Raw genomic sequence first — 57,671 nt, 5'->3', positions numbered from 1 at the left:
GGCCTCAGGTTTCAGGAAGTTGAGCTCTCGACAATAGACACCGGCCTGCTGATGGCGGGCATCCTCTCGTGTCAAACCTATTTCGACCAGGATACCGCCGATGAAAAGCAGATCCGTGACCTGGCCGATGCACTTTACCGTGCTGTGGAGTGGGACTGGGCCATGAACGGCGAGTCTACCATGAGCATGGGCTGGCATCCGGGGCGGGGATTTATTAACGCGCGCTGGCAGGGATATAATGAAGCAAACATTCTTTATGTGCTCGCATTCGGATCGCCTACGCATACCATTCCCGCGGGAAGTTGGGACGCCTGGACTGCTACATACCAGTGGGCAACCTACCAGGGCCAGGAGCACGTGAACTTCGGTCCCCTGTTCGGTCATCAGTATTCACACCTGTACATCGACTTCAAAGGCATTCAGGATGCATATATGCGGGAGAAGGGCATCGACTATTTCGAGAATTCGCGCAGGGCTACCTACGCCAACCGGCAATATTGTATTACCAACGCCGCCGGATTTGTTGGCTACGGCGAGAACGTCTGGGGGCTGACGGCCTGCGATGGACCCGGCAACGACAACAAACGAAACCCCAACATCGCCTTCCAGGGATACAACGCTCGGGGTGCGTCACAATTCTACTTGCAGGACGATGGCACCATAGCCCCCACGGCCGCGGGCGGATCGATCCCTTTTGCGCCGGAGATCTGCATTCCCGCGCTGGAAGAAATGTACAACCGCCATGGTGAAAAACTTTATGGACAGTATGGTTTTAAAGATGCCTTCAACATGACGATCGAATACAAGGACGGCACCAAAGGCTGGGTAGACAAAGATTATCTTGGCATAGACCAGGGACCGATCGTGATCCAGATCGAGAACCACAGGAACGGTTTTGTATGGAACCTGATGAAGAAGAATCCCTACATTGTTGCGGGCCTGAAGAAGGCGGGTTTTACAGGAGGATGGCTCCAATAATTTACGTCCCGATAGTATCGGGATCAGATTTTCGATTGATGATTTTTGGGGCAATACTTAAAGCTTGCATCTAAAATTGTACCTCTAAAATCTTAATTCTGAAATTATTAAGTGTCGACTCCCCATTTTTGAATGTGGGAGAAATTGAAGATATTAGGAAAAAGCTAAAAATTTGAAGTGAGATGAGGCGATGGTTGGCCATTTTTCTGATTCTGGGATTTTCCACAGGGGGGCAGGTATGCGCGCAGGAACCTGTGGAGGTCAGCGATGCCATCAACGAGCGCGACTTTATGCCGTATGAGCTCACCATCCTCACGGATACCACCAATACGCTCACCTTCGCAGACATCACTTCGCAGAAATTCGCCGATCACTTTGTGCGCCATTCGGGATACCAGAACACCGATTTCAGGAACAATGCTTCGTACTGGATCCGGTTCCCGTTAAGGCATACCACATCTACGGACAAAGTCTGGCTACTCGAATTCTATGACCAGACCATCGATCACCTCGATGCCTACATCCCGGATGAAACCGGTTCGTATAAAAAGATCAGCATGGGTGACCAGCAACCCTTCACACAGCGCACCTTCATGCACAAGAATTTTGAGGTGGTGCTGCATATGAGCTCAGACACTACCCTCTGTTATTATTTCCGCGTGCGGTCGCACGAGTTTGCCGATATCAGGATCGCTTTCAGGTCGGTGAACCGCTTCGTGTATTACGCCCTGAACGAATATTTTCTGTTCGGCACATTTTACGGAATGATCGTGATCATTGCGCTCTATAATTTCCTGATGTACCTGGCCATCCGGGAGATCAAGAACATCTTTTACATCATGTACATTCTCAGCGTTGCGGCATATGCCATGAGCTACGACGGCATCGGCTTCCAATACCTGTGGCCCAACCATCCCGAATGGAACAATTATGCGGTAGGCATCACGCTGTATTCCGTCATCCTCTGGGGCCTCATATTCACCAGAAGATTTTTGAGCACCCGTGCCAACGCACCAGGGCTTGACCGGGCGCTGAAAGGAATGATCATTGCCCGTTCTGCATTTTTTGTGATGGAGCTGTTCCTGTTCCCGCAGCTGCTCACGCTGCGCACCATCGAGATCATCCCCCTGTCGCTGATCTTTTACACCGCCATCGCTGTGTGGAGTCGCGGCTACCGGCCTGCCCGCTTTTTTGTGATCGCTTACGGTATTCTCTTCGCCGGATTTTTCATTCGCACACTGGTATACTTCAACGTGCTGCCCTTTACCACGCCATTGCATTACAGCCTTCACTTCAGCTTTGCCTTGGAGATGCTGTTCCTCACGTTCGCGCTGGGCGACAGGATCAGGATCCTGAAAGATATGCGTGACAGGGCCCTGAAACGTATCATCCACCAGCATGAGGTGAACATGCAGCTGAAAGACAAGGTCACCCGCGAGCTCGAAGACAAGGTGAACGAGCGCACCAACGAGCTCAACCTCAAAAACAGCCAGCTGGAGGAAAGCAATCAGAAACTTGCCCGGCAGTCAGTGGAGATCAACCAGATCAATTCCATGCTCGACCTGGACAACTGGAAACTGAAGAACAGCCTGAAGGAGGTGCTGAACGAGCGGCTGATGGAGAAAACGATGGACTACAAACAGTTCCAGACGTTGTACCCCGATGCGCTGTCGTGTTACCGGTTTTTAGAGAACCTGAAATGGGAGAAGGCATTCCATTGCCGCAAATGTGAGAACGAGAAATACTTCGATGGCGCCCAGAAATTTGCCCGCCGGTGTACCCGATGCGGCTATAATGAGTCGATCACTGCTTTTACGATCTTCCACAGCATTAAATTCCCCATTGAAAAGGCTTTTTATATCGCCTATCTGGCTGTGACCGGAAAAAAGGATTACACCCTGGAGGCGCTGGCCAACCAGCTGAACCTGCGCGTAAATACCGTCTGGGGCTTCAAGCACAAGGTGACGGAGCGTATCCAGGAGCTTGAAAAGAAGGGGAACCGGCCCACGGCATCACGCTGGGAAGAGATCATCCTCTTTTATGAACCCCATCAAAAAGGGCACGACACCCGGCATAAAGTGCTCGAAGACGGCCTCATCGGCTAGGGTAAAATGGAAGGTCTGGAACGCCATGTTTTTCTTCCACAAAAGTGAAGGCACCAATACCCTGAATTCCCGCAGCAATCGTTTGAAAATAATGTTTTTCTTCCGCAAAAACTTCGCGGGAGAATTCGGCAAATCGACCCCGTAAAAGGCCAGTTTTAAACAAAATATCTCCCCAAAAATCAGCCTTCTCTCTAATTTGATGAACTGAATCTGGAAGGATCACAGCCAATTCAGAAAATCTATCATGAGGAGAGTTTTTACTTATCTGATGTTCACGCTGTTACCAGCGATGGTGATGGCGCAGGTCCGTACCGTTACCGGGAAGGTCACTTCCTCTGAGGATGGTCTGCCCTTGCCTGGCGTTAGCGTGGTGGTACAAGGCACCAATAAAGGAACCGCAACGGATGCTGAGGGGCAATACAGCCTTGAGCTGGCGCCGTCTGAAACCACATTGATCTTTTCGTTTGTAGGATACAAAACACAGGAAGTTGCGGTTGGCGAGCGTACCACTATCGATCTTGTGCTGGAAACCGACTCGCAAATGCTGGAAGAAGTGGTGGTCATCGGATATGGAACAGTAAGGAAGTCGGATCTGACCGGTGCGGTTTCTTCTGTCAGGGGAGAAGACCTTACAAAGATCCCGGCTGCTTCGCCAATGCAGGCGTTGCAGGGCAAAGTGTCCGGTGTTCAGATCACCACCAATACAGGCGCTCCCGGTGCGGGGCCCATTGTACGTGTGCGAGGTGTTGGTACCTTCAACAATGCCGACCCTATTTTTGTGGTTGATGGCGTGATCCTCAGTGACATCAATTACCTGAATGCCGCCGATATCCAATCCGTTGAAGTGTTGAAAGATGCTTCTGCCACGGCCATCTACGGATCGCGCGGGGCCAACGGCGTGGTGCTCATCACCACCAAAAGAGGCACCCCCGGCAAAGAAGGCATGTCGGTCAACGTCTCTGCCGAATACAGCATTCAGCAGCTGCAGAAAAAGATCGACCTGTTAAACGGCCGTGAATTTGCCATCATCGCCAACGAGCTGAGGCCTGGTTCTTATAACAACGTTGACGCGGTGCCCAATACCGACTGGCAGGATCAGGTGTTTCAATCAGCGCCCATCCAGAACTACCAGGTTTCCGTAACCGGATCGACCCAAAAAATGGAGTACTACCTGGGCCTGGGTTATTTCAACCAGGAGGGCATCATCCCCAAATCGAACTACGAACGTGTAACTTTGCGGTTCAATAACACTTACCGGCTGGGCGACGCCGTTCGTGTGGGAAGCAACCTGAGCTTTACACCTTTCAAGCAGCAGAACACACACATCAATGCGGCATTCAACGCATACCGTGCGCAACCTACCATTGCGCCGCGGCAGCCTGATGGCAGCTATTCACCGGTGCCGGGCGTTGGCAATCCGCTGGCTGATATCGAGTACACCAACAACTTCGACAATGTGATCCGCTCTGTGAGCAATGTGTTCGGAGAGGTGGACATCCTGAAAGGTCTTACACTGCGCACGAGCTTCGGTGTGGATGTGGAATACAAGAAGAACAGGAGCTACACGCCTCAGTTCTTCGTGAACGCACAGCAGGAGAATTCAACGAGCGATCTTACCAAGTTGTTCGAAGACCGTGCGAACTGGCTGTGGGAGAATACGATCAGCTACAACAAACAATTAGGCAAGAGCAGGATCAGCGCCGTGGCCGGTTACACCATGCAGGAGTCGACCACTGAAAAAATGGAAGTGGTGGGTGAGAACATCCTTCGTGACGATGAAGACCTGTGGTACATCAATCCGGATAACATCAATGGAGGCCGTGTGAAGAATGAGGTGCTTCTCGATAACTACTTTTCGATGATGTCGTACCTGTTCAGGGCGAACTACACCTTTGATGACCGGTATCTTTTCACAGCCACTTTCAGGAGAGATGGATCGTCGAAATTCATCAGCAAGAACCGTTATGCCAATTTCCCTTCGCTTGCCATTGGATGGAATGTGATCAACGAAGGCTTTATGCAGGATGTGGGCAAGCTTTCCAATTTCAAAGTGAGGGCCAGCTGGGGTATCGTAGGAAATGAGAAGACGAAGTATGACAGGCAATATTCCGGCGTGCTGAACGGCGTGGGTGCCGTGTTTGGTCAGAATGAAACGTTGTATCCGGGATCTACCTATGGCGAGTCGGGCAATCAGAACCTGCGCTGGGAGCAGACCCAACAGATCGATGCCGGCGTTGAGCTGGGATTCTTCGATGACCGCCTGAACATTGAGCTGGACTATTTTCACAAAACCACGGAAGATATCCTGATCGACCTGCCGGTGCCCGGATATCTCGGTAACGGTGTGGGGAAAACAATTACCTACAATGCTGCGGAAGTCCTGAACAGAGGATTTGAATACAACGTATCATGGGAAAGCGAGTGGAATGGTTTCCGCTACAGGATCGGTACCGTAGGCACCACGATACACAACGAAGTGCTCAATGTATTTGGATCAAAAGATCCGAATGATAAGTTATTCAATGCCAACAGCACCACGGCCACATCGGTAGGCCGGCCCATAGGATCGTTCTATGGTTATGTGGTGGATGGCATTTTTCAGAACCAGGCGGAGCTCGATGCCTATCCGCACAGGTCGGACGCCGGTGTGGGTGATCTCCGGTTTAAAGATGTTAATCCTGATAATGCGCTCACCAGCGACGACCGTACTTACATCGGCTCGCCCATTCCCACATTCCTCTATGGGTTGAACCTCGAGGCGGGTTTTAAATCCTTTAACCTGTCATTCGATTTCCAGGGTCAGAGCGGAAACAAGATCTACAACGAAAAGGAGACCGTGCGTGTGGAGATGTATAATTTCGAACAACACGTGGCCAACCGCTGGAGGGGAGAAGGTACAAGCCAGACCGAGCCGAAAGCGAGCATCGGAGGTTATAACTTTTTACCTTCTACACGTTTTGTGCAGGATGGCTCTTATTTCCGCCTGAGAAACGTAACGCTCTCTTACAAACTGCCGGCGGGCCTGCTGACAAAAATGAAAATGAATGCGGCCAGCGTGTATGTGCGTGGCACCAACCTGTTCACCATCACCGATTTTACGGGCTATTCTCCTGAGGTCGGTTTCCCCCTCGACAGAAATCAGTCAGGCGTCAGCTCTTTGAACACCGGAATTGATGCGGGTACATATCCCGTTTCTGCCATTTATTCTTTAGGCCTTAATCTCACATTCTAGTCAAAGCCGGAAATGAAAAAGTATAACACAATGAAATCGATAACAGCTTTTACGCTTGCTTTTTTATGGATCATTGTTGCAGGGTGTAGCGATTTTCTCGAAAAACCCCTGCAAGGCAAGCTCACGCAGGAGAGCTTTCCCGTGACGGCCAGTGATGCTTTGCTGGCAACCAATGGCGTGTACAATATCATGCGCACCAATGCCTTTCACCAGGGTCTCTTTCCTATTCTGGATATCATGTCAGACGACGCACGGAAGGGAAGCAATCCTGACGACGGAGCCGCCGATGTGGGGCCTTACGACAGGTTCCGGCATATCCCTACAGAAGGAAATGTGAGCCGCTGGTGGAGCACGCTCTATGAAGGTGTGAAACGCGCCAATGTGGTGATTGAAAAAGTACCTCTGATCTCCATGGATGCAACGCTTAAAGCCAGGTATATCGGAGAAGCGAAGTTCCTGCGGGCGTTGTTTTATTTCGATATGGTGAGAGCGTGGGGAGGTGTTCCGCTCGTCACTACAACAACACCTTCCACTACACTGACACGGGCGTCGGTGCAGGAAGTTTACGAGCTGATCAGGGCAGACCTGCTTTCGGCGATCGAATCGTTGCCTGAAAAATCCGAATATGCCCCCGGTGACCTTGGCCGGGCTTCCAAAGGTGCGGCCAAAAGCCTTTTGGGAAAGGTCTACTTGTTTCAGGGTGACACACAAAATGCTGAAAAGTATCTGATGGAGGTGATCAGCTCGACACAGTACTCGCTGATGCCCAATTTTGCCGACGCCAACAGTGAAGCAGGTGTACACGGCGCCGAATCGATCTTCGAAATAGGCGCTCTTCCGTACGAACAAATAGAGAACGGAGGAAACCAGTATGCCAACGTGCAGGGTGTACGCGGAACGCCCAACAGGGGCTGGGGCTTCAACAGGCCGTCGCTCGACCTGCAACGTTCCTTTGAACCCGGCGACCCCCGCCTCGAAGCAACCGTTATTTTCCTGGGAGAAGTCATAGACGACATCGCCATTGTCGGCGACGGTCAGACGCCCGATGAAACAAAAGATGCGCAGGGAAACCTTATCGAGATAGAATGCTATAACCAGAAAGTGTGGACAAAAGGGACCAATGTTCCGACACAGTTTGCCCATAACCGGCGCCTCATCCGGTATGCCGATGTGCTGTTGATGGCTGCGGAGGTTCTCAATAAGAATAATAAACCGGTACAGGCATTGGAATACCTGAACGATGTGCGTGAGCGCGCGCGGGCAGGAAATCCCGCGGCACTGCCTGATATCGTTACAACAGACAAGACCGCGCTTGACGAAATAATTTTCAACGAACGCAGGCATGAGCTGGCCATGGAAGGACATCGTTTCTGGGATCTTGTTCGCACCAACCGTGCAGCAACGGTGCTCGGACCGCTTGGATTCATCGCCGGAAAACACGAGCTGCTTCCCATACCTCAGATCGAGGTTGACCTCACACAAAAACGGATTGCACAAAACCCCAACTGGGATCAATAATAGTAGCAATAAAATAGACAGAATCGTTTAACCCTTAATTTAAGTATGAACATGAAAAAATTGAATTTTATCCTTAACACGTTGCTGGCAGTGGCATTACTCGCTACTGTTTCGCTGATGACGGTGAGTTGCGATGATGACGAGCCCCCTGCTTTGACCCTTACTTCACTGACAGCAGGCACTACTGATCTGAACGGCGCCACAAGCGCAACAGGAGTACCGGTAGCTTCGCCGATCACCGCGACGTTCTCAACAGGCGTTGATGCTTCCAGCACAGGTTCTATTACGTTAACCCGTCAATACGACAATGCCGTTGTTCCTACTACCATTACTGTAGATGGCGCAACTGTTACCATAGATCCCAATGACAACTTCGGCACCGGAACACTCTACATTCTGAAGTTCGATGCGGGTCTGAAGAGCACAGGCGGTAAAACACTCAAGGAAGCAATTGAAAGGAACTTCACATCAGAAGGTACCTTTGCACCTCCTGGTGCCATAGCGCAGTGGACCTTTGAAGACAACGCCAACGACGTGGTTGGCAATTATGACCCCACAGCCAATCAGATCGTAGCCATTACATACGGTGCGTCGCACAATGCTGCTTCGGGCAAAGCCGCTGTATTTAACGGAACCACCAGTATCATCGAGGTCTCCAATGGCGACAACCTGATGAAGACCAGCGACTTCACAATGAGCTTCTGGGCAAAACCGACACCGCATACCGATAACCCTGACAAAGGACATTTCGTGATGGGATTGGGAGCGTTCTATGGTTTCCAATTCGAGATCCTGGGCGGATACGCTGGCTGGAAGATGCCTGTAGGTTATACGTATAATAACAACGGAACAGTGGGATGGGCAGCAGAAGACAACGAATTCAAAGGTGATGGCAAGAACAAGGACAACGGCGGATGGAAAGGTTTCCTTTTCACCAAAGACCTCACAGCCACCGGCGGACCGGCCACCATGCTGAAGGATAAATGGGTCAACATTGTTTTCGTGTACAACGGCACAACCAAGCACGGCTACTATTACGCCAATGGTGAGTTGATGCGCGAGTTCGATTTCAACCTGTGGACCAACGACCAGGGCGTAAAAGATAACAAAGCTTATGTTACCGGATTGAAGTACAATGGTGTAGCACCCGATGTAGTGAACGAGCTTGCCTTTGGTTTTGTACAATCGCGCGCGGGCACCATGTGGGATGCAGAGCCATGGGGTGGTTATGACCTGGCCAGCGCGAACCATTTCAAAGGTTCTCTTGATGATGTTATCGTGTGGCACAGACCGCTGACTGCCGCCGAGATCACCCTGATGTACAACTCAGGAAAACCTTAAGCCGGTCAAAAGGATCTTAGTTAGTTAATTTTGTTTTTGGAAGGTTTCCGGGAGAACCTGGAAACCTTCTCTTTCTATTGGCTGCGGATACCCATGATAACACAATTAAAAAATTATGCAGTTGCTTTTCTGCTCGCCTGCCTGGCCCTCGGCGCATGCGATAATGAACCGGATGAGCCTGCAGCCGGAAAGCTTCAGCTTACCACCATTCGCGTAGGAACTTACGCCCTCGATCTGACCGATCCATCGAAGAATACAGCAGCGCCCACAGACAAACCTATCTTTATTCTTTTCAGCGATGTGCTTGATGTTACCAAAGCTGCTCAGGCGGTTCAGTTGAAAGTTAAAAGCACAGGCGAAGTTGTTGCGCTGACCTTTTCTTTTCAGGATAGCGATAAAACCATTGTGGCGCAGCCTGGCGCAGAACTGAAGGCCAATGAAACGTACGTGCTGTCCATTTCAAAAGAGCTCAAAGGCGCAGGCAAAGAAACATTTCCAGACTTCACCACCGAATTCTACACCGTGCCAGGTGTTCTTGAGATCAAGTCGCTGACGATAGCAGGCACTCCGGCGCTGAATTCAGCGCTCATCGCTGACGTTTCGCTGGAAAACACCAAAATTGAGATAACCTTTTCAGAACCTGTTGCGCCGGCAACCATCATTTCGCAGAACGTGTATGTGAACGGAGCGAATGGTGTAGTACCGTCTTCGCTGGTGTTATCAGAACAAAATTCGAAGCTCACCATCACACTGACGCAGAAGCTCAGGGATCTTTCGCAATACCTGCTGGTGATGTCTGGCGAAGTGAAAGGCGCAAACAGTGAAGCGCTTACACACTATACCCGGAAGTTCTACACAGCGCAGGACCCAACGCCTGATTTTCCTGTGATATCAGACGAAGCGCTGCTGACGTTGGTTCAGCAACAAACCTTTAAATATTTCTGGGATTTTGCCCATCCCGCCAGTGGTATGGCTCGTGAGCGGAATACATCCGGCGATCTCGTTACCAGTGGCGGCTCGGGCTTTGGCATCCTGGCCATTATCGTGGGCATCGAAAGAAATTTCATCACACGCCAGCAAGGCCTTGAGCGCCTTGATAAGATACTCGATTTCCTGGAGACGGCCGACAGGTTTCATGGCGCATGGTCGCACTGGATCAACGGCAACACCGGTGACGTCATTCCCTTCGGCACCAATGACAACGGCGGAGACCTGGTGGAAACTTCTTTCCTGATGGAAGGGCTTATCACATTTCGCCAATACCTGAATGGAGCAGACGCCGCTGAGCAGGCATTGATCGACAGGATCAACGCGCTGTGGCAGACCGTTGAATGGGACTGGTATACCCGCGGAGGACAGGATGTATTGTACTGGCACTGGTCGCCGGACAAGCAGTGGATCATGAATCACCAGATCAGGGGATACAACGAATGCCTCATCACGTATTTCCTGGCTGCAGCTTCTCCTACACATACTATCAATGCTTCCGTATACCACAAAGGCTGGGCGAACAATGGTTTGATCAAAAACGGAAAGAAATTTTATGACATCACGTTGCCGCTGGGCAGTGATTATGGCGGCCCCTTGTTCTTTACACACTACTCTTTTCTGGGGCTCGATCCGCGCAACCTCAGCGACACCTACGCCAATTACTGGACGCAGAATGTCAATCACACACTGATCAATTATACGTATTGTGTGGCCAACCCGAAGAAGTTCGCGGGGTACAGTGACGAGAGCTGGGGACTCACGGCCAGTGACAACCCATCAGGGTACGACGCGCATTCGCCCACCAACGACCTGGGCGTGATCACGCCAACGGCCGCGCTATCGTCGTTTCCCTATTCACCGGAGCAGTCTATGAAAGCGCTCAAATTCTTTTACTACAAGCTGGGCGACCGTCTCTGGGGACCGTACGGTTTTTACGACGCCTATAATATTACCCAGGGCTGGACAGCCAATTCATACCTCGCGATTGACCAGGGACCTATCGTTGTAATGATGGAGAATCACCGCACCGGTCTGCTGTGGAACCTGTTTATGTCGGCACCTGAAGTGCAGGTGGCGATGGATAAGCTGGGATTTCAAAATTGATTGTAACAAACATTCAAGAATCAGAATATGCTTAAAACAATAAGATATGTAACGATCTGCCTGATGGTGGTTTTCTCTTTTGCGGTCGAGGCCCAGGAAAGGAAGATCACATCGACGATGAACACGCCAGACATGGACAAGTTCATCACCAACCTGATGAGCAAAATGACCCTGGAAGAAAAGATCGGCCAGCTCAATCTTGTCTCCGTAGGTTTTGATGTAACCGGACCCATTGTAAGTGAGAACGTGGAGGAGAAGATCAAGAAAGGATTGGTAGGCGGTGTGTTCAATACGTTTACACCCGTGGCCGTGCGCAAGCTTCAGGAGATGGCTGTGCAGAACACAAGGCTGAAGATCCCCCTTCTTTTCGGGTACGATGTTATTCACGGTCACCGCACCATTTTTCCCATACCCCTGGGGTTATCTGCCAGCTGGGATCTTGCCACCATTGAAAAAAGCGCGCGCATTGCAGCAGACGAGGCCAGTGCCGATGGACTCAACTGGGTATTTTCACCCATGGTAGACATTGCCCGTGATCCACGCTGGGGCCGCATTGCAGAAGGTGCCGGTGAAGATACCTGGTACGGATCGCGTGTAGCCGAAGCGATGGTGCGGGGCTACCAGGGTGGCGACCTTGCCCTGAACAACACCGTGATGGCGTGTGTAAAACATTTTGCCTTATATGGGGGAGCCCTGGCAGGCAGGGATTACAATCCTGTAGACATGAGCGAAAGATCCATGTTGCAGGATTACCTGCCTCCGTACAGGGCTGCCGTGGATGCCGGTGTGGCCACCGTGATGACGTCGTTCAACGATATCAACGGTATCCCTGCTGCCGCCAACTCATGGCTGATCAATGACCTGCTGCGCAAGCAATGGGGCTTCAGGGGTATGGTGGTGTCGGATTACACATCCCTGACCGAGCTGGTGGCCCATGGCGTGAGCGCCAATGAATATGAAGCTGCCGCCGATGCCTTAAAAGCCGGCAACGATATGGACATGGTGGGTGAAGTGTACCTCAATAACCTGGGCAAGCTCACACAGGATAAAAAAATTGTGGTGACGCAGATCGATGCGGCGTGCCGGCGTATCCTGGAGGCCAAATACAAGCTGGGCCTCTTTGACGACCCCTACCGTTATGCCGATGAGCAGCGCGCCAAACAAACGCTGATGAAGAACGAATACCGGGAGGCGGCGCGCGACGTTGCCCGCAAAAGTATTGTGCTGCTGAAGAATAACAATAACGCGCTGCCCCTGAAGCCTGGCGCCTCCGTTGCGCTGGTAGGACCACTGGCCAGAAGTCAGCGTGATATGATCGGCAACTGGAGCGGTGCCGGCGACTGGCAACAGGCCGTGAGTGTTGACCAGGGACTGAAAAATAGCCAAGGCCACCTGCAGATCAACTATGCCAAGGGTGCCAACATTACAGACGACCCCGTGCTCATTCAAAGATTGAACACCCATGGCGGCAATCTGGAGATCGATCAGCGGTCTTCCGAAGCCATGATCAGCGAAGCGGTTGAAGCGGCCAAAAAATCTGATGTGGTGATCGCGGTGGTGGGAGAGTCGCAGGGCATGACAGGTGAAGCCTCCAGCCGCGCCGATATTTCGCTGCCCGGAAAACAGCTCGACCTTCTCAAGGCATTGAAGAATACCGGCAAGCCGCTGGTGATCGTGCTGATGAACGGCAGGCCATTGACCCTTCCGTGGGAGCAGGCCAACGCAGACGCTATTGTTGAAACATGGTTTTTAGGAACCGAAGCGGGCAACGCCATAGCCGATGTGTTATTGGGTACCTACAATCCCTCAGGTAAGCTCACGGCTACTTTCCCGCAGCATGTGGGTCAGGTGCCGTTATTTTATAATCACAAGACCACGGGCCGTCCCTATGGCGGAGAGATGCTCGATAAGTACAAGTCGCGGTACCTGGATGTGAGCAACGATCCGTTGTACCCCTTCGGCCATGGGTTGAGCTACACCACCTTCAGCTACGGAGACGTGAAACTCAGCAAAAATGAGATCACCACACAAGATAAGCTTACGGTAACGTGCCAGGTGAAAAACACAGGCACGCGCGCAGGAGAAGAAGTAGTGCAGCTGTACGTGCAGGATGTGGTAGGCAGTGTGACACGCCCAGTAAAAGAGCTGAAGGGATTTCAGAAGATCATGCTTCAACCCGGAGAATCGAAAGAGGTGACTTTCACATTGACGCAACAGGATCTTTCGTTCTACAGGCGCGACATGACGTTTGGAACAGAGCCTGGTAAATTCAATGTGTTCATCGGCGGAAATTCAAAAGACGGGCAGCGCGCCTCGTTTGAGCTGAAGTAGTCGATCAACCCCAACCCTAACCCTTTGAGGGTTTTAAACCCCTCAAAGGGTTGTTATTCCCTTCGCTTCAGCAGATCGCGGGAGATATCTTCCCACTCTTTTTCCAGGGTGCTGCCGGGCATCGATCTTCCGGCGCGGTGATACCAGTACGAGGCATTTCCTGTATCGCCTTCTTTGCGATGAAGGTAAGCGTGGATCCAGGAACCTTCAGGGGAATGGATATCCTGTGCAATGTTGTGGGATGTTTCCCAGTCGCCCTTGCCATCATACCAGAGCGCTTTCAGCAAGGCGCTGATGCCAGACGGAGGCTGCGGAGCGGAGAGGGAGGATTTGAATTCTTCTAGAGTCATTAGAATGAAAGTCGATAGTCCATGGTCCATAGCATCATAGTGGACCTTTAACCGTTTGTGTTCTGAGACAAAGTGATCATTGAGGCGGAACTTTGCCGATTCACAACACTAACCATGGACTATCGACCATGGACCATGGACAATTTTTTAATTCTTCACAGGATAATAAACTTCCGTGATCCATTTGGCGGTATCTTTTTCAACGCCGGGATCGGTTACATAAACTTCCCAGGGCGCGCCGTTGGATTGAAGCTTTTTGAATTCCATGAACTTGGCGATTTCGTTGTGCGTGGCTTCGAGCTTCTCGTAAGCGCCTTTGTGGATGGCCTTCACAGCGTTGCCACCTTCGTTTGTCATCACCGCGTATTTGGAAGGCAGCTTGGCATTGGCCGCTACCGGCAGCGCGCAAACCATATCCATCGATGTTTCGCTGTAGCTGGGATACAGGGCGAACGGTGCGCCGGCCAGCTCCACTTTTGATTTCTTGAGCGCTGTGAACAGTTCGCCGTACATTCTCGACATCTCTTTGCTGATGGCCTGCATATCCTGTGGGTTCATGGTGTGCTTCAGGCCCACGTAGGTAACGGGAGCAACCTTCTCTTGTGTGATGGCAACAGAGAACCTCGGTTTGCCTTCGGCCAGTTCTTTGATCTTGTTGAGGTTATGCTCAAAGGCTTTGTTCATCTCGGGGCGCATGAACACACCCATCCAGCGCACCAGCGGATTCATGCCAAAATCGGAAGAGAAGCTCATGGTCACTTTTGTGGCTTCGCCTTCGGGCTCAAAGTCATACCACGCTTTGGCGGTACCCTGTTCCATAAAGTCGAGGTCGGCCTTGATCGCCTTGAAAGGAGTGCTTTCGGTGATGGTGAGTTTGCCATTTCCCATATCCTGGCTGGCCCAGGTATAAAATGCGCCTGCGCCTGCTGTTTTCTCTCCATAGTTGATCGTCATGGTAGTGTCAAGCGTGTTCCAGTACGACCAGCGGTTCCAGTTCTCCAGGCCGTTCACTTCTTCAAATGAATACTCGGCCGGCGCGTTCACCGTAATGCTGCGCGAGATCTCCATCTTTCCGGGAAGAAGGAAACCAACAATGACTAACAGAACGATCAGTCCCAGTAGTCCCAGTAAAATTTTTTTGATCATAGAAAATAAGGTTAGGGGAGGTGTAAAGAGTTAATATAATGAAAATATAGCGCTTCGAAAACGTTGTAAATCTATTAAAAAATCAAAAAATTAGGGTGTACCCTAACCTTTAAATCCTATGAGTTTCTTTAACAATCCTAATCGTATTCCTGAAAGTTATGGCCTGCGTATTGGAGTAGGTCTCACGGTGTATTTTCTGGTCATGCACTTTACGGGACTGTCACACCACGTTGAGTTGCGCTTGCTGAACCTGCTGATCCTTGTGGCTGGTGTGTACTTCGCCCTGAAGAAATTCAAGGAAACCCACGGCTCCAATCTCAATTATTTCAGAGCGCTGATCACCGGCGTCGCAACAGGCGCGATCGGCTCCGTGATCTTTGCCGTATTTCTTTTCATGTACATGAAGCTGGATCCGGCCCTGATGGACTCCATCGTTAAAAATGAGCCCATGGGTCGTTACCTGAATCCTTACATCGCTTCCTTCATCGTAGCACTCGAAGGACTGTTCTCCGGCCTGCTCGTTACGTTCATCCTGATCAACTACGTTCACACGGATGAAGTGAATGTACCGATCGATCAGAAAAGTTGACAATTGACAAACCCGATAGTCATCGGGCGCAATTGACAACGGATTGGGCCTGGGCATCCAGGCGGCTGCTTCGAATCGGAGCACGTAAGTTGAAGCAACCGTACACGTTGTCAATTGTGTATTTGTCAACTGTCAATTATTTCCCTGCGGCACAGTTTTTTTGAATCATTCTCAAAAGGAGTGGTTATGAAAAATCTGAATCTTTGGAACAGACCTGATCGCATACCTGAAATTTATGGGACGCTGATCGCATTGGGACTGATCGTATATTTCTTTGTCATGTATGCGCTCGGTTTAGTGCACATCATTGAGCTGAGGCTGCTGAATTTGTTCATTATGCTGGGCGGCATTTATTCTGCCATGAAGCAATACAAACGCACGCATGCCGGGCACCTGAATTATTTCCGCGGCCTGAGCATTGGTGTGGCCACGTCTGTGATCGGGGCTTCAACATTTGCTGCTTTCCTGCTGCTGTATCTCAAGGCGGATCAGAACCTGATGGCCTCTATCATTGAAAGAGAACCCATGGGGCGTTTCCTCAATGAATACATTGCCGCCGCCGCAGTAACACTGGAAGGAACATTCTCGGGCATGACGATCACGTACCTGTTGCTCAATTACGTCGAGACCGACAAAGCAACCATGTAGTGGTTATCGGTATTCGGTAACCGGTCTTTACGGAACTGCTGAATACCAAACACTGATTACTGATCACCGGTTTCTTTCATCCAAACAACCTTTTGTTCCGGATGGTGGGCCTGACTTAGGATCGTTCCGTACAAGTCAGGCCTTCTTGCTTTTTTATAACGATAACCTCCGCTCAGCTGAAGTTTCTCGTACGTGAGTGTTGCCACGGCAAACTCATCACCCAGCTTTCTGCATTCTGCCACGATATCACCGAACGGGTCCAGGATCATGGCGCAGCCGTTCTTGAGCTGGTCGTCGTCCATCCCGATAGGGTTTGAAAAAACTACATACACCCCGTTGTCGTAGGCGCGGGCCGGCAGCCATTTCATGAGCCACGCGCGGCCTTTCAGTCCATCGAATTCGGCCCGGAGCGATGTGGGGTCTGCTTCGCGGTTATGCCACAGCTGCGGATCTACAAATCCGGCCCCCGGCCGTGTTGAAGGCGTGCACATGGTGACGTGCGGCATGAAGATGATCTCTGCGCCCAGCAATGCCGTGGCACGCACGTTCTCAATCACATTGTTGTCGTAGCAGATCAGGATGCCACATTTCCATCCCATGATCTCGAATACGGTATACCGATCGCCCGGTATGAGGTGAGGATTGATGAAAGGATGAAGCTTGCGGTGTTTGGCCACCAACCCGTTACGGTCTACACAGACGTACGCTTTGAAAAGATTGTCCGCCGCGTCTTTTTCGAACAAACCTGCCAGCACAACGATGTTATGCGCTGCGGCGATCTGCTGAAGCCTCCGGATGCTTTCGCCGCCCGGGATCACTTCGGCAAGGTCAAGCATTTGTTCTTTTGAAAGATGCCGGGCAAAAGTATAACCCGTAATGGAACATTCGTGGAAAGCAATGGCATGCGATCCCTGCCGGGCTGCGGCTTGGGCCATCGCCTCGATCACGCCCAGGTTATACGTTTTGTCGCCACTGCGGTTCTCGAACTGGGCGGTGGCTATTTTGATTGGGTTCATCAATGTGAGTTTAAGCCGATGGGAGAAGTACGAGGTACGAAATACGAAGTACGAAATACGAAGTACGATGAATGCAGACTGGGCTATCGTACTTCGTACCTCGTATCTCGTACTTTTACACTACAACTGATTATTTCAATTCCAACTCAATCACAGTATCCACCTCATCAAGCTTCTCTTTCGGTATGCTCAGCGTGATGCCATACTGGTTCTCCAAAAACTTCACCGGTGTTTTGTCTGCGAAAAGTGTTGCCGACTTGATCTTCTTACCCCATGACGGAATAAGCAACGAGGCATCATACCATTTCAGGATATGAACATACACCTTGTTTTCCTTCTGTGTGGTAACACCCCAGTCGCGCGCTGTGAGCGGGCCACCACGGGTGCCATAGAGGGTCTCGCCGTATTGTTTCAGCCAGTCGCCCATTTGTTTGAGCAGCTCGATGTGCTCAGGCTGGATCTTGCCATTGGGCATGGGGCCTACATTCAATAGAAAATTGGCGTCATAGCCAGCAGCCTTCACCAGGTACTGGATGAGCTCCTTGCGGCTTTTGTGCCGGTCGTCCTTCAGGTTGAATCCCCAGGACTGATTGATGGTCTCGCAGGTTTCGCGGGGCAGCATGCCGATCTTCTGCTCGGGTGAGAAACCGGTGGTGTTGTGGCCCGGCAGGTCTTTTTCAAACATCTGAAAATCTTCTCCTTCGTAGGGCGCGCGGTGATGATTGCTGCCCACCAACGCTCCCGGTTGAAGTTGGTGAATAAGCTTGTAGGTCTTTTCGAGCCGCCAGTCAGCATCCTTTTTATCCCACATGCCATCGAACCAGATGCCTGCCACATCGCCGTAGCCGGTCAGGAGCTCCGTTAGCTGGGCGTCCATGTAATCGAGGTATTTGTTCATATCGCCGCGGTCAGGACGGCCCGTATAATTGCCACCGGTGTTGCCACGGGGAAAATAATCGGGATGACGCCAATCGAGCTGTGAATGATAGAAGAACAGCTTGATGTCTTCTTTGCGGCATTCGTCGGCTAGCATTTTCAGAACGTCTTTCCCGTAAGGTGTGCGTTTCACGATGTTATAGTCAGACACTTTGCTGTCCCACATGGCGAAACCATCGTGGTGTTTGCTGGTGATGGTAATGTATTTCATGCCGGCGTCCTTGGCCATCTTTACCCAGGCCTTCGCGTCGAACTCGGTAGGGTTGAAAAAAGCGGGGAGCTTCTCGTAAGTTTTGATGGGGATCTGCTGCTGGTGCATCACCCACTCGCCATCGCCCAGCACGCTGTACACGCCCCAGTGGATGAACAGTCCGAATTTAGCCTGCTGAAACCATTCGCGGTTCTTCAGGTTTTCAGGTGATGGTTCGTACTTCCACTGTGCGTAAGCTCCGTGAAGCAAAAAAAGAAGCAGTGTAACAAGTAAGAGTTTTCTCATGGTTTGATCGATTAGAAGAGTTAAAGATAACCAGCGCGTTGTATTTTCGAAAACGTGGCTTGGGCTCCGAAATTTTGTCACAAAGGCCCTCCTTCGCTATCGCTGCGGCGGGCGCGCACAAAGCACACAGTAGCAGAAAGAATGCAAATGAAGCAGGACACACTGTAAGCACTTCTTCGTGGCGGGATTCTTGATTTCAACGATCGGCCGGGTTTGTTTGATTACAGGCGAAATCACTTAATTTAGGGACTTTAAACACCTTATGCGCTACCAGAAGATCAACCAGCGGCTTTTCACCAATAACCGTAAGAACCTTGTTAAAAAACTGAAAGGCAATGCCGTGGTGGTGGTCAATGCCAACGATATCATGCCCACCAACTCGGACGGCACCATGCGTTTCCGCCAGAACAGCGACCTCTTTTATCTCACGGGTGTAGACCAGGAAGAGACCGTGCTGGTGCTTTGTCCCGATTTTCCCGATGAAAAATACCGCGAGGTTCTTTTCCTCCGAGAGACCAGCGAGCTCATCGCCACCTGGGAAGGCCACAAGCTCACCAAAGAAGAAGCGCGCGAGCTGACGGGCATCGAGACCGTGTTGTGGACCACCGAATTTCCGAAGCTGTTCAACACCATGATGGTGATGGGCGATGTGGAGCGCGTTTACCTGAATACAAACGATCACTACCGGGCAGAGATCGCCGTAGACAGCCGCGATAACCGTTTCATCAAATGGTGTCAGCAAAAGTATCCGCTGCATAAGTATGAGCGGCTGGCGCCCATCATGCATGCGCTGCGCTCCGTCAAGTCTGACGAGGAGATCAAGCTGATGCAGCAAGCGTGCAACATCACGGAACAGGCTTTCAGGCGTGTGCTGAAATTTGTGAAACCCGGTGTGATGGAGTACGAGATCGAAGCGGAATACATTCACGAGTTTTTGCGCAACGGTTCCCGCGGATTTGCCTACGAACCCATCATTGCTTCGGGGGCCAACTCCTGCGTGCTGCATTATATCGAGAATAACAAACCCTGTAAAGATGGTGACGTATTGCTGCTGGATGTAGGCGCCGAATATGCCAACTACAACGCAGACCTCACGCGCACCATCCCGGTAAACGGCAAGTTCACCAAACGCCAGAAAGAAGTTTATGAGGCGGTGCTCAGGGTGAAACGTGCGGCCACAAAGATGCTGAAGCCCGGTGTTGTTTACTTTGAATATCACAAGGAAGTGCAGAAGATCATGGAGAGCGAGCTCGTGGGCCTGAAGCTGATCGATCGCAAAGACATCAAGAACCAGCCCAAAGAGAAACCGCTTTTCACAAAATACTTCATGCATGGCACAGGGCACCAGCTCGGGCTCGATGTTCATGATGTCGGTAACATGTATCACAAGATGCAGGTGGGGCAGGTATGGACCGTGGAGCCCGGCATCTACATCAAAGAAGAAGGCCTGGGTGTGAGGATCGAGAACAACGTGGTCATCCGCAAGAACGGTGTGCTCGACCTGATGAAAAATATACCGGTAGAGGCCGAAGAGATAGAAGACCTGATGAATGAAAGATCATGAAACTGATGAATAAAAAACTGGTGAGCTTTGCAACGCTGCTGGCCTGCAGCTTTTTGGCACAGGCGAGTGAGTTCTGGCTTCAGCCACTGAAATTCGTTCACAGGCCGGGAGAAGATCTGGTGGTGAACTTCAAAGTAGGCGAGGGCTTTGTGGGTGAACCGTGGACCGTGAAGAAAGATAGACTTGAACGCCTCGAGCTGCATCAGAAGAATACCCTGAAAGACCTGAAAGGTCAGGTTGTGGAAGGAGATAAAGACAACCTTAAAACGCCGCTGACAGCAGAAGGCACTTACCTGCTGGCGATGCAGAGCACTAACGCTTCTTCTGAAATGGAAGCCGAAAAATTCAACGCCTACCTGAAAGACAACGGACTGGACGAAGCCTATGGTCAGCGCCGCAAGACAAACACGATGGCTAAGAACGGAACGGAGCTGTATGCCAGGTATAGCAAGCTCCTGGTGCAGGCAGGGGAAAAAACAGACGCCACCTTCAGGAAGGAGGTGGGATTTCCGGTGGAGATCGTTCCGGAGCAAAACCCTTATACGCTGAAGGTAGGCGACCCGGTGAAGTTCAGGATCCTGTATATGGGCAAGCCGGTGTTCGGGGCGAAAGTAAAAGTCCTGAATTTTAACAACAACCGCACCACCGCACAGAACATCTTCAGCCAGCAAGACGGCACCATCGAAACGCACATCAGCAATCCCGGGAGGTGGATGGTAAGTTTTGTGAAAATGGTACCATCAAAAGATCCGAAAGCAGACTGGCAGAGCTACTGGGCGACCCTGGTGTTTGGGATAAAATAGTCCACGGTCCACAGACGACAGTCCACAGCAGTTAACCCCTAGATGACAGTCTTTGTATCATTCACGTACGGCCGTGGTCTGTGGACCGTCGACCGTGGATTCTACCGGAGCGAAAAAGTAAAATTGACAACAACATCAAATACATGAACGATAAAATCCATTCTAATCAGGCTCCGGAACCCGTAGGCCTCTATCCCCATGCCCGGAAGGTGGGCAACCTGCTTTTTCTTTCCGGTGTGGGGCCGCGCAAAAGAGGCTCGAAAGAGATTCCAGGCGTCACGTTGGATGCTGCGGGAAACATTGTCAGCTACGACATCGAGCTGCAGTGCCATAGCGTGTTTCAGAATGTGCGGTATGTGCTGGAAGCATCAGGCTCACGTTGGGAGAACCTGGTGGATGTAACGGTATTTCTCACCAACATGAAAAAAGACTTTGCGATTTATAACAAAGTCTACGCAGAATATTTCAAGGATAACCAGCCGTGCCGTACAACGGTAGAGATCACGGCGCTACCCACGCCTATAGCGATAGAGTTGAAGTGTATTGCTACGGTGTAGGCTTATGCTACACTGAAAAGCTTTCGCCGCAGCCACAAGTGCGGGAAGCATTGGGGTTGATGAACTGGAAACCTTTTCCGTTCAGGCCATCGGTGAAGTCGAGTGTGGTACCGAGCAGGTAGAGCAGGCTCTTTTTATCGACGAGGATCTTGATGCCCTTGTCTTCGAACACCTGGTCTGCAGCGTTCACTTTATCGTCGAAACCGAGATCGTACATCAGGCCTGAGCAGCCACCACCTTTTACAGAAACACGAATATTGTGAGCGGGTGAATGTCCTTCTTCCTGTCTCAGGGACATGATTCTGTCTTTGGCTTTATCGGTTACGTTGATCATTTTTTCAAACGGTTAAAATCTATGATATCGGGTTGAGCACAACGCTGAATACAGTGATGGTATTCATGTCGCGGCCATAGTATAATTTCTGCAGCGCATCCATGATGTTGCTGGCCTTGAAATAGGAGGTGTGCAGCTCCTTTCCACCTTTGGCCACCCACTGTATCGTGTAAGAGCTTTCCTTCTCTTTGTAGTTCTGAACGTAATTCAGCATTTTTTTCAGAACGTCGATCTTGTCAAAACCTACTTCGCTGTGAAAAAGAAATGCCTGGTTGTGCCGCGGGTTGATGGTGATCAGGTCGAGCCTGGTCTTACCCTCCGAAGATGTGTATTCAAACACCATGTCGGATGTGCGCAACCCCAGGTAATCTTTGATCTCCTGCTGAATACGGGCTGCTTCAACGTGCATTTCACTTAGGGTTTCGATCATGATCGGGAAAGTTTCACTGCCTAAAAACTTTTGATTTCGGCAAAAAGTTTCTTCTTTGGCTTACAAAGTTAAGCAATTATGGAAAAATTGGAACATATCGGCATTGCGGTCAAAAATATAGAAACAGCCAACAAATTGTTCGCTTCATTGCTGGGGCGCGATCACTATAAGATCGAGGAAGTGGCCTCTGAAGGCGTAAGAACCGCATTTTTTGAAGTTGGAGGTGTCAAGATCGAGCTGCTGGAAGCCACCCGTGAAGATTCACCCATTGCCAAATTCATCGAGAAAAAAGGGGAGGGAATTCACCACCTGGCTTTTGAGGTGTCAGACATCCGTAAACGTTTGCCAGAATATGAAGCGAAAGGATTTACACCACTGAGTACAGAGCCAAAAAAAGGTGCAGACAACAAAATGATTTGTTTCCTGCACCCAAAATCGACACGAGGAGTTTTAATAGAGCTTTGCGAAGAGATCAGAACTTCTTCTTCATTGTAGCGGCACTTTTTCCACCAAACTGGATCTCGTTATAATATTTCTGTTTTCTCTTCCCTTCTTTGGTCTTGTAGTAGGATTTTGGTCCACAAGCACCGACAAGAACCGAGACTGCGAGCAGAAGACCAATGGCCTTTTTCATATTGTTGTTAGGTTGGTTATTAAGTAACATAGATACGGGTATATCATTAGAGGTGTATGGTCAATTGGGCCGGAATCTTACTTTTGCAGGATAAATAGCCGCTTAAAGCGCTCAAAAGCCGGTTACTATTCAAAAATATGAGTGAAAAACGCATCGAAATAAGCCAATTAGGCGAATTTGGCCTGATTGACCGCATCAACCGCCAATTTACGTTAAAAAATGAATCGTCGCTAAAAGGTATTGGCGACGACGCGGCCGTGATCCAGGCCTCCGGGGATGAGTGTATGCTCGTTTCGACAGATATGCTGGTTGAAGGCATCCATTTCGATCTCTCTTATGTGCCCATTCAGCACCTCGGTTACAAAGCGGTGGCTGTGAATGTTTCAGATATCGCCGCCATGAACGGGAAAGCCGAACAGATCACGGTAAGCATCGCGTTAAGCAACAGATTTTCAGTGGAGGCGGTGGATGCGTTGTACCAGGGAATCAAAACTGCCTGTGAGAATTATAACGTGGACCTGGTGGGAGGTGACACCACATCCTCCGCAGCAGGGCTGGTGATCTCCATTACCGTTCTCGGCCGCGCTCCAAAATCGAAGATCGTGTACCGGAAAGGAGCCCAGGTGAATGACATTATTTGCGTTACCGGTGATCTGGGGGCAGCCTTTATGGGACTGCAGGTGCTGGAACGTGAGAAGCAGGTGTTTATGGCCGATCCTGGCATGCAGCCAAGCCTCGAAAAATATGAGTACATGGTCGGCCGCCAGCTGAAACCCGAGGCACGCACCGACATTGTTTTCGACCTTGAAGAAGCAGGTGTAAAACCTACTTCCATGATCGATGTTTCAGACGGGCTGGTCTCCGAGCTTTTTCACCTCTCGCGCCATTCGGAAGTAGGCATCCGCATCTATGAAGACAAGGTGCCGATCGATCACATGACATTTGAGACCGCCGTTGAGTTCAAGCTCGACCCCATCACCTGTGCCCTCAACGGAGGCGAAGACTATGAGCTGTTGTTCACCATACGCCAGGAAGACCAGGAAAAGATCAAGAAACATCCTGACATACACATGATCGGCTATGTGCATGACCGCAAGAATGAGCGGGTGATGATCACCAAGCAGGGCAATACAGTTCCGCTTCGTGCGCAAGGATGGGACCACTTCACGGAGTAGTTTAGTTGGACAGCCTTCGTTAAGGCCGCGACGTGCAAGGAAGTAGGTGAGAAGGTACGAGGTACGAAGGACGAGGTACGGAAAACCTCCGATCGAGCGTCTCGTACTTCGTATCTCGTACTTCGTACCTATGCAAGTTAGGCGTGAGAAGAAACCGGCTGGTGGACACTGAGTGGCAGCAGTACCGTGAACGTAGTGCCTACATGCTCGATGCTGGTGATGTGAAGCTCTCCTTTATTCAGCTCGATAAATTGTTTGCACAGCAGCAGTCCAAGCCCTGTTCCTTTTTCATTGGAGGTTCCTTTTTTCAACATGGGCTGATCGGCCGATAATATTTTTTTCAAATACTCAGGGCTCATGCCGATGCCCTTGTCCACCACGTTGATCTCTACAAAGTCATCCCTGCGTTTACAGGTGATGGTTACCGGGTTACCTTCAGAGGTGAACTTGAGCGCGTTAGACACCAGGTTTCGCAACGATACATAGATCATGTTCTCATCGCCGTGCAGCATAATGTCTTCATGGCACGAGATGCTGAGCGGTATTCGTTTCTTGTCGGCAGTGAGCTGGTACAGTCCGCGCAGTTTTTCAAACAGGTGGTGCAGGGCAAAAGTGCTGGGCGTATATTGAATGGTGCCCATCTGCGACAACGACCAGAACAAGGTGTTATCGATCAGGTCGAGGGAGTTGGTGACGGAGTACCGGATGCTGACGGCGTGTTTTTTCAGATCTTCCACCGGGATCTCGTGCGCATGGTCGATGAGGTATCCTAAAAAACCTTTCAGCGTGGTGAGCGGCGAACGCAGGTCGTGTGACAGAATGGAGAAGATGAGGTCCTTCTTCTGGTTCAGGATCTGCAGCTCCTCCCGCGACTTCTCGATCTCGGACGTTCTCATCTTCAGCAGCTCTTCGAGGCGTTGCCGGTCGTATTGTGCTTTTCTTACATAACTTCTGATAATGGTCATCACCAGGAAAGCCACCACGCATACTGAAAGCAGGATGAACCACCACGCCCGCCAGTAAGGAGCGGCGATGATGATAGGCAGGCTCACGATATGCTCCCGTCCGTTGATGCCGGCGGTTTTCAGCTTAAAGTTGTAAACACCGGGCTGGAGGTTGGCATACGTGACGTTATTTTCATTCGACACTTCCTTCCACTCCTTTTCGAAACTTTCGAGCTTGTAGAACAACGTATACCTCTTGGGTTGTTTATAATGCGGAATAAAAAAATGGATGCTGACGAAGTTCTGCTCGAAGTCAAGGATGAGCTTGTCGGGGATCTCGGTGATCCTTGACACTACCGGGTCTTTTGCCAAAGGGTTTTGTACCGATACACTGAGGATCTCCGGAACCACATTCTCCTGCTCTATTTCGATCTCGCCGGGATTAAAAATGTTGATGCCATTGATGCCGCCAAAGATGAGCTGGCCGGTACGGGTCTTCGCATAGGCAAGGCGGTTGAATTCTTCTTCCTGCAGGCCTTCGCTGATGGAAAACGAAACGAATCGTTCTGTGCGCGGGTCGAACCTCACCAGCCCATTGTTGGTACTGAGCCAGAGGTTGCCCTGGTCGTCAGGCAACGTGGCGTATACCGTATTGCTGGGCAGGCCGGTCCGGTTATAGAATTTTTTCGGAGGCGGGATGGCGTCGATGTTCGAGATGTCCACTTCCCAGAAGCCGGCGTTGAAAGTGCCTACGTACAATTTGTTGCCCACCTGCTGAATGGAAAGCACCAGCAGCAGCGATCCGTTGGCAATAGAGGGAAGATCCCGGAAAGGCATAAAACGGAATTTTCGCGCAGCGCTGTTATATACCGAAATGCCTTTGCCCGATCCTGCCCAGAGCCGTTGCTCGTCATCCAGATACAGGGTGGTGAGGTTCACAGCCTGTGGGTCGCCGGCATTGCCGAAGCTTTCCGTTTTACCGGTGGCGAGATCATGGATGAAAACACTTCCGCTGTGAATGAAATACAAATTGTTCTGATGCCGTATGATCTGCCGTACGTTTTTGCCTTTGGTTTCAGACCACAGCGGTTCGAAAGGTGAGAATTTTTTTGTCTTGCGATCGTACTGCAGCAGCCCCCGCGGTGTGCCCACCAGCATGATGCGGTCATTGAAGGAGGTGATGTACAGGGGAACGTGCAGACTGGAATCGCCACCGGGGCTTACCTTGATGGGTGTTGTCGTTTCGTTTTCGAGGTCGATCACGTTGATATAACCGCCGTCGGTGCCCGTCCAGATCTTGCCGTCATTGTCTTCGTATACACCCCTCACCATATTGTCAGTGAGCGAGATCCTGTTCAGCGGATTGTGGTAGATGTGCCTGAACTTCACCTGCTTGCGGTCATACTTGTTCACATCGCCGGTAGCGCCGATCCAGATGATGCCATCGCGGTCTTCGAGGATGCTGAAACAATTGTCGCTGGAGATGGATTTCACCGAAAAAGGATTTTTTCGGAGCAACAGCGTACGGTCCTGCTCCATGCTGTAAACCACGAGGCCACTTGCCTTGGTGAGGATCCAGATGAGTCCGTCGCGGTCTTGCGTGATGCCCGAGATCTTGCTGAAGAAAGGTGACTCAGATGAGGGAAAGTGTTTGACGAATTTTCTTCCCGCAAGGTCATACACCAGCACACCCTGTTTTTCAGTGCCGACCCACAACTGCTTTTGGCGATCGATGAACACGCTGGTAGGGAACGTGTGCTGGGGCAGGTCCTTTCCAGGCCAGTCGAGGTCGATCACATCGTTCACCACACCTTGCTCTAACGCCATCACTTTTTTCTGGACGCCAACATACAGTGTGGGCCCATGAGCGACGATGGAGATGGGATGCGGATACTGGCTTTGCGGACCCGGCACCTTCTTCAGCGTGTCGCGTTCGATGTGGAATAGTCCTGAAGTAAACGAAGCTGCCCAGATCTTTCCATCGGAAGTCTGCGCGATGTGGTTGATGATGGGAGGTTCTGTCTGCGAGGGAAGGAGAGCAAGCTGATCGGACTGGTAATCATAAGTTACAATGCCGTACCGCCGTGTTCCCAGCAGAAGCCTGCAGGAAATTTTATCGTAGAAGAGATACAGAATATCCTGCGGATCGAGTATGGCGCCGTTGTTACCGATCTCCTTGTATTGACGGAATTTGAATCCATCGTAACGGTAAAGGCCGTCGCCTGCCAGCCAGATCAGCCCCAGGTCGTCCTGGATGATGTTGGTGACCTGTGATGAGCGGATGGTGCCCGGAATGCTGACGCGTTCAAAGGCGATATCTTTGGGAAGCGACTGACTGCTTACCGGCAGACTGATTAAAAAACAGGCGGAAAGAATGATCAGACATAAAAACAACCGCATGTTTGCCTGTTCGATCATGGATCAGTCTTCAGGGTATGGAATGAACACGAAGTTGGTAAAATCTTTGTCTACAACAAACAGGCAGCAAAATTCATCCGGGTCTTTATACGCGGCCTGAAAGCTTTCCTGGTCTTCTACCAGCCCGCGCTGCACAAACTCATCGAGGTAGGTCACATAATAGTTCCACTCCAAACTGGCGGTTGACCGGTCTAAGAGAATCTGTCCGATGGGCTGCTCTTCCTTGCACACGGGAAAAACGGGAAAGTTTGAAAAACCTCTTTTGCGGATCTGATACGATGCTTCCTTGAGGGTATCTGAAACCTTCACAAAATCGCGGGAGATAGTTCCCAGGTATTTTCCATTTAACTCCGGATCGTTTTGCATGCTTTGATCAAATAACCGCTAAAATAATAAGAACCCGCACTTGATTCAGTGCCTGTTACAAATTAGCTTCATTTTATAAATTTATTCAAAATACGAGTCCTGAAGAATTTTATCGTTTACCCCGCCGCGCTCGCGCTCTTTCTTCACCTGTGCCTGCCGCTGGCTGCTCAAAAGAAGAATGACGCCTACCAGCTCTCCATCCGCAGGGCATCGTCTGCGGTCATCATTGACGGCGTGATGAATGAAACCGCATGGTCTGAAGCAGACATGGCCACCGATTTTTTTATGGTGCTTCCCATGGATACCAGCGCTGCCAGGGTACGCACCGAAGTGCGCATGACCTACGACGACAACAACCTGTACCTCATTACGGTTTGCCATCACTTGGTGGCCGGCCCTTATATGGTGGAATCGCTACGCCGCGATTTTGTGTTCGGCAAGAACGACAACTTCCTGCTGTTCATGGATACGTTCGACGATCAGACGAACGGTTTTTCTTTCGGCGCCAATGCTGCGGGTGCGCAGTGGGACGGCATCATGTATGAAGGTGGAAAAGTCGATCTCAGCTGGGACAACAAATGGACCTCGGCCGTCAGCAATGAGAATGATAAGTGGGTGCTCGAGATGGCCATCCCTTTCAAGACCATCCGTTACAAAAAAGGTATCACCCGGTGGGGCATCAATTTCAGCAGGCTCGACCTGAAGACCACTGAAAAGTCAAGCTGGGCTCCCGTGCCGCGGCAGTTTCCCACGGCTTCACTGGCATACACCGGCACCCTGGTGTGGGATGCGCCTCCGCCTGCCGTCGGGTCCAATATCTCCATCATCCCTTACGTGCTGGGCGGCGCTTCACGCGATCACCTGAACAATGGCGAAACCGTCTATCGCAAGGATGCCGGCGCCGATGCCAAGATCGCGGTGACCTCTTCGCTGAACCTTGATCTTACCGTGAACCCGGACTTCTCGCAGGTGGAGGTAGACCGGCAGGTAACGAACCTCGATCGTTTCGAGCTTTTCTTTCCCGAGAGGAGGCAGTTCTTCCTGGAGAACGGAGATCTGTTTGCAAACTTCGGCTATGCCACCATCCGTCCGTTTTTTTCGCGGCGCATCGGCCTGGGTGTGCCCATTCAATTCGGGGCACGCCTCAGTGGAAAGATCAACAAAGACTGGCGTGTAGGGGTAATGAACATGCAGACAGAAAAGGTACAGGCGACAGCGCTTCCATCGCAGAACTTTTCAGTGGTGGCCCTGCAGCGACGGGTCTTTGCACGGTCGAACATCGGCGCGATCTTCATCAATAAAGAATCGCTCAACTATCATCCGTTGCCCGAAGCGATCCAGTATTCGCAATACAACAGGAATGCGGGCCTCGAATACAACCTTGCCTCCTCGAACAATTTGTGGACGGGCAAAGCGCTGTTCCTGAAGTCGTTCAGTCCCGACAGAAAAAACCGCGATATGTCTCATGCGGCCCACCTGCAATATGCCAGCCGCGAGTGGAACGTGTTATGGCAGCATGAGTACGTGGGAAGAAATTACAATCCCGAAGTAGGATACGTTCCGCGCAGGGGATATGTGAAAATGAGTCCCGTGGTCAGTAGGTTGTTCTTTCCAAAGGGCACGCGCATTTTAAGCCACGGCCCGAAGCTCGCAGTTACCGCTTTTTTCAACGAAGCATTCGGGCAGACCGACCAGGAGAACATCCTGACGTATCAGGTCACTTTCCGCAAGCAAAGTACGCTCGCCCTCTGGGGTGGTAACAGCTACATCAAGCTGCTGCAACCTTTCGATCCCACCAACTCAGGACTCGACTCACTGGCAACCGGTACACGACACAAGTGGAGGGCCTGGGGACTCGATTACATTTCGAAACCACAAAGTGTGTTCACGTGGTTGTTCTCGTTGCGCCAGGGTGGATACTATGCACAAGGCTCGCGACTGAACCTGGTGGGCGAGGCCGGCTACCGCATTCAGCCATACGTGAGCTTTATTGTGAGCAGTACCTACAACTATATCTCGTTGCCGGAGCCGTGGCTTAACAAAACGTTCTGGCTTATCGGCCCGCGCCTGGATGTTACCATGACCAATAAATTATTCTTCACCGCCTTTGCGCAGTACAACGAGCAGCAGAAAAATGTGAACCTGAACACCCGCCTTCAGTGGCGATACAGACCTGCTTCCGATCTGTATATTGTCTATACGGACAATTACGTGCCGGAGACTTTCGGAGTCAAGAACCGGGCACTGGTGGTGAAGCTTACCTATTGGTGGAATTTGTAGTGCATTTCCCGCAGACTACGCTGATTCACGCTGATCTGATACTGCTTTATCTGCGTTCATCTGCGTTCATCTGCGGCAACAAAAAACACACCGATTATTGCTCTCCGATCTTGGATTTGCAAAAAGCACTGAGCTCGGGAAAGAACGTATCGAACTCTTTTTTAAAGTCATCGAAATTCGCTTTCAGGTCGTGCACGGCTTCTTCCATTTTTGAATTGAACGATGTGCGTCTGGCCATGCCTGAGAGGGCGCGGTGGATGCCTTCCAGCTTTGCGTAGTTCACCAGCCAGTTGCCACTCACCATATACGGTAGCATGTATTTTACTTCTTCTGGCAGGATAGACTCGAAGCTTTCCACGAGGTGATACGCGCGGTTGGCGTAGGAGGGCAGAGGTTCAGTGTGATAGAGGTTCCAGTTGCTTGCTAAAAAGTGATCGTAAAAAACATCCACGATCACACCCGCATAGTGCCGGTATTTGGGACGGAGCCGGTTTTTGCTCGCGGCCACCACCGGGTGTGTATCGGTGAACGCATCGATGGACCGGTGCAGCTGAATGCCCCTGACGATCTCCGGCTCGAATTTTTCAAGCGCATTCCTGCCTTTCACAAAATCGCCAATAAAATTCCCCACCATCAGCTTTGGGTTCTCTCCCGATAAATATAAATGCGCCAGAAAATTCATGCTCCTAAGGTAATCAAAGTCCACAGACCACAGCAGATAGTAGTCAGACCATTGCGCGCAAGCCACGAGCGTGATAGTGGTCCGACGACTTTACTTCACCGGCACGGCCGTGGACTGTCGACCGTAGACCGTGGACTATCTAACCAAGTACTGAGGACGGGTTTTGATCACGAAAAAGATCCTATTTCAATGACTTGCATTGACTATTTGTCATTTAGTTGGTAGGTTGGAAGTCGTTTTGATCGCTAAAGCCCAAGTTTATGTCTGCCATTGCTCAAATGAAGTTGCTGGTGAACCTTGCCCAGATCGATGGACGGGTGGGTGATCGCGAGAAGAATTACATTGTCAACATCGGGCGGGCCAATGGCATCTATCCGGATGAGGTGATGCCGCTGCTGGAGCAGAAGCATGACCTGATCATACCCGCCAACCTTTCACGCGACAAAAAATTCGATTATATCTTCAGTCTCGTTCAGCTCATGAAGATCGACGAGCGCATGTACCGCGAAGAGATCATCTTCTGTTCGCAGATCGCCACCAAGCTTGGGTATGACCAGCAGGTGATGTTTGAGCTGATGCTGCACGTGAGAGCGGCGGCCATGAGTGGTGTGGAGATCGAATTGTTAAAATCAGTTACGGCAAAATATTTAAAAGAATAACCTCTTATGAAAAAAATTTACCTGCTGCTGGCGGCGCTGGCCATGATCTCTTACGCCCACGGGCAAAGAACACTGGTGCATTGCGGCAACCTGATCGATGGCAAATCGAACGAAGCGCAGCCACAAATGAGCATCATTATTGAAGGCAACAAGATCACCGCCATTCAGAAAGGTTTTGCAAAACCCGGCGCTGATGACAAGCTGATAGACCTGAGCCAGAAGACGGTGATGCCCGGGTTCATCGATATGCACGTGCACCTGGAGAACGAGACCAACAAGGATCAGAATCTGCAGCGCTTCACCCTGAACGATGCTGACGTTGCGTTCCGTTCAACGTTGTTCGCCAAAAAAACATTGATGGCCGGTTTTACCACGGTGCGCGACCTCGGTGGCTCCGGTGTGAACATTGCCCTGCGCAATGCCGTGAACCAGGGTATCGTAGTCGGGCCGCGCATCTTTACGGCAGGCAAGTCCATCGCCACTACGGGTGGGCACGCTGACCCTACCAACAGCTACCGGAAAGACCTGATGGGTGACCCCGGACCGCGTGAAGGTGTGATCAACTCGCCCGAAGAAGCAAGGCAGGCCGTTCGCCAGCGTTACAAAGACGGTTCAGACCTGATCAAGATCACGGCTACGGGAGGCGTGCTCAGCCTGGCGAAAGACGGATCGGGCCCGCAGTTCACCGATGAAGAGCTGAAAGCGGTGATCGAGACCGCCAAAGACTATGGCATGCACACCGCCGCGCATGCTCACGGCACAGAAGGTATGAAACGGGCCGTGCTGGCAGGTATTACCACCATTGAGCATGGCACCAAGATGACTGAAGAAGTGATGGACCTCATGAAGCAGAAAGGCACCTTCTATGTGCCCACCATCACCGCAGGAAGGTTTGTGGCCGACCAGGCGAAAGTGCCCGGCTACTATCATCCGCTCGTAGTACCCAAAGCCCTGGAGATCGGCCCCCAGATCCAGGAAACCTTCAGAAAGGCTTACAAACGTGGCGTGAAGATCGCGTTCGGAACCGATGCAGGTGTGTTTCCTCACGGCGACAATGCCAAAGAGTTTACTTTTATGGTAGAGGCTGGCATGCCCCCGATGGAAGCGATCAAGTCGGCAACGGTAGTCAACGCCGGCATCCTTGGCATCACCGATAAAGTCGGCACACTGGAGGCCGGCAAGCTTGCCGATATTGTCGCTTCAGACGAGAACCCGCTCACCAACATCAAAACCCTCGAAAAGGTATCCTTCGTGATGAAAGAAGGGGTTGTGTATAAAAACTGAGGTATTTAAATATTGCAATCGGTTACAGATTAAAAAAGGGTTCCTTACGGACCCTTTTTGTTTATGCAGGGCGCAGCGATCAAACTGGTTTACCACCGCTTCCGAAGCCAACCACCCCTTACTCCTTACTTCTTAATTCTTACTCCTTCTCCTGGCTCCTGACTTCTGGGCTCCTGGCCTCCAGATTCCAATTCCTCCCTCCGAATTCTTAACATTTCCCCCTTCCAACGGTCAAAAATTCATACTTTTGCAGTCCACATTTAGAGGACTACAGACGGGGTATGGAAAACATCCGCAATTTTTGCATAATCGCTCATATCGACCACGGTAAAAGTACCCTGGCAGACAGGCTGCTGGAGTTTACCGGCACCTTGACCAACCGCCAGATGCAGGCGCAGGTGCTTGATAATATGGACCTGGAGCGCGAAAAAGGCATCACCATCAAGGCCCATGCGATCCAGATGAACTATAAGCTGGATGGCAAGGAATATATTCTGAACCTGATCGATACCCCCGGCCACGTGGACTTTTCTTACGAAGTATCGCGGTCCATCGCCGCCTGCGAAGGCGCCCTGCTGATCGTGGATGCCAGCCAGGGGATTGAAGCCCAGACCATTTCCAACCTTTACCTGGCCCTGGAGCACGACCTCGAGATCATCCCTGTGATGAATAAAATAGACCTTCCGCATGCCATGCCTGAGGAAGTGACTGACGAGATCGTAGACCTGATCGGCTGCAAACGCGAAGATGTGATCCGCGCCAGCGCCAAGGAAGGCATCGGCATCGAAGATATCCTGAAAGCTGTTGTAAACAGGATCAAACCTCCGAAGGGTGATCCAAAAGCCCCGCTTCAGGCCATGATCTTCGACTCTGTTTTCAACTCGTTCAGGGGCATCGAAGTATATTTCCGTGTGATCAATGGCACCATCCGCAAAGGTGAGAAGGTGAAGTTTGTGAGCACCGGCCAGGAATACAACGCCGATGAGATCGGAGTGCTCAAGCTGGAGAAACAACCGCGCAACGAGATCGGTGTTGGTAACGTGGGTTATCTGATCTCCGGTATCAAGGTTGCCAAAGAAGTAAAAGTAGGGGATACCATCACCCATCCCGGCCAGGAAGGTGAGGCCATCAAAGGTTTCGAAAACGTGAAGCCGATGGTGTTTGCGGGTATCTATCCCGTGGAGACCTCGGAATTTGAAGAGCTCCGTGCTTCCATGGAGAAGCTTCAGCTCAATGATGCCTCGCTGGTATGGGAGCCTGAAACTTCCGCCGCGCTTGGCTTCGGATTCCGCTGCGGTTTCCTTGGCATGCTGCACATGGAGATCATCCAGGAGCGCCTCGAACGTGAGTTCAACATGACGGTGATCACCACTGTTCCCTCGGTTCAGTTCAAGGCATACCTCACCGATGGCACCGTACAGGATATCAACGCCCCCTCGGAGATGCCGGACGTTACCAAAACAGAGCGCATCGAAGAACCTTATATCAAAGCACAGATCATCTCCAAAGCAGAATACATCGGCCCTATCATCAGCCTGTGTATGGACAAACGCGGCGTGATCAAGAACCAGAATTATCTTACTACCGACCGCGTGGAGCTCACGTTCGAGATGCCTTTGGCGGAGATCGTGTTCGACTTCTTCGATAAGCTGAAAAGCATTTCGCGCGGTTATGCTTCGCTCGATTATCACCTCATCGGCTTCCGTGAATCAGACATGGTGAAGCTTGATGTAATGCTGAACGGCGACAGGGTGGATGCGTTGAGCGCCATCGTGCACAGGGGCAAAGCGCAGGAGTGGGGACGTAAGCTTTGTGAAAAACTGAAGGAGCTCATTCCTCGTCACATGTTCGAGGTAGCCATTCAGGCCGCCATCGGGCAGAAGATCGTAGCCCGCGAGACCATCAGCGCCATTCGCAAGAACGTGCTCGCGAAATGTTACGGCGGTGATATCTCCCGTAAGCGCAAGCTCCTGGAAAAACAGAAGAAAGGTAAGAAACGCATGCGCCAGATCGGAACCGTGGAAGTTCCTCAGGAAGCCTTCATGGCCGTGCTTAAAATTGACTAAATGCCATCTCCCGCTGATTCCGCAGATGTAAGCAGATATGTTTGCAAATGATCTGCGTTTATCAGCGATCCCGATAATTATCGGGACTGCGGGAACTGTATTTTGAATAAACACCAACTGAAGAATGTCAGAGCTGACTCAAACCGCTGCATACACCCTCATCGATGGCCGCAAGGTATCCACCGATATCAAGAACGAGATCTCCCAGAAAGTTGCGCTGCGTAAACAGCAGAACAAGAAGATCCCGCACCTGGCCATTATTCTTGTAGGCGACGATGGCGCCAGCCAGACATATGTCGACAACAAGGTGAAGGCCTGCAAGTCGGTGGGATTCCATTATACCATGATGCGCTTTGCCGATACCATCAGCGAAGAGAAGCTCATGAAACACATCGACCACGTGAACAACGACGACGATGTGGACGGATTCATCGTACAGCTTCCGTTGCCGCCACACATTTCGGTTGAAAGGATCACCGAGAAGATCCGCTCCGACAAAGATGTTGATGGTTTTACCAATCACAATTTCGGCAGCATTATTTCGAAGAACCCGCTGCTGATGCCCGCCACCCCTTTTGGTGTGATGGAGCTGCTGCGGCGTTACAATATCGAGACTGAAGGCAAACACGCTGTGGTGGTTGGCGCAAGCCGTATTGCCGGCGCTCCCCTGAGTATGATGCTCACGGAGCAAGCCCATGCCACCGTCACCATCTGCCACAAATACACCAAAGACCTTTCGAGCTTTACCCGCGCGGCAGATATTCTGCTGGTGGCTGTTGGCAAACCCGGCCTCGTCACGGCCGACATGGTAAAAGAAGGCGCTGTTGTGATCGATATCGGCACCACACGTGTAGAAGGTCCTGAGTATCCCAAAGGCTGGGCCATCAAAGGGGATGTAGATTTCAAGAATGTATCGCGTAAAGCATCATACATCACGCCTGTTCCCGGAGGTGTGGGGCCCATGACCATCGCTTCTTTATTGCTGAACACACTGCGCGCCACGGAGCTGCGTAACCCCTGATGATTTCAGATTTACGATCTCAGATTGACAATTTTAGAGCGGCCTTCGGGAAATTTGAAATCTGCGATTAGAATTGAAAACCGTGAAAGCAACAGATACCATTTCGATCAATACCCTTCCCGTAATGGAAGATTTCTACACCATTCAGGGTGAAGGATTCTACCAGGGCTCGGCAGCCTATTTTATACGGCTTGGAGGTTGTGATGTAGGCTGCGTGTGGTGTGATGTGAAAGAATCGTGGGACGCCGCTGCTCACCCACAGGTTCAAATTTCAGACATCGCAGAGAAGGCTGCCGCTAGCGGGTCGCCCATTGCCGTGATCACAGGAGGTGAGCCGGTGATGTATGACCTCACGCTGCTCACCCGGGCGCTGAGAGATGCCGGTATGAGAACCCATATCGAGACGTCGGGTGTGTATCCGCTCACAGGCACGTGGGACTGGGTGTGCTTCTCGCCGAAGAAATTCAAAGCGCCGCATCCCTCCATCTTTGAAAAAGCAAACGAGCTCAAGGTCATCGTCTTCAATAAAAGCGATCTCGGTTGGGCGGAAGATTTTGCAGCAAAAGTTTCGAAGCAGTGCAGGCTGTACCTTCAGCCGGAGTGGTCTAAAGAAAAGGAGATGCTTCCGCTTATCATCGAGTATGTGAAAGCCAATCCGAAGTGGGAGGTTTCGCTGCAGATTCATAAGTATATGAACATTCCATAGACCGCGTTTGTACAGTTGCCGGTTGCCGGTTACCGGTTCAGGGTAGTACTATGCATCAAGGTTGATGTTCTTCCTGAAAAGTGAATCAGAGGTCTGAACCATTGAAGCGTGTCTGCACCAACCGGCTATCTGGTAACCGGCAACTGGCAACCAGACTGAACTTCAAATCTTAAATTTCAATTAATGTCCATAGATGAATTTACCAGCACGTTGAATGAATGGGGAAGCCAGCGCATCCCTTTTTTGTTTCTGGTGGATTTTGAGATGAAGAAGCCACTGGCGTTCAGGTTGTCTGAGATCGACCCTGCAAAGCTGATGTACAATTTCAACGGTGTGACTAATGTTCCCGCGAAGGAGGTAAACAAACGGGATCTCGCGTTTCAAAAATTTCCCCTCTCGCTGGATGAGTTCAGGAACAAGTTCAGCGAGGTGGTCCGGCATCTCGAATACGGTGATTCGTATCTCACCAACCTTACCGTTCGTACCGCCCTCGATATCAACCTGCCCCTGCGCGAGCTCTTCCACATCAGCCAGGCCAGGTACAAATTGCTGATGGATAACAGCTTTCTGGTATTCTCGCCGGAGATCTTTGTTCAGATTCGTAATGGCAGCATCTTTTCCTATCCCATGAAAGGCACCATCGACGCGGCCATTCCGCAGGCGCGGGAAAAGATCCTGCACGATGTTAAAGAGCTGGCGGAGCACGTTACGATCGTAGACCTGATCAGGAATGACCTGAGCCGTGTGGCAGGCAACGTGCGAGTAACCCGTTTCCGGTATATTGATGAGCTCAGGACCAACGGCAAAGTGCTGCTGCAGGTGAGCTCGGAGATCACGGGCGAGATGGAACACAGTTACCTGGATCAGTTGGGAACCCTCATCGTAAACCTGCTGCCTGCCGGCTCCGTGAGCGGCGCTCCCAAGGCCAGGACTGTGGAGATAATTCGGCATGCCGAAGGCGAAGACCGCGGATATTATACCGGTGTGGCCGGCATCTTTGATGGGCAGAATTTTGATAGCGGTGTGATGATCCGTTTTATTGAGCAGCAGGGCAACAATATGTACTACCGAAGCGGCGGAGGCATTACAACACAAAGTGAACTTGAAAAAGAATACCAGGAAGTAATCGATAAGATCTATGTCCCTCTTGATTGAATCCATCAAAGTGGTCGACGGCCGGTTTTGCAATTTATTTTATCATGAGCAGCGCATGATCAGGTCGCTCAATGCGTTATGTGGTGTGGACGAAGATCTCAATCTCGAGCATTTTTTGCAGGAGCTTCAGGTCCCGTCACAAGGCGTTTTTAAATGCAGGATCGTGTATGACGAGATGACCAAGGAAGTAGAGTTCGTTCCCTATGAGCCGAAGCCGATCAGGTCGTTGCGTGTGGTGGAGCATGACCGCATCAATTACGAGTTTAAATACAAAGACCGCAAAAACATAGAAAAATTATTTGCCTTGCGGGAAGATTGTGACGATATCCTGATCGTGAAGAAACGCCACGTCACCGATTCGTCTTTCGCGAACATCGTATTGAAGCGGGACGGCGAATGGTATACACCGTGGTCGGCGCTGCTCAAGGGCACCATGCGGCAGAAGCTCATCGATAATGGAACCATCGCGGAGGAAGAGATCACGGTGGCCGACCTGCCCTCGTTCCAGACCTTCAAGCTCATCAACGCCATGCTTGAATTTGATGGTCCCGAAATTGATGTATCGCAGATTGTTTTATAGCTTTCGAACATGATCCGGATCCTATTTATTCTCCTCGCCTTTGTGGCGTTCCAGGCCGTTGCGCAGACCAACCTGAGCACAAAATCAAAAAAGGCCATCGAGCTCTATACGGAGGCAGACAACTTCAGGGTGCGGGGACAGTTCTCTCAGGCCATTAACCTGCTCACACAAGCCCTTGACAAAGACAAGGAGTTCGTGGAGGCATGGTACCGGTTAGGTATCGTGTACCTCTCGTTGAAAGATTTTCAACAGGCGAATAAATACCTGGAGAAAGGCCTCAGTCTCACAAACGATCCGAAAAAACAAAAGGTATTCTGGTACGACCTCGGTGAAAGTTATTTTACCCTGGGGGATTATGACAAAGCGGAACAATTCATTTCTTCGTTCCTGAAAGAGGAGGTAGCCAACAGGCAGAAGATAGAAAGGGCCAACCTCCTGCTGCGCAACATCAGGTTTGCCAAAGAAAACAGAGAAGCTGCGTCCGCCTACAAGCAGAAGAAGCTCAGCGATACCGTTAACAGTTTTGTGCTTCAATATTTTCCCGTGCTCACTGCCGACCAGCAGGCACTGATCTTCACGCGCAGGCTGGGGGGCGGAGCCAACGATGATGAAGACCTCGTGATCACACAAAAGAATGCAAAGGGCCGGTGGATGGCACCTCAATCCATTTCTGACAATATCAACACCAGGCTCAACGAAGGCACCTGTACTATTTCCGCGGATGGCCGCAAGCTGATCTTCACATCCTGCGTGGGGCGCGAAGGTTATGGAAGCTGCGATCTTTTTGAAAGCCGTAAGATCGGAAACCAATGGACAGCGCCACGCAACCTGGGGCCTGCCGTGAACAGCGCCGAATGGGAGTCGCAACCCTCACTGTCGGCCGACGGAAGAACACTGTACTTTGTTTCGGACCGCCGCGGAGGACTGGGCAGAAGGGATATTTGGGTATCGACACAAAACGATAAAGGAGAGTGGACCCGGGCGAAGAATGCAGGCAAACCGATCAATACTGTGTATGACGAGATCTCGCCCTTTATCCATGTGAACAACCGCACGTTGTATTTTGCCTCCAACGGGCTTACAGGTTTTGGTGGTTACGATCTGTTCTTTACGGAGCGCGACACAGCACGGGGGTGGAATGCGCCGGTGAACATCGGCAGCCCCATCAACAATCATGAAGACCAGTTCTCGCTGTTTATCACCGCTGATGGAAAGAAAGGTTATTACTCGCACGAAGAGACGCGGCCTTCGGGTTATTCGGTGAGCTACATCTACGAAGTGGAGATCCCCGAAGAGCACCAGATCAAATTCAAAAGCAATTATGTGAAGGGCGTTGTGCGCGATAAGGCCACCCGCGAGCCCCTGCTGGCGAAGATCGAGCTCTTCAATCTTGAAAAGAATGAGATGGAGTCGCTGGTGGAGTCTGATTCTGTGACGGGGCAGTACCTCATCGTGCTCACCCAGGGCGCAGAATACGCGTTGTATGTGAATAAGAAGAATTACCTGTTCCAGAGCCTGAACTTCAATTATTCGGAGGTGAGCAACTTCGAGCCCATTACGCTGAACATTGACCTTGAAAAAGCGAAGGAGGGTACCATTGCCGTGCTGAAAAATATCTTTTTCGACGTGGATAAATATGAGCTGAAAGACAAATCGAAAACCGAATTGCAGAAGATCTCGAAGTTCCTGCTCGATAATCCAAACCTGAAAGTGGAGATCAGTGGGCATACCGATAACTCAGGTTCGGCCACCTATAACAAACAGCTTTCTGAAAAACGCGCGAAATCTGTATATCAGTACCTGGTGGAAAATGGCCTGGATCAAAAAAGGCTCACCACCAAAGGTTACGGTCCTGATCAACCAATTGCAGACAATGCTACAGAAGACGGACGTCAGCAAAACCGTCGGATAGAATTTAAAATAGTACGCTGATCTCATTCAGATGATCTGACCGTTTATCACCGCGTTTGTAACATTTTTTTATCGTTTCAGTCTCACCGACTTCCATTAACGTCTGCGCTATCACGTTTTTGCAAAATTTTATCGCGTCATTTTTTTAATGGGAAAAATTTAAACAAATAAAATTTGGCCTTACACGAGCTGTTGTTGACGTTGTGCCGCTTTCATGAGCAACAGCTCTAAACACCCTGATAACCAACGCAAATCCGATGCCTCTTAAGAAAGTTATCAAGTGATGAACGGTAAAAATGTTTTAGTTCCCGAAAATCAAAAAAAAATTTCAAGTGACATTAGATGTTATCCATACCGTTGTTTGGGTGATATTTCTCATGTAATAAATATAATCTTTTGTGTTAGAGACGTTCTGCACATTAAAATTTTATTATAAGTTTGAGCCCTAAGTTTAAACATTCATTAACCTAAAATTACGTATGAAGAGAATTCTACTATTCTGCTTAACAGCGGTGTTCGCGCTCGCTAGCAGCGAGTCATGGGCTCAGGATAGGACGGTCTCGGGTAGGGTGACTTCCGTTGAGGATGGATCACCACTTCCTGGAGTGAACATTGTTCTGAAAGGAACAAGTAATGGTACGGCTACCGATGTCGATGGCCGTTATTCTTTGTTAGTGCCTGCATCAGGCGGCACGTTGATCTTCTCCTTTATTGGTCTTGAAAGCCAGGAAGTTGAGATCGGAACAAGAACTACAGTTGACCTGACAATGTCTGCCGACGTCAAGCAATTGACGGAGGTGGTTGTTACTGCGATGGGTGTTGTAAGGAAACCGGATGAGATCGGTTATTCGTACGAGAGCGTTGGTTCAGAAGAGCTGACCAGGGGCAGAAGCAACAACTTCATCAATGGTATGGCAGGTAAAGTAGCAGGTCTGCAGATCGTTCAGACCTCCAGCGGTGTTAACTCAGCCAGCCGTGTTACCATGCGCGGAAGCCGTTCTTTCACCGGTGATGCCCAGCCTTTATATGTAATTGATGGTATTCCCGTTGATAACACACAGTTCCAGCCTTCATCTACATCTGCTTCACAGGTAGACGTTGGTAACCGCGTCGGTGATATCAACCCTGACGATATTCAGTCAGTGACAATTCTGAAAGGCCCCTCGGCTGCTGCGCTCTACGGATCGAGAGCTTCTAACGGTGCTATTATTATCACTACAAAAAGTGGTAAGGATGTTGTAAAGCAGGGAAGGAAATCAGAAGTGAGCTACACAACCTCTTACACCATGCAGGATGTGATGTTCATGCCCAAATTTCAGCACCAGTTTGGTCAGGGATATGACCTCAATACATACGTTCCTTACGAGAATACCAGCTGGGGCCCTGCCTATGATGGCTCTACACGTCCCGTAGGATCTACGTTAAGTGATGGGTCCCGCCAGGAGATCATTTATAGCGATAAGAAGAATCACATCCGTGATTTCTACGAAACAGGTACTACTTTTCAGAACAACGTGTCTTTTTCAGGTGGCGATCAGAAAAGCTCTTTCTTTATCTCAGCTGCCAATGTTAACGTAAAAGGTATTGTTCCTAAAGATGAGTTTAAACGCAACAACGTTCGTTTCAATGGTACTACCAAGCTAAGCGACAAATTAACTGCCAGGGCAAACGTTTCTTATAACAGGAACATCCAGGACGTTACGCCTACAACGGATATCGTTGACCTTGTTATGAATACACCTTCCAGCATCCGTCTTACGGATTATAAAGACTGGAGGAATAATAAATTCGCCACACCCAACGGATACTTCAATGGTTATTACGAGAACCCTTACTGGACCATTGATAACAACCGGTACAAGAGTGTGCTGGATAGGATCCAGGGAAACATTGAGGCTGTTTACTCACCGGCCAAATGGCTCGATGTAACCTACAGGCTCGGTACCGATGTTTACACCGATCAGCGTAAAACAACCAGGGCAAAGGTATCTTATACCACTGCCTACGATCGTCCATCAGATGATCCGGGTTCTGTAACAGATGCCTCGCACACTGTAAGGGAATTTACTTCCGATCTGTTGTTCACTTTTAAAAAGAACTTCGGCGACTTCACCACGCAGGCGATCCTGATCAACAGCATCCGTCAGCGTGATTACAGGTACATCAGTCAAAGCGCCAATGCCCTCGTTATCCCAGGTCTTTATAACATCTCAAACAGACTCGGCGAAGCCACTGTCGATGAGAGACTGGAGAAACAAAGGGTTTATGGTTATGTCGCTGACATCACCGTGGGTTACAAAAACTTTGTTACTTTGAACCTTACCGGACGCAATGATCATTCTTCTACGCTTCCGACCAACAAGAATTCTTACTTCTATCCCAGCGCTAACCTGAGCTTGGTGTTCACCGAGGCAATACCCACACTGCGCGGCAATAACATCCTCAGCTCTGGTAAGATCAGGGGTGGTGTTGCTAAAGTAGGTAAAGACACCAATCCTTACCAACTGGCAACCGTATTCCAGGTTGAGAGCACTACAAGCACTGAAACATCTTACGGATTCCCGTACGGTGGTCTGGCCGGGTACACCCTGGGCAACACTGTGCAGTCTGCTACACTGAGTCCTGAGTTCACAACTTCTTATGAAGTAGGAACCGAGCTTGCTTTCTTCAATGACAGGATCAACCTGGACGCTACTATCTACAAGACAGTAAGTACAGACCAGATCTTTGCCGTACCGATCACTTCAACAACCGGATTCTCTTCAGCTACCATTAACGCTGGTGAGATGGACAACAACGGTATCGAGTTGGCATTGAACACACAGATCCTTAACCTCTCCAATGGACTGCAATGGAATCTGGGTGTTAACTACTCCTACAACAAAAGTAAAGTGGTTTCCCTGTATAAAGATTCCAAAGAACTTTCACTGGGCAGCGGTAACCCTGTACCCCGTGTAATTGTTGGCCAGCCGTTCCCTGTATTGTACGGAACTGGTTACGAAAGAGATCCTCAGGGAAGAGTTATTGTTAATGAGGATGGCTTACCCATCGCAAGCCAGCAAAACAAGAACCTGGGTCAGGTTGCGCCTAAGTACATCGTTGGCTTCAACACCAGCCTTTCATTCAAAGGTGTAACGCTTGCCGCTGTGGTGGAAGCCAGGGGCGGAAACGTATTCTATTCAGGAACAGGTTCTACACTCACCTTCACCGGTGGTGCTGCGCTGACTGCTTATAACAACAGACAGCCGTTCGTATATCCTAACTCAGTTCAGGAAGTATCTGACGGTGTGTTTGAAGCTAACACAACCAAGATCGATGAGCCAGGTGGAGCTTTTGACTACTACTACTATAACTACAGATCGTATGCTGAGAACTTTGTCAGAGACGCATCTTTTGTAAAAGTACGTGAGATCTCCCTTGCCTATGATTTCCCCAAAGCTTTGATCTCTAAGATCGGGTTCATCAACAGGGCATCACTTTCCCTGGTTGGACGTAACCTCTTCATGTTCCTGCCGTCTGACAACCCGTTTGCCGATCCTGAAGCTAACGTGTTCGGAACAAGCCAGATCGGAAGGGAAATTGAAGCACTTCCTCCTACTAGAAACTACGGTGCGACTCTTAACCTCGTATTCTAAAAGCATTAATATCATGAAAAGAATAAATCACTTTTTAATCGCCATCGCCACTGTAATGTTTACGGTGACGGGCTGTGAAGATGACTTTCTGGACGTAAACACCAACCCCAACAGGCCTACGGTGTCTACCCCTGACCTGGTGTTACCGAGTGCCCTGTATACATCGGTGAAACGTGTAAACGTAGAGCTGAACGTGTTGGGTAACTTGTGGGCCGGAAACTGGACTCAGGCAACCGACTTCCTGTTCTATGGAACGCAATTGTCTTACGGTGTGAACCCTTCCACCTACAACGGTATCTACAATGAGATCTTCAACCAGTCGCTGAATGACCTGAAATACATCGAGACTGAAGCTACCAAGAGCGGTGACGCTAACTACGTGGCAATCGCGAAGATCATGAAAGGTTACAACTACCTGTTGCTCGTTGATCTGTGGGGTGATGTGCCGTTTGATGATGCACTGCAGGGCACAAACATCCTGACCCCGAAATATGAAGACGACGCAATTGTTTATGACAAAGCGCTGGCATCAATCGATGCTGGTATCGCAGCGATCGATGCAGATGGCGAGACCCCTGGAGACGATGACATCTATTTCCATGGTGACATGGAAGCCTGGCATAAATTCGCCAATACACTGAAGCTCAGGGCTTATCTGAGAATGTCAGCAGTGAATGCTACAAAGGCCAAGCAAGGCGTTGAGTCTATCACCGGAGGTTTTATTGGTGCTGATGAGACCGTGTTTGCTAACCCTGGCTTTTTGAAAAGCACAAACAAAATGAACCCGTTCTATGCCACGTATGGCTATAGCGTTGCGGATGCGATTGTGAGCAACAACAAAGCAACCCGTGCCGCTGACTTTGGCATGAACTTCCTGAAGAACAACAACGACCCCAGGCTTGCCAGGTTGTATAACAAGCCCACCGGTGACGACTACAAAAATGAATTCCGTAGCATTCCTACCGGTACCAGGGAAACACAACCTAACAAGACCTTCCTGGCATTGTCAGGTATCGGCCCCGGTATTATCGATGATCCGGGCAACGATGATGACAATGAGAATGCCGATGATTTCGGCTTTGCAAAATCTATTGTTGTGTTCAGCTCTGCCGAGAGCTTGTTTCTTCAGGCTGAAGCAGTGCAAAGAGGCTGGCTGTCTGGTGATGCAAAAGCGTTGTATGAGTCAGCTATCACAGAGAACTTTAAACTGCTGGGCGTAGGAGCCACGGAAGCAGCATCAGCAGCTGCAGCAGCCACTTATTATGGACAGGCTATTAACAATGTGGGCTGGAATGCTTCAACCGATAAAATTGAAGCCATCATCACCCAAAAATGGGTTGCCTTGAATGGTATCAATGGTATCGAAGCATGGAATGAGTACAGAAGAACAGGTTTCCCTACCGGAATGCCGATCTCTGTTACTGCCCTGACCCCTAAATATCCGATCAGAATACCTTATGCCCAGGATGAATTCGCTAATAATGGCGATAACGTGCCTCCGGCATCCACGGTATTTGATCTTCCCGTATTCTGGGATGCGAATTAAGATTTTGCCCTTCGTTTAAAAGAAAAGGCTACCCAACGGTAGCCTTTTCTTTTTAATATACAGTTCTACTTCCCGTAATATTAAGGAGTCCGCCTTATTAATATGGAGTCTGTCCTGGCGGAATTCCGGGTAAATCTTACATTTTCAAAAAAGGCCCTTTTTGTAGTTTGTTGCCATTTCTCCCAGTTTCTAACCCTTTATGGAGGATATTTTTGGACATTTAATACAATATTTTGCGCTACCTGTCTCTGCCAATTAAGAATTTTGTCCTAAATTCGAACACTTAAACTTAATTTTTCATTAACCTAAATTTTACTTATGAAGAGAATTCTACTATTCTGCTTTACAGCGGTGTTTGCACTCGTAAGTAGCGAGTTGTGGGCACAGGATAGGACGATCTCCGGCAGGATTACCTCAGTTGATGATGGTACGCCACTCCCCGGGGTGAATGTTGTCCTGAAAGGCACCACTAACGGAACGGCTTCCGACGTTGATGGCCGTTATTCATTGACCGTACCCTCAACAGGCGGTACACTGGTTATTTCATTCATTGGCCTGCAGTCGCAGGAAATCGAGATCGGCGCCAGGTCGACCATCGATGTTTCCATGTCAACCGATGTTACACAGCTCAGCGAAGTTGTGGTAACTGCGTTGGGTATCGAAAGGAACAGGAACGAGCTTGCTTACTCAGCTCAGCAGGTGAACGGTGACCAGCTCACCCAAAACAGGTCTGTGAACTTCGTCAACGCCCTTTCCGGTAAAGTTTCTGGCGTGGATATCAAAACCAACAACACCATGGGTGGTTCTACCAACGTGGTGATCCGTGGTTATAAATCCATTTCTGGCAACAACCAGGCACTCTTCGTTATCGACGGTATCCCCGTATCAAATGCCAACACCAACACTGCAACCCAGCGTTCAGGTGGTGTAGGTGTTGATTACGGTAACGCTGCTGCCGATATCAACCCTGACAACATTGCTTCAGTTAACGTTCTGAAAGGTGCTGCTGCAACCGCCCTGTACGGTTCACGCGCCGCCAACGGTGTGATCATGATCACTACCAAAAAAGGACGGAAGAACTCCTTCGAACTGACCGTGAACAGCGGTGTTACCTGGGGTAAGATCGACAAGAGCACCTTCGCAAGGTATCAGAAAGAATATGGCGGTGGATATGACGGCGTATTCGCTGCAAACCGCACGTATGACGATGGCTCATTGCCTGCCGTAGTTTTCGGCGATGACGCTTCATTCGGTCCGAAATTCGATGGCCAGCCCGTTTATCAGTGGGATGCCCTTGATCCGTTCTCGCCTAACTACCACAAGGCAAGACCTTGGGTAGCTGCTGCCAACGATCCGAGCACGTTCTATGAAACTTCAGTAGCCTCAAATCAGAGCGTGTCGCTGACCGCGGGTGGTGATAAAACCACTTATAAGTTTGCCTATACCAGAAGTGATGAAAAAGGTGTACTGCCCAACAGTACCCTGGACAAAGACATGTTCAACTTCTCGGCATCCTCTGAGCTTACCAAAAAGCTGACCGTAACAGCCGCTGCCAACTATTCTAAGATCCAGGGCGTTGGCCGTTATGGCACAGGTTACAACGGACGTAACCCTAACCAGACCTTCCGCCAGTGGTGGCAGATGAACGTAGACATCAAAGAACAGGAAGAAGCTTACTTCAGGAACCGTAAGAACGTAACCTGGAACTGGAACGGTGCCGCTACAGGACCGCTCTATAGCGATAACCCGTACTGGTCACGTTATGAGAACTACTCTAACGACACCAGGGACCACATCTTCGGTTACACCACATTGAACTATAAAATTACCGATTGGTTGAGCGTACTCGGCCGTATCGGACATGACGCTACTACAGACATGCAGGAAGAACGCCTTGCAGTAGGAAGCGCCGGACAGGCTCAGTACTCAAGGTTCAACAGGTCTTATAGCGAGACAAACTATGACCTCATGCTGAACTTCGATAAGAACATTTCCGACGACATCAGCTTTAAAGGTTTGATCGGAACCAACATGAGAAGGAACCGTATGACCTCGATCAGGGCCCTCACAAACGGCGGATTGGTTGTTCCTAAACTGTACTCCCTGTCTAACTCCGTGAGCCCTATCAACCCTCCTACAGAAGAGTATGAGCGCGAAGGTGTTGACGGTCTGCTTGCCAACGTTAACCTTGGTTTCAAACAAATGGTGTTTGTTGAATTGTCAGGACGTCGCGATAAGGCAACAACCCTCCCAAAAGGCAACAACGCTTATAATTACTACTCAGCTGCCGGTACTTTTGTGTTCTCAGAAGTTGTTAAAACGCCCTGGTTGTCTCTTGGAAAACTGAGAGCTAACTATGCCCGCGTAGGTAACAACGCCCCTGCACTGAGTGTTTATGACGTTTATGACAAGCCGACTGCTATCGGATCAATCCCTTACTTCTCACTGCCGAATACTAAAAATAACAAAGACCTCAGGCCTGAGTATACCAACAGCTATGAAGTTGGTGTGGAAGCCGAGTTCTTCGACGGCCGTGTAGGATTTGACTTCACCTGGTATCAGGCTAACTCATTTGACCAGATCCTTTCCGTTACAGTTACCGGCGCTACTGGTTACACCGGAAAATGGGTGAACTCAGGAGAGATCCAGAACAAAGGTATCGAGGCATCAGTTTTTGTTGTGCCCGTGCAAACAGAGAATTTCTCATGGACCATCAATGGTAACTTTACCAGAAACAGGAACGAAGTGATCTACCTGTATGGCGAAGGCGCTGGCGAAGTGAAAAACTACCCTATTTCTACCTTCCAGGGTGCAGTGAGTGTTAACGCTGCGAAAGGAAACCCTTACGGTGTGATCAGGGGAACCAACTTCCGCTATGTAAACGGCCAGCGACTGGTGGGTGCTAACGGAACCTATACTCCTTCAGCAAGCTCTTCTGAGATCATCGGTAACCCGAACCCTGATTGGTTGATGGGTATCAACAACAGGCTGAAATTCAAAGACGTTACCCTGAGCTTCCTGGTTGACATGAGGCATGGTGGCGATATCTTCTCACTGGATCAGTTCTACGGAGAAGGTACTGGTATGTATCCTAACACTGCAGGCCTGAATGCAAGAGGTGTTGCTTCAAGGTTGCCTGTTGCTGAAGGTGGTGGCGTATTGTTGTCAGGTGTACAGGCAGACGGATCTCCTAATACCGTATATGCTGAGAACCAGAACGGTTCAGGTCTTACACCTTTCGGATATGCAGCAAACGACTACGCTGGTGCTCCCCGCGCATGGTATGTGTATGACGGAAGCTATGTGAAGTTAAGGGAATTGGCCCTTTCTTACTCCCTGCCGCACAGCGTGATCGAGTCATTCAAAGTATTGAAAGGTGTAGACATTTCATTGATAGGACGCAACCTGTGGATCATCCACAAAAACATGGAGTATGCCGATCCTGAAGAAGCCCTTACGTCTGGAAATACCAACGGAGGCTATCAGAGCGGTGCCTATCCTATGACAAGGACCTATGGGTTTAATGTTAAACTGACATTCTAGAATTACAGCTATGAAAAAAATATTAATGTTACTTCTCCCCATCGTGCTGCTGACCGCCTGCGTCGACAGCCTCGATGACTACAATGTCGATCAGAAAAAAGCATCGTCAATACCTCCGCGCACATTGTTTACCAATGCGCTGAAAGGTCTTACCGATATTCTGACCACGCCGAACGTGAACAGCAACAACTATCGCATGTTCGTTCAGCAATGGGCTACAACCACCTATCTGGATGAGCCTCGTTACAGCATGACCAGCCGCCTATATTCACAAAACCTGTGGAACGCCGTCTATCGTGACGTGCTGTCTGACCTGAAAGAAGCAAGGCGCCTCATCGACCTTGATGCAACGCTTGATCCGGCTGTAAAGAACAACCAGCTGGGATTGATCGGCATCATGGAAGTATACTCATGGGACGTTCTTGTGAAAACTTTCGGTGGTGTACCGTATTCAAAGGCGCTGGATCCTGAAAACCTGCTTCCTGAGTACGAAGACGCTCAAACGATCTATACTGACCTGATCACGCGCCTGGATACATCTCTCGGTCTGCTGACCAGCGGCTCAAGCCTGGGAACAGCCGACCTTATTTACGGCGGTGACGTAGCCAAGTGGAAGAAATTCGGTAACTCACTGAAGCTGAAGATGGCCCTGACCATCGCAGATGTTGACAATAGCAAAGCCAAGACTATGGCCGAAGCTGCTGCAACAGCTGGGGTACTCTCTGCCAATACAGAGAACGCTCGTTTCCCTTATATCGCTGCATCGCCGAACAACAACCCGATATCGGCTAACACCAACCCGATCTTCACTTCACGCGAAGACTTTGTGGTTGCAAACACCATTGTGGATGCAATGAACACACTGAACGATCCGAGAAGACCTTTCTACTTTACAACAGTAGGAGGTGTGTACGTCGGTGGTCAGTATGGTTATCCCAATACTTTTGCAAACTTCTCTAAACCCAGTGCTAAAATCACTGACCCTACATTTGAAGCGTTACTGATGGATTATTCAGAAGTGGAGTTTAACCTGGCAGAAGCCGTTGAAAGAGGCTATGCTGTAGGCGGAACTGCGCAAGCACATTACAATGCTGCAGTTACTGCCTCCATTACCTATTGGGGTGGTACAGCAGGTGATGCCACTACTTACCTGGCTCAGCCCGGCGTAGATTATGCAAATGCCGCTTCTGGTGCTACTTACAAAGAGAAGATCGGCAAACAAAAGTGGATTGCCCTCAACAACAGAGGCTGGGAGGCATGGGTAGAATGGAGAAGGCTGGATGCTCCGGCGTTGACCCCTCCGCTCGCTTCGCTGAAGATCCCTGTACGTATGATCTATCCTCCCAGCGAAGGAACCGTGAACACCGCTCCTTATGAAGCAGCCGTAGCAAAACTGGGTGGTACAGATTCACCCGATGTGAAGCTCTTCTGGGATAAATTCTAATAAAAGAGATCGCTTATAAGCTTGAAAGGCTACCCAACGCGGGTAGCCTTTCTGTTTTATATATTTGCGGATATTGAGAGAAATTATGCTCTACGTCTCCCGCAAAGAACACTTCAACGCTGCCCACAAGCTCTATAATCCGGCCTGGACAAAAGAGAAGAATACCGAAGTTTTCGGGCCCTGCGCCAACGAGAACTGGCACGGCCACAACTTCGATCTGATCGTCACCGTTAAAGGATTGCCGGACCCTGACACCGGATTTGTGGTGGATCTTAAAAAGCTTAGCACACTGATCAGGAACGAGGTGACAGACAAGCTTGACCATAAGAACCTGAACATGGATGTTGACTTTATGAAAGGCAAGCTTGCCAGCTGCGAGAACCTCGCCATCGAGATCTGGAAGATCCTGGACCGGAACCTTCCGGCGATCACCGCGTTTGGAAAGCTCCACTGCATCCGCCTTTATGAGACGCCCCGCAACTACGTAGAATATTTTGGTGAACCGCTTCAATAGACTTAAAAAACGCTGATGCGATATTATTTAGTAGCCGGAGAGCGTTCGGGCGATCTTCATGGAGGAAATCTTATCAATGCCATCAAAAAGCACGATACAGAGGCAATATTCAGGGGATTTGGTGGGGAAAACATGAAGGCAGCCGGCATGGACCTCGCCGTGCATTATTCCGATATGGCCTTTATGGGCTTTGTGGAAGTGCTGAAGAATATCGGGACCATTACCGGGTATATCAAAAAGTGCAAGGCCGATATCCTCAGCTACAAGCCGGATGTGGTCATCCTCATTGATTATGCGGGCTTTAACAGGCGCATCGCCACCTTTGCCAGGAACAATGGCATCAGGGTGTTCTATTACATTACGCCCAAGGTATGGGCCTGGCGCCAGAAACGCGCGCTTCAGCTGAAGGCCAACGTAGACCGTATGTTCGTGATCCTTCCTTTCGAAAAAGACTTTTTTAAGAAATTCGATTGGAATGTCGACTATGTGGGAAATCCCGTGCTGGATGCTGTGAAAGCACACATTCCCGACCCTGAATTCATGAAGAAGCACCGCCTGCCGTCAGCAGGTCCGTTGGTGGCGTTACTTCCGGGAAGCCGCAGACAGGAGGTACAGGCCATGGTGCCTATTCTGGCAGCCGTAGCCCGGCGGTTTCCTGAATATCATTTCGCGGTAGCGGCCATCAATAACTTTAACCAGGATTTTTACGGGAGCCTTTCGGCTTTGCCCAATGTGACGCTGGTGTACGAAGACACGTACAACCTGCTGCTCCATGCGCGGGCAGCCATTGTCACATCGGGCACAGCCACGCTGGAAACAGCCCTGTTCAAGGTACCCCAAGCCGTTGTTTATAAAACCAGTGCCTTTACGTATAGCATCGCCAAGCGCCTGATCCGGGTGCCCTTCATATCGCTGGTGAACCTGATTGCAGACAAGGAAGTGATCAAAGAGCTGATCCAAGGCAAAGCGAACGCAGAAGAGATCGGCAATGAGCTCAGCTCACTGGTTGCGGATGGAACCTACCGGTCAACGATCCTCAAAGATTATGATGCGGTTTACAAGGCGCTCGATACGGGCTCGGCTTCCGAAAACACGGGAAGGCTGATGGTAAAATACCTTCGGGAGTAAAGAATTTAGAATCTAGGAGTTAGAATTTAGAATGTGTAGGTGCTACTGCTAAGATTCACTCCTACATGCTAAATTCTATATTCTAAAATTCTGTTCTTACGCTACCTTCAGCTTGCTGTACTGTGACTTGTTGAATTTCTCTTCGGCGTAAGCCCTGCTGATCACCAGTTTCTCAGAGTTCTTTTCAGAGGGAAGCTCGAACATGGCGTCATTGATAATGGCTTCACAGATGCTGCGAAGACCACGGGCACCGAGTTTGAATTCAAGTGCCTTTTCTACGATGAATTCGATGGCCCCTTCTTTGAACTCGAGGTCAATGGTTTCCATCTCGAAAAGTTTCTTGTATTGTTTCACCAGGGCATTCTTGGGCTCTGTCAGGATCCTTCTCAGGGCTTCCCTGTCAAGCGGGTTCAGGAATGAAACCACGGGTAAACGGCCGATCAGTTCGGGGATCAGGCCAAAGCTCTTGAGGTCCTGAGCGGAAACGAATTGTAATAAATTGTCTTTGTTGATGTCGGCAGGGTGGAGGCCGTCATGTCCGGCCACAAAGCCGAGCGGTCTCGTGTTCAACCTGTTGCCGATGAAACGGGAGATACCTTCAAACGCACCGCCGCAAATGAACAGGATGTTTTCGGTGTTGACCGTGATCATTTTCTGATCAGGGTGTTTGCGGCCTCCCTGGGGTGGAACGTTTACTGCCGTGCCTTCCAGCAGCTTCAGCAATGCCTGCTGAACACCTTCTCCGCTTACATCGCGTGTAATGGAAGGGTTATCTGACTTGCGCGCGATCTTGTCGATCTCATCGATATAAACGATGCCGCGTTCAGCAGCCTCAACGTTGTAGTCGGCGGCTTGCAACAGGCGTGTGAGAATACTTTCTACGTCTTCACCCACGTACCCGGCTTCCGTCAGCACGGTGGCGTCGGCAATACAGAATGGCACCTGCAGGATCTTGGCCAGCGTACGGGCAAGGTATGTTTTGCCGGTACCGGTTTCGCCCACCATGATGATGTTCGATTTTTCAATGGTAACATCACTGTCGAGCTTCCGCTGCATCAATCGCTTATAGTGGTTATAAACAGCAACGGAGATAATTTTCTTTGCTTCATCCTGGCCAATGACGTACTCGTCCAGGAATTTTTTGATCTCCCGCGGTTTGATCAACTTAAAATTGGGAGAAAAGCCGGTGTCGTTCTTACTGCGTTTCTCTTCCTGCAGGATCTGGCTGGCCTGCGTTACACACTTATCACAAATGTGGGCGTGTATACCCGAGATCATCAGATCAACATCTTTCTTGCTTCTACCACAAAACGAACAGGTTACTTCAGCCATAATTGGACGGGAGTTAATAAAAAAACCGATGTGCCGGTCAGACCACAAAGGTACTGAATATTTAGCACATCGGTAGTGTTTAATTTTTTCAGGCTTTTGTGCTCTTTTTCCTTTCCAGCACTTCGTCTATCAGGCCATAATCCCTAGCCTCGGCTGCACGCATCCAGTAATCGCGGTCGGCATCTTTTTCGATCTTCTCGTATTTCTGGTTGCTGTGTTTTGCCAGGATGTTGTAAAGATCCTTTTTCACTTCCAACGTTTGTTTTAACGAGATCTCCATGTCGGAAGCCTGGCCCTGCATACCACTCATCGGCTGGTGGATCATGATGCGGGAGTGCACCAGGCCTGATCTTTTCTTGTCGGCACCGGCCGCCAGCAGCACAGCACCCATGGAAGCGGCTAAACCGGTACAGATGGTGGCCACATCGGGGTTGATATAATGCATGGTATCATAAATACCCAGGCCGGCATAAACAGAGCCACCAGGGCTGTTGATATACATGATGATGTCTTTTTTAGGATCTGACGATTCAAGGAACAGAAGCTGGGCGGTGATCAGGTTGGCGATCTGGTCATCGATGCCCATTCCCAGGAAAATAATGCGGTCGGAGATCAGGCGGGTAAATACGTCAATGGCGCGGAAATTACCCGGGCGCTCTTCAATAACGTATTGCGTCATGTTCTCGATCTTGTGGGCATAACTGTCAATGGTATTGCCGCTCATGCCCAGGTGGTGGACAGCATATTTCCTGAATTCGTTGTTATGGTTCATAGTACAATATTTACGATTTGTGTGGTTAATTATATGGGTTGAAAGTTTAATTGCGGTTAAGTTCCACGGATGAACAATCTTAGCTATACTCAGCTTAAAATACAACCTTAAAACCCGCTTGAAGCAAAAATGGTTTTACCCTGCTCGGATAAAACCATTGACGCATTCTGATAAATTTTATTGTTCCCGGCTACGGTCCTTTTAGGGCACAAAACTGACCGGGTTTTTGCCACTGCCGGATCAGTGCTTATGCTCTTCCACGATCTTCTTGAACTCATCCACGCTCACCTTCTTTTCGTCGATGGTGATGTGCTCCTTAATGTATTGCACGATCTTCTCGTTCTTGAGCTGGTTATACAGGCGCATGAAGTTCTGGCCGTTCTCATTAGACAGGTAGTTGTCTGCAATGGAATCGAGCTTATCACCCAGCTGCTGCGCAATGGCAGGGCCTCCGAACTGTGCCACGATCAGGTCTTTAGCCTTGTTCTTCACTTCTTCGGCCTCAACGGAGATCTTGTTGTCGTCAGCGATCTTCGTTTTGATCAGATCCCACTTCAGTCCGCGCACGTATCCTGAGAATTCCTTGTCCAGGACAGAGTCGGTCACTTCACCTTTGCTGGTAGCCTTGAGCCAGGTCTTGAGGAACCCGTCGGGCAGATTGATCTTGGTGTTGTCGAGGAAATAATCTTCGATATAGTGCTCGAGGAAATGATCGGTCTCACGTTTGTAGTTTTCGGCGATCGTTTCACGGATCTTGTTCATGAATTCCTCTTCGGTCTTCACAACGTCTTTTCCGAACACCCTGTCAAACAGCTCCTGGTTGATCTCCGCAGGCTCGGTGCGGCTGATGGTGGCTACTTTGAGAACGTATTTTCCCTTTTCGTTTTTCGCTTCTTCCTCGGAGATGCCAAGCACCTGGGCGATCTGGTCGGCGTCAGTGAATGCTTTGTTGATCTCGAATTCTATTTCATCGTCCTTCTTGATGCCGATAAATTTCTTCTGCTCTTTTTTATCAACCTTTTCAACGGCGATGAAAGCATGCTCGCGTTTCACGGTGCCATCTTCACCCCGCAGCTCGCCAAAGAGATTGTCTTCTGCAGCGCTGGTCTCAGGATAGCTCACTTTACCGAAACGTTTCTTCAGGTCGGCCAGGGTCTCGTCAATAACCTTCTTATCTGATTCGATGCGGTAAGCTTTCACTTTCACTTTTGATGAGAGGTCGTAGCTGAAATCTTCAACCATGCCGATCTGGTATTCGAACTCGAAGTCCTTCTGGCTGTCCCAGTCGATGCCCATAGCCTTTTCCTGGTCGGGAAGCGGCTCACCGAGGATCTTCAGGTTGTTCTCCTTGATATAGTCTGAAAGTTTGTGAGAAAGCAGATGGTTGATCTCATCTACGAGAATGGATTTGCCAAACATTTTTTTAATGACGCCTGACGGCACCTTGCCTGCCCGGAAACCTTTGATATTAGCTTTTCGGGCATAATCCTTAACTTTTTCTTCAACGTGAGGTTGATAATCCCCCTCAGTTAGTCTAATTTTAATAAGACCTTCGGTGGTGCTTTTTTTGTCGAGTGTTATTTCCAAAGCTTAAAACGTTTGTGTTGCAGAATAAATTGAGAACCCTCAATACCGTTGAAAAATTCAGTACCGAGGGTTCATTTTGTCCGGATGGAGGGACTCGAACCCCCACGCCTTGCGGCACCAGATCCTAAGTCTGGCGCGGCTACCAATTACGCCACATCCGGCTGTAAAACCTTGTCTGCCTGCGCCAAAGACCCGGCAGATAGTTTGCCAGGCCAGCAGCCTCGAGCGGCTTTTGTTTATGTACGCTTGCACCCCAGGCGTCTGTGGGGGCTTTCCCGCCATAGGCGGAGCAAAAAAGGAGCGCAAATTTAGAGATAATTCGGAATTAAAGAATTGTTTCCCATTGTTTAAGTATTGGAGTTTAAACAATTTTAAGTCATTAACTTAAGGTTAAATATTCCTTCCCGGCGTCTGTTATTTAAGATAATGAGGCTGGAAAAGGCTAAAAATTCAGTGGTCAGATGATGGTAATAGATGCCGAGCAGGAGAAAAAAGAGATCATAAACAGATACAGGAGGTTGCTCAGGAAAGCCAAGCCTATATTAAAGGAAGGCGATGCGAAACTCATCAAGAAAGCTTTTACCATGGCCCTTGAGGCGCATAAGGACATGCGCAGAAAATCAGGAGAGCCCTTTATATTCCACCCCCTGGCTGTTGCTGAGATCTGTACCGAAGAGATCGGGCTGGGGACAACATCCATTATCGCCGCCCTCATGCATGATGTGGTCGAAGACACCGACATCGAGCTGGTGGATATCGAACGGATGTTCGGGAAAAAAATAGCACGCATCATAGACGGCCTCACCAAGATCCGCGGTGTGTTCGAGTACGGAACCTCCCAGCAGGCGGAAAATTTCCGTAAGATGCTCTTCACCCTGTCTGAGGATGTACGGGTGATCCTCATCAAGCTCGCCGACAGGCTTCACAACATGCGCACCTTAGACAGCATGCCGCGCAACAAGCAGCTGAAGGTGGCTTCCGAGACCATCTACCTCTATGCCCCTCTGGCGCACAGGCTTGGTCTGAATGCCATGAAAACGGAGCTGGAAGATCTGTACCTGCGTTTTACAGACCGGCCCATTTACGAATCGATCGTTCAGAAGATCGATGCTACCAAAACTGTCCGCAACAAGTTCATCAAGCAGTTCATGGTGCCCATCAAGGATGAACTCGATACCCTCAAGATCCGGTACGAGATCAAAGGGCGCCCTAAATCCATTCACTCCATCTGGAATAAAATGCGCAAGCAGAACATCCCTTTTGAGGAGGTGTTCGACCTGTTTGCCATCCGCATCATACTGGATACGCCGCTGGAGCAGGAGAAAGCCCTTTGCTGGCAGGTGTACTCCATCGTTACCGACTATTACACACCCAATCCTGACCGCCTGCGCGACTGGATCAGTACACCCAAGGCCAACGGTTATGAGTCGCTTCACACTACGGTGATGGCCAAGAACGGGCAGTGGGTGGAGGTGCAGATCCGTACCAAAAGAATGGATGAGATCGCCGAAAAAGGCTACGCCGCCCACTGGAAGTATAAAGACACCAATACCACGGCAGAATCGAACCTTGAAAAATGGCTCGCCCGCGTGAGAGACCTGCTGGAACAGAACAATCACTCGGCCCTCGATTTTGTAGACGACTTCCGGGGCAATCTTTTCAGCGATGAGGTTTTTGTGTTCACGCCCAAAGGTGAATTGAAGACGCTGCCCTACGGCGCCACAGCGCTGGATTTTGCCTTCGAGATCCACACCCAGGTGGGCTCTAAATGCATCGGCGCGAAGGTCAACAATAAGCTGGTTCCTATTAATAAGTCTCATA

The 57,671-nt window shown here is 50.0% G+C and carries 44 protein-coding genes and 1 tRNA gene (1 of these 45 running past the window's edge); 30 read left to right on the top strand and 15 right to left on the bottom strand.

What is annotated here, in order from left to right; translation table 11 throughout:
• A protein-coding gene (locus KK083_RS23985; RefSeq protein ID WP_254168245.1) for a glucoamylase family protein crosses the window boundary here: on the top strand, positions 1 to 978 show its 3' portion. Its footprint begins 405 nt before the window's first position; only the last 978 of its 1,383 coding nucleotides appear in the window; the start codon falls outside the window, past its left edge; its stop codon occupies positions 976 to 978.
• Positions 979 to 1,160: 182 nt separating this feature from the next.
• Positions 1,161 to 3,083, top strand: a complete 1,923-nt coding sequence (locus KK083_RS23980) for a 7TM diverse intracellular signaling domain-containing protein (protein ID WP_254168244.1) — start codon at positions 1,161 to 1,163, stop codon at positions 3,081 to 3,083.
• Here KK083_RS23980 and KK083_RS23975 read toward each other — a convergent pair.
• A complete protein-coding gene (locus tag KK083_RS23975; RefSeq protein WP_254168243.1) occupies positions 3,073 to 3,312 on the bottom strand; it encodes a hypothetical protein in 240 nt (79 codons plus the stop codon). The two genes, KK083_RS23980 and KK083_RS23975, sit on opposite strands and share 11 nt — an antisense overlap.
• 15 nt (positions 3,313 to 3,327) lie before the next feature.
• On the opposite strand from KK083_RS23975, the gene KK083_RS23970 reads away from it, so the two are divergent.
• The 5 genes from KK083_RS23970 (at position 3,328) to bglX (ending at position 13,599) form a co-directional block, all read left to right on the top strand.
• Positions 3,328 to 6,315, top strand: coding sequence for a SusC/RagA family TonB-linked outer membrane protein (locus tag KK083_RS23970; protein ID WP_254168242.1), 2,988 nt, complete (start codon positions 3,328 to 3,330; stop codon positions 6,313 to 6,315).
• Between the two features lie 30 nt (positions 6,316 to 6,345).
• Complete coding sequence (locus KK083_RS23965) at positions 6,346 to 7,833, top strand: RagB/SusD family nutrient uptake outer membrane protein (RefSeq protein WP_254168241.1); 1,488 nt, start codon at positions 6,346 to 6,348, stop codon at positions 7,831 to 7,833.
• A 45-nt stretch (positions 7,834 to 7,878) separates the two neighbouring features.
• A complete protein-coding gene (locus tag KK083_RS23960) occupies positions 7,879 to 9,174 on the top strand; it encodes an Ig-like domain-containing protein (RefSeq protein ID WP_254168240.1) in 1,296 nt (431 codons plus the stop codon).
• A gap of 93 nt (positions 9,175 to 9,267) precedes the next feature.
• The gene (locus tag KK083_RS23955) at positions 9,268 to 11,268 is read left to right on the top strand and encodes a glucoamylase family protein (protein WP_254168239.1); all 2,001 of its coding nucleotides are present in this window, start codon (positions 9,268 to 9,270) and stop codon (positions 11,266 to 11,268) included.
• Positions 11,269 to 11,295: 27 nt separating this feature from the next.
• Positions 11,296 to 13,599, top strand: coding sequence for a beta-glucosidase BglX (gene bglX, locus KK083_RS23950; RefSeq protein ID WP_254168237.1), 2,304 nt, complete (start codon positions 11,296 to 11,298; stop codon positions 13,597 to 13,599).
• A 53-nt stretch (positions 13,600 to 13,652) separates the two neighbouring features.
• On the opposite strand, the gene KK083_RS23945 is transcribed toward bglX, so the two are convergent.
• Both KK083_RS23945 and KK083_RS23940 read right to left on the bottom strand, forming a co-directional pair.
• Positions 13,653 to 13,949, bottom strand: a complete 297-nt coding sequence (locus KK083_RS23945; protein ID WP_254168235.1) for a hypothetical protein — start codon at positions 13,947 to 13,949, stop codon at positions 13,653 to 13,655.
• A gap of 147 nt (positions 13,950 to 14,096) precedes the next feature.
• Complete coding sequence (locus KK083_RS23940; protein ID WP_254168234.1) at positions 14,097 to 15,095, bottom strand: SRPBCC family protein; 999 nt, start codon at positions 15,093 to 15,095, stop codon at positions 14,097 to 14,099.
• Positions 15,096 to 15,213: 118 nt separating this feature from the next.
• On the opposite strand from KK083_RS23940, the gene KK083_RS23935 reads away from it, so the two are divergent.
• Positions 15,214 to 15,684: a DUF4199 domain-containing protein gene (locus KK083_RS23935; RefSeq protein WP_254168233.1), complete on the top strand. Its 471-nt coding sequence runs from the start codon at positions 15,214 to 15,216 to the stop codon at positions 15,682 to 15,684.
• A 186-nt stretch (positions 15,685 to 15,870) separates the two neighbouring features.
• A complete protein-coding gene (locus KK083_RS23930) occupies positions 15,871 to 16,332 on the top strand; it encodes a DUF4199 domain-containing protein (protein WP_254168232.1) in 462 nt (153 codons plus the stop codon).
• A 56-nt stretch (positions 16,333 to 16,388) separates the two neighbouring features.
• On the opposite strand, the gene KK083_RS23925 is transcribed toward KK083_RS23930, so the two are convergent.
• Both KK083_RS23925 and KK083_RS23920 read right to left on the bottom strand, forming a co-directional pair.
• Complete coding sequence (locus tag KK083_RS23925; RefSeq protein WP_254168231.1) at positions 16,389 to 17,348, bottom strand: nitrilase family protein; 960 nt, start codon at positions 17,346 to 17,348, stop codon at positions 16,389 to 16,391.
• A gap of 130 nt (positions 17,349 to 17,478) precedes the next feature.
• Positions 17,479 to 18,780, bottom strand: coding sequence for an alpha-L-fucosidase (locus tag KK083_RS23920; protein WP_254168230.1), 1,302 nt, complete (start codon positions 18,778 to 18,780; stop codon positions 17,479 to 17,481).
• A 262-nt stretch (positions 18,781 to 19,042) separates the two neighbouring features.
• Between KK083_RS23920 and KK083_RS23915 the strand changes: the two genes are divergently transcribed.
• The 3 genes from KK083_RS23915 to KK083_RS23905 all read left to right on the top strand — a co-directional run bounded on the left by KK083_RS23915 (position 19,043) and on the right by KK083_RS23905 (position 21,704).
• Positions 19,043 to 20,344: an aminopeptidase P family protein gene (locus tag KK083_RS23915; RefSeq protein WP_254168229.1), complete on the top strand. Its 1,302-nt coding sequence runs from the start codon at positions 19,043 to 19,045 to the stop codon at positions 20,342 to 20,344.
• Positions 20,341 to 21,147 carry a DUF4198 domain-containing protein gene (locus tag KK083_RS23910; RefSeq protein ID WP_254168227.1) on the top strand — a complete coding sequence of 269 codons (807 nt, stop codon included), beginning with the start codon at positions 20,341 to 20,343 and terminating at the stop codon, positions 21,145 to 21,147. The genes KK083_RS23915 and KK083_RS23910 overlap by 4 nt, the downstream gene beginning before the upstream one ends.
• 143 nt (positions 21,148 to 21,290) lie before the next feature.
• Positions 21,291 to 21,704: a RidA family protein gene (locus tag KK083_RS23905; protein ID WP_254168225.1), complete on the top strand. Its 414-nt coding sequence runs from the start codon at positions 21,291 to 21,293 to the stop codon at positions 21,702 to 21,704.
• 7 nt (positions 21,705 to 21,711) lie between these two features.
• Here KK083_RS23905 and KK083_RS23900 read toward each other — a convergent pair whose 3' ends face one another.
• Positions 21,712 to 22,038 (bottom strand): HesB/IscA family protein, encoded by a 327-nt coding sequence (locus tag KK083_RS23900; protein ID WP_254168223.1) that lies wholly within the window; start codon positions 22,036 to 22,038, stop codon positions 21,712 to 21,714.
• A gap of 19 nt (positions 22,039 to 22,057) precedes the next feature.
• Positions 22,058 to 22,468, bottom strand: a complete 411-nt coding sequence (locus tag KK083_RS23895) for a hypothetical protein (protein WP_254168221.1) — start codon at positions 22,466 to 22,468, stop codon at positions 22,058 to 22,060.
• 78 nt (positions 22,469 to 22,546) lie between these two features.
• Here KK083_RS23895 and mce point away from each other — a divergent pair, with 78 nt between their 5' ends.
• Entirely contained in the window at positions 22,547 to 22,963 is a 417-nt protein-coding gene (gene mce, locus KK083_RS23890) for a methylmalonyl-CoA epimerase (RefSeq protein ID WP_254168219.1), read from the top strand.
• Here mce and KK083_RS23885 read toward each other — a convergent pair.
• Positions 22,941 to 23,102, bottom strand: coding sequence for a hypothetical protein (locus KK083_RS23885; RefSeq protein ID WP_254168217.1), 162 nt, complete (start codon positions 23,100 to 23,102; stop codon positions 22,941 to 22,943). The genes mce and KK083_RS23885 overlap by 23 nt on opposite strands.
• Positions 23,103 to 23,239: 137 nt before the next feature.
• Between KK083_RS23885 and thiL the strand changes: the two genes are divergently transcribed.
• Entirely contained in the window at positions 23,240 to 24,277 is a 1,038-nt protein-coding gene (gene thiL, locus KK083_RS23880) for a thiamine-phosphate kinase (protein WP_254168215.1), read from the top strand.
• Between the two features lie 137 nt (positions 24,278 to 24,414).
• Here the strand turns inward: thiL and KK083_RS23875 are convergent, their stop codons facing one another.
• Together KK083_RS23875 and KK083_RS23870 are read right to left on the bottom strand one after the other, a co-directional pair.
• Entirely contained in the window at positions 24,415 to 27,639 is a 3,225-nt protein-coding gene (locus tag KK083_RS23875) for a ligand-binding sensor domain-containing protein (RefSeq protein WP_254168213.1), read from the bottom strand.
• A gap of 3 nt (positions 27,640 to 27,642) precedes the next feature.
• The gene (locus KK083_RS23870) at positions 27,643 to 28,005 is read right to left on the bottom strand and encodes a hypothetical protein (RefSeq protein WP_254168211.1); all 363 of its coding nucleotides are present in this window, start codon (positions 28,003 to 28,005) and stop codon (positions 27,643 to 27,645) included.
• A gap of 237 nt (positions 28,006 to 28,242) precedes the next feature.
• On the opposite strand from KK083_RS23870, the gene KK083_RS23865 reads away from it, so the two are divergent.
• Positions 28,243 to 30,285, top strand: a complete 2,043-nt coding sequence (locus KK083_RS23865) for a DUF5916 domain-containing protein (protein WP_254168209.1) — start codon at positions 28,243 to 28,245, stop codon at positions 30,283 to 30,285.
• A gap of 94 nt (positions 30,286 to 30,379) precedes the next feature.
• Here KK083_RS23865 and KK083_RS23860 read toward each other — a convergent pair whose 3' ends face one another.
• Complete coding sequence (locus tag KK083_RS23860; protein ID WP_254168207.1) at positions 30,380 to 30,967, bottom strand: acyl carrier protein phosphodiesterase; 588 nt, start codon at positions 30,965 to 30,967, stop codon at positions 30,380 to 30,382.
• A 260-nt stretch (positions 30,968 to 31,227) separates the two neighbouring features.
• Here KK083_RS23860 and KK083_RS23855 point away from each other — a divergent pair, with 260 nt between their 5' ends.
• The 14 genes from KK083_RS23855 to lpxB all read left to right on the top strand — a co-directional run bounded on the left by KK083_RS23855 (position 31,228) and on the right by lpxB (position 52,159).
• Positions 31,228 to 31,626, top strand: a complete 399-nt coding sequence (locus tag KK083_RS23855; protein WP_254168205.1) for a hypothetical protein — start codon at positions 31,228 to 31,230, stop codon at positions 31,624 to 31,626.
• Positions 31,627 to 31,632: 6 nt separating this feature from the next.
• Positions 31,633 to 32,910 carry a metal-dependent hydrolase family protein gene (locus KK083_RS23850; RefSeq protein ID WP_254168203.1) on the top strand — a complete coding sequence of 426 codons (1,278 nt, stop codon included), beginning with the start codon at positions 31,633 to 31,635 and terminating at the stop codon, positions 32,908 to 32,910.
• Between the two features lie 281 nt (positions 32,911 to 33,191).
• Positions 33,192 to 34,976, top strand: a complete 1,785-nt coding sequence (gene lepA, locus KK083_RS23845) for a translation elongation factor 4 (RefSeq protein ID WP_254168201.1) — start codon at positions 33,192 to 33,194, stop codon at positions 34,974 to 34,976.
• A gap of 124 nt (positions 34,977 to 35,100) precedes the next feature.
• Complete coding sequence (locus KK083_RS23840) at positions 35,101 to 35,997, top strand: bifunctional 5,10-methylenetetrahydrofolate dehydrogenase/5,10-methenyltetrahydrofolate cyclohydrolase (RefSeq protein WP_254168199.1); 897 nt, start codon at positions 35,101 to 35,103, stop codon at positions 35,995 to 35,997.
• Between the two features lie 124 nt (positions 35,998 to 36,121).
• Complete coding sequence (locus tag KK083_RS23835) at positions 36,122 to 36,703, top strand: 7-carboxy-7-deazaguanine synthase QueE (protein ID WP_254168269.1); 582 nt, start codon at positions 36,122 to 36,124, stop codon at positions 36,701 to 36,703.
• A gap of 183 nt (positions 36,704 to 36,886) precedes the next feature.
• Positions 36,887 to 37,858 (top strand): aminodeoxychorismate synthase component I, encoded by a 972-nt coding sequence (locus tag KK083_RS23830; RefSeq protein WP_254168197.1) that lies wholly within the window; start codon positions 36,887 to 36,889, stop codon positions 37,856 to 37,858.
• Positions 37,842 to 38,438: an aminotransferase class IV gene (locus KK083_RS23825; protein ID WP_254168195.1), complete on the top strand. Its 597-nt coding sequence runs from the start codon at positions 37,842 to 37,844 to the stop codon at positions 38,436 to 38,438. Before KK083_RS23830 ends, KK083_RS23825 begins: the two co-directional genes overlap by 17 nt.
• 9 nt (positions 38,439 to 38,447) lie before the next feature.
• Entirely contained in the window at positions 38,448 to 40,370 is a 1,923-nt protein-coding gene (locus KK083_RS23820) for an OmpA family protein (protein WP_254168193.1), read from the top strand.
• A 458-nt stretch (positions 40,371 to 40,828) separates the two neighbouring features.
• The gene (locus KK083_RS23815) at positions 40,829 to 43,984 is read left to right on the top strand and encodes a SusC/RagA family TonB-linked outer membrane protein (RefSeq protein ID WP_254168191.1); all 3,156 of its coding nucleotides are present in this window, start codon (positions 40,829 to 40,831) and stop codon (positions 43,982 to 43,984) included.
• 13 nt (positions 43,985 to 43,997) lie between these two features.
• Complete coding sequence (locus KK083_RS23810) at positions 43,998 to 45,530, top strand: SusD/RagB family nutrient-binding outer membrane lipoprotein (RefSeq protein ID WP_254168189.1); 1,533 nt, start codon at positions 43,998 to 44,000, stop codon at positions 45,528 to 45,530.
• Between the two features lie 318 nt (positions 45,531 to 45,848).
• Positions 45,849 to 49,073: a SusC/RagA family TonB-linked outer membrane protein gene (locus tag KK083_RS23805; protein ID WP_254168187.1), complete on the top strand. Its 3,225-nt coding sequence runs from the start codon at positions 45,849 to 45,851 to the stop codon at positions 49,071 to 49,073.
• A 10-nt stretch (positions 49,074 to 49,083) separates the two neighbouring features.
• Complete coding sequence (locus KK083_RS23800; protein WP_254168186.1) at positions 49,084 to 50,517, top strand: SusD/RagB family nutrient-binding outer membrane lipoprotein; 1,434 nt, start codon at positions 49,084 to 49,086, stop codon at positions 50,515 to 50,517.
• 85 nt (positions 50,518 to 50,602) lie between these two features.
• Positions 50,603 to 51,031, top strand: a complete 429-nt coding sequence (locus KK083_RS23795) for a 6-pyruvoyl trahydropterin synthase family protein (protein ID WP_254168185.1) — start codon at positions 50,603 to 50,605, stop codon at positions 51,029 to 51,031.
• Between the two features lie 15 nt (positions 51,032 to 51,046).
• Positions 51,047 to 52,159 carry a lipid-A-disaccharide synthase gene (gene lpxB, locus KK083_RS23790; RefSeq protein ID WP_254168184.1) on the top strand — a complete coding sequence of 371 codons (1,113 nt, stop codon included), beginning with the start codon at positions 51,047 to 51,049 and terminating at the stop codon, positions 52,157 to 52,159.
• 96 nt (positions 52,160 to 52,255) lie between these two features.
• Here lpxB and clpX read toward each other — a convergent pair whose 3' ends face one another.
• The 4 genes from clpX to KK083_RS23770 all read right to left on the bottom strand — a co-directional run bounded on the left by clpX (position 52,256) and on the right by KK083_RS23770 (position 56,011).
• A complete protein-coding gene (gene clpX / locus KK083_RS23785; RefSeq protein WP_254168183.1) occupies positions 52,256 to 53,491 on the bottom strand; it encodes an ATP-dependent Clp protease ATP-binding subunit ClpX in 1,236 nt (411 codons plus the stop codon).
• An 88-nt stretch (positions 53,492 to 53,579) separates the two neighbouring features.
• Complete coding sequence (locus tag KK083_RS23780; protein WP_254168182.1) at positions 53,580 to 54,263, bottom strand: ClpP family protease; 684 nt, start codon at positions 54,261 to 54,263, stop codon at positions 53,580 to 53,582.
• A gap of 240 nt (positions 54,264 to 54,503) precedes the next feature.
• A complete protein-coding gene (locus KK083_RS23775) occupies positions 54,504 to 55,850 on the bottom strand; it encodes a trigger factor (protein WP_254168181.1) in 1,347 nt (448 codons plus the stop codon).
• Positions 55,851 to 55,929: 79 nt separating this feature from the next.
• Positions 55,930 to 56,011: transfer RNA gene (locus KK083_RS23770), tRNA-Leu, on the bottom strand.
• A gap of 300 nt (positions 56,012 to 56,311) precedes the next feature.
• Between KK083_RS23770 and KK083_RS23765 the strand changes: the two genes are divergently transcribed.
• Positions 56,312 to 57,671 (top strand): RelA/SpoT family protein (locus tag KK083_RS23765; protein WP_254168180.1); only part of this gene is annotated, 1,360 nt, incomplete at its 3' end.

Origin of the sequence: Chryseosolibacter histidinae, from assembly GCF_018598225.1 — a bacterium.
Classification (GTDB): Bacteria; Bacteroidota; Bacteroidia; order Cytophagales; family Cyclobacteriaceae; genus Chryseosolibacter; species Chryseosolibacter histidini.
This window is presented reverse-complemented; position numbering and strand designations above follow the sequence as displayed.

What these genes read in the sequence shown, in the direction of transcription:
- KK083_RS23980 (WP_254168244.1), top strand. Translation starts at nt 1,161, where the DNA reads ATGAGGCGATGGTTGGCCATTTTTCTGATTCTGGGATTTTCCACAGGG.
- KK083_RS23970 (WP_254168242.1), top strand. Translation starts at nt 3,328, where the DNA reads ATGAGGAGAGTTTTTACTTATCTGATGTTCACGCTGTTACCAGCGATG.
- KK083_RS23965 (WP_254168241.1), top strand. Translation starts at nt 6,346, where the DNA reads ATGAAATCGATAACAGCTTTTACGCTTGCTTTTTTATGGATCATTGTT.
- KK083_RS23960 (WP_254168240.1), top strand. Translation starts at nt 7,879, where the DNA reads ATGAACATGAAAAAATTGAATTTTATCCTTAACACGTTGCTGGCAGTG.
- KK083_RS23955 (WP_254168239.1), top strand. Translation starts at nt 9,268, where the DNA reads ATGATAACACAATTAAAAAATTATGCAGTTGCTTTTCTGCTCGCCTGC.
- bglX (WP_254168237.1), top strand. Translation starts at nt 11,296, where the DNA reads ATGCTTAAAACAATAAGATATGTAACGATCTGCCTGATGGTGGTTTTC.
- KK083_RS23945 (WP_254168235.1), bottom strand. Translation starts at nt 13,949, where the DNA reads ATGACTCTAGAAGAATTCAAATCCTCCCTCTCCGCTCCGCAGCCTCCG.
- KK083_RS23940 (WP_254168234.1), bottom strand. Translation starts at nt 15,095, where the DNA reads ATGATCAAAAAAATTTTACTGGGACTACTGGGACTGATCGTTCTGTTA.
- KK083_RS23935 (WP_254168233.1), top strand. Translation starts at nt 15,214, where the DNA reads ATGAGTTTCTTTAACAATCCTAATCGTATTCCTGAAAGTTATGGCCTG.
- KK083_RS23930 (WP_254168232.1), top strand. Translation starts at nt 15,871, where the DNA reads ATGAAAAATCTGAATCTTTGGAACAGACCTGATCGCATACCTGAAATT.
- KK083_RS23925 (WP_254168231.1), bottom strand. Translation starts at nt 17,348, where the DNA reads ATGAACCCAATCAAAATAGCCACCGCCCAGTTCGAGAACCGCAGTGGC.
- KK083_RS23920 (WP_254168230.1), bottom strand. Translation starts at nt 18,780, where the DNA reads ATGAGAAAACTCTTACTTGTTACACTGCTTCTTTTTTTGCTTCACGGA.
- KK083_RS23915 (WP_254168229.1), top strand. Translation starts at nt 19,043, where the DNA reads ATGCGCTACCAGAAGATCAACCAGCGGCTTTTCACCAATAACCGTAAG.
- KK083_RS23910 (WP_254168227.1), top strand. Translation starts at nt 20,341, where the DNA reads ATGAAACTGATGAATAAAAAACTGGTGAGCTTTGCAACGCTGCTGGCC.
- KK083_RS23905 (WP_254168225.1), top strand. Translation starts at nt 21,291, where the DNA reads ATGAACGATAAAATCCATTCTAATCAGGCTCCGGAACCCGTAGGCCTC.
- KK083_RS23900 (WP_254168223.1), bottom strand. Translation starts at nt 22,038, where the DNA reads ATGATCAACGTAACCGATAAAGCCAAAGACAGAATCATGTCCCTGAGA.
- KK083_RS23895 (WP_254168221.1), bottom strand. Translation starts at nt 22,468, where the DNA reads ATGATCGAAACCCTAAGTGAAATGCACGTTGAAGCAGCCCGTATTCAG.
- mce (WP_254168219.1), top strand. Translation starts at nt 22,547, where the DNA reads ATGGAAAAATTGGAACATATCGGCATTGCGGTCAAAAATATAGAAACA.
- KK083_RS23885 (WP_254168217.1), bottom strand. Translation starts at nt 23,102, where the DNA reads ATGAAAAAGGCCATTGGTCTTCTGCTCGCAGTCTCGGTTCTTGTCGGT.
- thiL (WP_254168215.1), top strand. Translation starts at nt 23,240, where the DNA reads ATGAGTGAAAAACGCATCGAAATAAGCCAATTAGGCGAATTTGGCCTG.
- KK083_RS23875 (WP_254168213.1), bottom strand. Translation starts at nt 27,639, where the DNA reads ATGATCGAACAGGCAAACATGCGGTTGTTTTTATGTCTGATCATTCTT.
- KK083_RS23870 (WP_254168211.1), bottom strand. Translation starts at nt 28,005, where the DNA reads ATGCAAAACGATCCGGAGTTAAATGGAAAATACCTGGGAACTATCTCC.
- KK083_RS23865 (WP_254168209.1), top strand. Translation starts at nt 28,243, where the DNA reads ATGAATGAAACCGCATGGTCTGAAGCAGACATGGCCACCGATTTTTTT.
- KK083_RS23860 (WP_254168207.1), bottom strand. Translation starts at nt 30,967, where the DNA reads ATGAATTTTCTGGCGCATTTATATTTATCGGGAGAGAACCCAAAGCTG.
- KK083_RS23855 (WP_254168205.1), top strand. Translation starts at nt 31,228, where the DNA reads ATGTCTGCCATTGCTCAAATGAAGTTGCTGGTGAACCTTGCCCAGATC.
- KK083_RS23850 (WP_254168203.1), top strand. Translation starts at nt 31,633, where the DNA reads ATGAAAAAAATTTACCTGCTGCTGGCGGCGCTGGCCATGATCTCTTAC.
- lepA (WP_254168201.1), top strand. Translation starts at nt 33,192, where the DNA reads ATGGAAAACATCCGCAATTTTTGCATAATCGCTCATATCGACCACGGT.
- KK083_RS23840 (WP_254168199.1), top strand. Translation starts at nt 35,101, where the DNA reads ATGTCAGAGCTGACTCAAACCGCTGCATACACCCTCATCGATGGCCGC.
- KK083_RS23835 (WP_254168269.1), top strand. Translation starts at nt 36,122, where the DNA reads ATGGAAGATTTCTACACCATTCAGGGTGAAGGATTCTACCAGGGCTCG.
- KK083_RS23830 (WP_254168197.1), top strand. Translation starts at nt 36,887, where the DNA reads ATGTCCATAGATGAATTTACCAGCACGTTGAATGAATGGGGAAGCCAG.
- KK083_RS23825 (WP_254168195.1), top strand. Translation starts at nt 37,842, where the DNA reads ATGTCCCTCTTGATTGAATCCATCAAAGTGGTCGACGGCCGGTTTTGC.
- KK083_RS23820 (WP_254168193.1), top strand. Translation starts at nt 38,448, where the DNA reads ATGATCCGGATCCTATTTATTCTCCTCGCCTTTGTGGCGTTCCAGGCC.
- KK083_RS23815 (WP_254168191.1), top strand. Translation starts at nt 40,829, where the DNA reads ATGAAGAGAATTCTACTATTCTGCTTAACAGCGGTGTTCGCGCTCGCT.
- KK083_RS23810 (WP_254168189.1), top strand. Translation starts at nt 43,998, where the DNA reads ATGAAAAGAATAAATCACTTTTTAATCGCCATCGCCACTGTAATGTTT.
- KK083_RS23805 (WP_254168187.1), top strand. Translation starts at nt 45,849, where the DNA reads ATGAAGAGAATTCTACTATTCTGCTTTACAGCGGTGTTTGCACTCGTA.
- KK083_RS23800 (WP_254168186.1), top strand. Translation starts at nt 49,084, where the DNA reads ATGAAAAAAATATTAATGTTACTTCTCCCCATCGTGCTGCTGACCGCC.
- KK083_RS23795 (WP_254168185.1), top strand. Translation starts at nt 50,603, where the DNA reads ATGCTCTACGTCTCCCGCAAAGAACACTTCAACGCTGCCCACAAGCTC.
- lpxB (WP_254168184.1), top strand. Translation starts at nt 51,047, where the DNA reads ATGCGATATTATTTAGTAGCCGGAGAGCGTTCGGGCGATCTTCATGGA.
- clpX (WP_254168183.1), bottom strand. Translation starts at nt 53,491, where the DNA reads ATGGCTGAAGTAACCTGTTCGTTTTGTGGTAGAAGCAAGAAAGATGTT.
- KK083_RS23780 (WP_254168182.1), bottom strand. Translation starts at nt 54,263, where the DNA reads ATGAACCATAACAACGAATTCAGGAAATATGCTGTCCACCACCTGGGC.